Here is a 51,900-nt window from a genome sequence, read left to right on the forward strand (position 1 = left end):
CCGGCATCGGGCCTACGGTAGGGGCAGGAGCCGCCCGTCCGGGTGGTGGAACTTACGGAGGAACTTCATGACGACCCATGTTGCCGACTGCAGTGTCACCCGTTGTTCGTTCAACGACCACGAAGGGTGTACCGCCCACGCCATCACGGTTGGGGGCAGCCAGGACCACGCATCCTGCGCCACCTTCATCGAAACCGGCATCCACGGCGGCCTGCCCAAGGTCCTCGCCGACGTGGGAGCGTGCCAGCGCGCCGAGTGCGTCCACAACGACCACCTGATGTGCAACGCCCCTGAGGTGCATGTGGGCCCGGGCGCCGACAACGCCGACTGCCTCACCTACGCCCACGCCTGACCTTCCCGCCCAGCCGGGCCAAGGCCCCCGTCCGGAGCGCCGGACGGGGGCCTTCGCTGTGCCGCCGCCCGCCGTCGACCACCCGTTCCCGCTCATTCATCGCCGGACTGCCGCCGCTCACCGCACAGCCCGGCGGCACGCCGCGGCCGGCCGTTCCGGGCGGGACGGGCGTTGGTAGGGTGCCCAATAGCAAAAGCGGGAAACTCTCAAGGAGGAGACATGGCCGGAGCGCCTGACCAGCGGAAGAACGGAACCCGGGCGGAGGGCGGGCTGGCTACGGACCCGGACCTTCCGCCGCCGGCCGTGGATGAGGCGAGGCTGGAGGCGGAAGACCGTCGATGGACTCCGGGAAAGATCGCGCTCTGGGCTGCCATTGCCCTTCTCGGCGGGGCCGCGTGGTTCATGCTGGCGATTGTCCGCGGCGAGACCGTCAATGCCATCTGGTTCGTCTTCGCTTCCGTCTGCACGTACCTGATCGGGTACCGCTTCTACTCCAAGGTCATCGAGCGGTACATCACCAGGCCTGACGACCGCCGGGCCACCCCTGCCGAATACAAGGCAGACGGCAAGGACTACGTCCGCACCGACCGCAACGTCCTGTTCGGGCACCACTTCGCCGCCATCGCCGGTGCCGGGCCGCTGGTGGGCCCGATCATCGCGGCCCAGATGGGGTACCTGCCCGGCACCATCTGGATTATTCTTGGCGTCGTCCTCGCCGGCGCTGTCCAGGACTACCTGGTCATGTTCTTCTCCATGCGCCGCGGCGGGCGGTCCCTCGGCCAGATGGCCCGCGAGGAACTCGGCGTCATCGGCGGCACTGCAGCGCTCATCGCCACCCTGCTCATCATGGTGATCATCGTGGCCATCCTGGCCCTCGTCGTCGTCAATGCCCTCGGCGAAAGCCCGTGGGGCGTGTTCTCCGTGGGCATGACCATCCCGATTGCCCTCTTTATGGGCGTCTACCTCCGCTACCTTCGCCCCGGCAAGGTCATGGAGGTCTCGATCATCGGCTTCGTCCTGCTGATGGCGGCCATCATCGGCGGCGGCCTGGTGGCGCAGACCGAATGGGGCGCCTCGGTGTTCCACCTGGACAAGGTGACCATCGCATGGGGCCTCCTCATCTACGGCTTCATCGCGGCCATCCTTCCCGTGTGGCTGCTCCTGGCCCCGCGCGACTACCTCTCCACGTTCATGAAGATCGGCGTGATCGTGATGCTCGCGCTGGCCATCATCGTGGTCCGGCCCGAGGTCAGCGTGCCGGCCTTCAGCGAATTCGCCAGCCGCGAGAACGGGCCGGTGCTGTCCGGAGCCCTGTTCCCCTTCCTGTTTGTCACCATTGCCTGTGGTGCACTGTCCGGTTTCCACGCCCTGATTTCCTCCGGCACCACCCCCAAGCTGGTGGAGAAGGAACGGCAGACCCGCTACATCGGCTACGGCGGCATGCTGATGGAATCATTCGTGGCCATCATGGCGCTGGTGGCAGCCATCTCGATTGACCGCGGCCTCTACTTCGCCATGAACGCACCTGCAGCCCTGACGGGCGGGACCGTGGAAACGGCCGCAACCTGGGTCAACAGCCTGGGCCTGAGCGGTGTCAACATCACGCCGGGCCTGCTGAGCGAAACGGCGGCCAACGTTGGGGAGCAGAGCATCGTCTCCCGCACCGGCGGCGCACCCACGCTGGCCGTGGGGCTGGCGCACATCATGCAGCAGTTCATCGGCGGGACGGCCATGATGGCGTTCTGGTACCACTTTGCCATCATGTTCGAGGCACTCTTCATCCTCACCGCCGTGGATGCCGGCACGCGCGTTGCCCGGTTCATGCTGCAGGACTCGATCGGCAACTTCGTCCCCAAGTTCAAGGAAGCCTCCTGGCGCCCGGGAGCCTGGCTCTGCACCGCCATCATGGTGGCAGCGTGGGGCGCCGTGCTGCTGATGGGCGTCACCGATCCGCTCGGCGGCATCAACACCCTGTTCCCGCTGTTCGGTATCGCCAACCAGTTGCTGGCAGCGATCGCGCTCGCTGTATGCCTGGCGATCGTGGCCAAGCGCGGCACCTTCAAGTACCTCTGGATCGTTGCCCTGCCGTTGGCCTTTGCAGCCGTGGTCACCATCACGGCCAGCTTCCAGAAGATCTTCTCGCCCGTCCCCGCCGTGGGCTACTTCGCCAACAACGCCGCTTTCAGCAAGGCCCTCGCCGACGGCAAGAAGGAGTTCGGCACCGCCAAGACCGTGGCCGCGATGGAAGCCGTGGTCCGCAACACCGCCATCCAGGGCTGGCTTTCCGTGATTTTCGTGGTGCTCACCATCATCGTGATAGCGACGGCGTTGCTCGCCACCGTCAAGGCGTTCCGGGACAGGGCAGCCGGGGCGCCCGCCACCGACAACGAGGACCCGGCCGTTCCGTCACGCGTCTTTGCTCCTGCCGGACTGGTCCCGACGACTGCCGAACGCGAACTGGCCGCCAAGTGGGCGAACGTACCCGCCGACGCCCGCCTGGAACGGGCGGGGCACTGATGAACGCAGGCATCGCCGCGGTTGCCCATGGCTTCCGCGGCGTTGCCCGCTATCTGGGCGGGGTCATGGGCGCGGACGCCTACGCCAAGTACCTCGAGCACCACCACGCGGCCGGCCACGCCGAACCGCCCCTGACGGAGCGCGAGTTCTGGCGGGACCGGACCGACCGGCAGGACCGGAACCCGCAGGGCAGGTGCTGCTGATTGAGCCTGCAGCGGACAAAGCGTCAGGGGGTTCACACAGTGGCCCGGGGCCCGGTAGCGCATGAGAGTATGAACGCATGAGCGATCCGAATGACACTCAAGCAGCCGAGGACCTCCCGGTAGAAGGCACCCCCGTTGACGACACCCAGACTCCCGTCCAGGCCTCGCCGGACGCGGACGGAAGGCCGCAGCGCAGCAGCCTGCACGACCTGGTTGACGAGCCGGCCAAAGTAATGCGGATCGGCACCATGATCAGGCAGCTGCTGGAAGAGGTGAAGTCAGCGCCCCTGGACGAAGCCGCAAGGGGCCGGCTGGCAGCCATCCACAAGCGCTCCATCAAGGAGCTGGAGGACGGCCTTGCACCCGAGCTGGTGGCTGAACTGGACCGGATCAACCTGCCGTTCTCCGACAACGCCACGCCCTCCGATGCCGAACTCCGGATTGCGCAGGCCCAGCTGGTGGGCTGGCTGGAAGGCCTGTTCCACGGCATCCAGACGGCCATCGCAGCGCAGAACGCGGCCCGGGAGCATGCGGCCGCACAGCTGCAGCTGCGCCAGCTGCCGCCGGGCACCATGATCGCTCCCGGCGTCGTCATTGGTGAAAACGGCGAGCCGCAGCGCGCCCCCGCCGGAGGACGGCAGCCCGCACCCGCCCGGCCCGCACAGCGCGACGACCCGGACCATGGTCCCGGGCAGTACCTTTAGGCTTCGCTTGGGGTTTTTCAGCGCGGCCAGGCAGGAGCGCAGGGATGATGCGGAACTGGGCAAGGGGTTGTGGCGCCGCGCCCACGACCGCTTCCACCGGGGACTGGACCGCTTCCACCAGGTGCTGGAGGGCGTTGAGGATGACCAGCTGTACGCAGAGCTGGTGGATATAGCCAATGAACTCGCTGCACTCCTGCAGCGGGTCCGGGCGGTGTGCATGGAGGCGCAGCGCCGCGCGCCCAGCGATGGGCTGGACATACCGGCCGCCCTGGCGGATGTCCATCGGTCGCTGTCCAAGGCCGGGAATTCGTTGGCCACCACGGCTGAGGCCGCGGCAATGCTGCGGCTCGCCGTGGGGCCGGTTCCGGTGGGTGCCGCGTCGGTGCGGCGCCGTGCCGAGGCCGTCTTCCAACAGGTGGACGACGCCGAGCGGCAGCTTCGCGGGGACTAGCCCGGGCTGGCGGTGCGGAAATTATTCCCGGTTTGGCAGCGGAATGTCAGGTTAAGCGTGTGGCTGACAGCCCCCGGAATGGGGGCCTTTGGTCCGCGGCTTTTGGCAGGATGAAACCATGACTTCTTCACCTACCCTGACTTTCAACGACGGAAACACGATCCCCCAGCTCGGCTACGGAGTGTGGCAGGTTGAGGACGACGTGGCTGAAAAGGTTGTCCGCCAGGCATTCGAGGCAGGCTTCCGCCATATTGACACGGCAAAGATCTACGGCAATGAGGCCGGCGTGGGCCGCGCCATCGCCAGCTCCGGTCTCTCCCCGGAACAGATCTTCATTACCACCAAGCTGTGGAACGCGGACCAGGGCTATGAGTCCACGCTCGCTGCGTTTGAGGAGTCGATGGACCGCCTCGGCCTTGAGACCCTGGACCTGTACCTGATCCACTGGATGCAGCCCAAGCAGGACAAGTACGTCGACACCTGGAAGGCGCTGATCGAGCTCCAGAAGCGCGGCCGGGTGAAGTCCATTGGTGTTTCCAACTTCACGGCCGAGGGCCTGCAGCGGCTGATCGACGAAACGGGCGTGGTTCCGGCGATCCACCAGATCGAGCTGCACCCCTACTTCAGCCAGCGTGAACTGCGTGAGTTTGGCGCAGCCAACGGCATCCTGACCCAGGCTTGGTCCCCGCTGGGCCAGGGCGGCGAGCTGCTGCAGGACACCACTGTGGCTTCCATTGCCGCGAAGCACCAGGCAACGGCCGCCCAGGTGGTCATTGCCTGGCACCTCGCGATCGGCAACGTGGTGATCCCGAAGTCCGTGACCGAGTCACGCATCAAGGAGAACTTCGCAGCGCTCGAGGTGTCCTTGGACGCCCAGGACGTTGAAGCCATCAACGGCCTTGATCGGACGGCCAGTGGCGAAGGCCGGATCGGACCGGACCCCGCAGTCTCCGACTTCGCCTAATTCCCTGCAGCGGCGCCGGCCACCCATGCCGGCGCTCCGCAGCAGTAACGTCAGCCCGCGCTGCCGGCAACCGCCAGGCAGCGCGGGCCGACGCAGTTAAGCGCCAGGTCCGTCCCCAAACCCCTTCGGAGGCCGGTCATGCCGCGATCTGGACCTGTTCAACCGTGACAGCGTCCACCACGGCCCAGTTGTCTTCCCCGTGGCAGTGCCGGCAGGCAAAGCGTTCGGCTTCCTCAAGTGTTTCGAAGACCTCGGACCGTGCCCGGCCGCAGTCGGCGTCGAAGTACGTAACGTGAAATTCCTGTACAGCGTGGTTTTCCATAAATCCAGTGTGCAACCGGGGTCTGACATTCTCTGGAACCGGCGCCGCGTGTTGTCCCGGAGGGCATCCCGGGGCGCTGGCCGCGCCCGCTCCTGGCTGCAGACCGGCGGCAGGCTAACGGCCCATCACTTCCTGCGTGGGACCAGCTCCGCCCCGCACCTTACCCGCCAGGGCGGCCAGTCCCAGCATGGCGAGTCCCGTCCAAACGAGCGTTCCGCTCCAGACCTCGGGCGGGAAGCTGAGTGCGCCGTCGCGCAGGGCAACGCCGCCGAAATACGGCGCCCAGAACACCACCGGGGAGAGGCCGGCCGCGGCCATGAGCCGTCCCGGGCGGTCGGGGGCCGGCCGGAGCGCCGCCCAGACCGCGCCCACCAGGACCGACCCGACCAGCGCCACGGGCACGAGCCAGGCGTCCCGCAGTGCGACCATGAGCTGCATGGCCACGGACGGAACCAACACCATGGCAGCGGGCACGGCGGGATGCAGGCGCCATCGAAGGGCAGGCAGAAGGACAGGGACGAACAGCGCAAACGTCGAGACGAAGAAGGACGCCAGGGAAACCATGATGCCGGACGACGTCGCCGCCACCACCGCGGGCTGCGTCCCGCCTGCGCCGGCATATGTCTGCACCAGTCCGTGCCGGGCAAAGACGGCATATTCCTGCAGGATGAACGCTGCAACCATCCCGGCAAGCATGGCGCTTCCGAGGGCAGGAACCAGCTGCGGCCATCGCCGCCCGGACGCCTGCCATGCAGCCGAGAACGGTGCACCCAGGATGAGGAAGCCACCCGTGGCCAGGCCAAGATGGGACGGGCTGAACAGCGCGTTGATGTTCCGCTCGATGCCGAACACCGTATGCCAGGCGAAGTCGCCCAGACCCGAGGCCAGGAAAAGTCCCACACCGGCCGCGGCAGCGCCATAACCGGAAGGAACGGCCTGCACCCACCGCGTGCCAGGGACATGGCGGCGCCAGGCCAGCGCGGCAATCCACAGCGCGCAGGCCGCAAAGCCCGAGTAGAGGACCGCGTGCCAGGGAGTGAAGAACGTCTCCAAATCACGGAGGTTGTTGTGCGCCCACCCGTCGACGTATGTCCCCGTGAGCAGCCATACTCCGGCGGCGAGGGTGACGGTGTCTTCAACGGCAGTGGTGGGACGGTGGGCCGACACCGGAGGAACGGCAAAGGCGTGGGCTGCTGCGGCATCCATAGCTCCACAGTAGGTCGGGCCGAACCGTGGTGCGAGGGGATTTTCAGCCGCGGCTGCAGCGGTTACCGGTTGCCCAGCCGGAGTACTCGTTCCTGGGCCAGCACTGCGGCGCGGCGCGCTTTGTCTGCCGCCCGGGCTGCCTGTTTTGCCTCGGCCGACGTCGCGGCAAGCTGCCTGCGGGTGCGCTCCAGGCCTGCCTCCGCGGCTTTGAGCCGGTTCCGGAGCTCCGTTGTTTCCTGCTGCAGCCCGGCCACCTGGCTTCGGGCCTGTTCCTCCTGGTCCTGTAGTTCAGCTGCCCGGCGTGAAGCTTCCTCTTCGGCGGCCTGCGCCTCGCCGAGGGCTGCCCTGGCCCTTTCGAGTGCGGGCGGCGACGCGGGCCGGGGAGTCTGCCGGACCGCTTCAAGGCGGGGCTTGGCAGGCTCCGGCGTGGCGCGCTCCGCCACCGGGGGAATGGGCTGGGAGGTGCGCTCCGCCGTCGCCCGCTTCTTCACAGGTGCAGCCTTTGCCGCCGTGGCTTTTGATGCCGGTGCCTGTGGTGCGGGTCTGGGAGGTGCCGGGGGGAGCAGCCCGGGAAGGGCGACCGCGCCGTCAAGGTCCACCTCATTGACGCCGTCGGCGGACAGGACCTTCAGCAGCCGCCCGCTTTCAACGGCCCGCGCCGCACCTTCATCCGCCGTCAGCGCCCTGAGCGTCTCCTCAACATCGGCGGCCATCGCCTCGCTGATGGGGCGGCCCTGTTCCCGCGCAACAGAACGGGCTGTATCCACGGCGTCCGCCAGCATGCCCCGGCGCTCGCGGCCCAGTTCGCGCAGAGCACCGGCATCGAGGGAGTCCTGCGCTGTGCGCATCCGGGCCCCGAGGGCACCCAGACCGGCCAGCACCTCCGGACGGTGCCGGGCAAGCATGTTGACGGCCCAGGCGGCGACGGAGGGCTTGGGCAGGCCACGGACCGCTGCTGCCAGATCCTTGTCCTGCCCTGCCACCTCCTTGGCTGCAGCCGCCCGGGCCGCAACGAAATCGTCCAGCGCCCCGGCATACAGCCTGTCTGCCACCTCCGCCAGGGCTTCGTCATTCATGCGGCCATCTTAGATGCGGCCGGGCACAGCCAGCTGCCGGTTTCGCGCCCGCCGCACCCTGTTACTCATGCGCCGGGAGGGGTAAGTTGCTCGAATGGACGATTCATACCAGGTCATCGTGGTTGGCGGCGGTTTTGCCGGAAAGGCGGCGGCTGAGGAGCTGGGCCGCAGAGGCGTCCGGGTATTGCTGCTGGACGCGAACAACTACCAGCAGTTCCAGCCGCTCCTGTACCAGGTGGCGGCGTCACAGATCGGAGTTTCCGCGGTCACGCGGCCGCTCCGGTCGGAGTTCCGCAAAATCAGCAACGTCCGCGTCCTGACGGCCGAAGTGACGGCCATCGACGCGGCAAACCGCACCGTCACCACCGCCGACGGGTCCAGGTACCAAGCCCGGTTCCTGGTCATCGCCACCGGCGCGGTGCCGAACTTCTTCAACACCCCCGGCGCGGACGAGCACGCCTACCCGTTGTACTCGGTGGCCGACGCCACGCGGCTCAGCGCTGCCATTACCGCCGTCCTGGACGAGGCTGACCGCGAGCCGTCCATGGGGGCTGATGTCATTGTGGTGGGCGGTGGTCCCACGGGTGTGGAGACTGCAGGCGCCCTGGCCGAGAACGTCAAATACCTGGTCCCCAAGTATTTCTCGCCGGGCATGGCCAGCCGCTGCCATGTCCATTTGGTGGACATGGTTCCGAATGTCCTGGCCGCCTTTTCGGAGAAGTCCCAGGCCTACGCGCGGGACCGCCTGACCAAACTGGGCGTTCAGCTGCACATGGGCCAGCCCGTTGCGGAGGTCAGCCCTGATGGCGTGACCCTCAAGGATGGCACGGTCATCCCGGGCCGGATCGTAGTCTGGGCCGGCGGCCTGCAGGCGGGGCGGATTATCACCGATTCGGGTTTGAAGCAGGGCAGGGGCGGCAGGGTGGACGTTGAGGCCGACCTGACCGCTCCGGGCTTTGACGGCGTCTACGTGCTGGGGGACTCAGCGAACATTACCGACGCCGCCGGGAACAAACTGCCCCAGCTCGGGTCAGTGGCCCAGCAATCGGGCAAGTGGGCGGCCCGGAACATCCATGCGGACCTTACCGGCGGGGTCCGTGAGCCGTTCAAGTACTGGGACAAGGGGTACATGGCGATGGTGGGGCGGGGCGCCGCCGTCGCGGAGCTGGGACGCCGGCGCCTGCAACTGCAGGGGCCCCTGGCCTTCGTTTCCTGGCTGGCGGTCCACCTTGCCCTGCTGCCCGGTTTCCAGCAAAAGGTCAGGGCGCTGTTCTCCTGGGCCAACGGCTACATCACCCACAGCCCGGCGCAGGTGGTGGTGGGCAGGCCGTACTAGCCGCGACACCTGCGGCGGGCCGCCCGGTGATGGCCTTGACCGCCGTCGCTAGGTCTTTTGGAAGCCCACCAGGTGGCCTGCCACGGCCCAGCCGGATGCTTCGTAACGGGCGGCGTCATCCGGCCCAACCACCATGTGCAGGTATGCGGCGCCGTGGAGGAAGGCCTCTTCGGCCATGGCCGCGAACAGTGCCCGTTCGAACGGCCCGCCCTCCGGGCCATCGGGGAGTTCCGTGATGGCGACCGCCGCGAAGTCATCCCTGACCTGGATGCGGCCCCTCGCCACGGGGCGGTCGAAGACGGTGATTTCGACGGCGTCGTAGGTCTCCATGGGTGCCAGGGCCACCTGGGAGTTATCCGGCAGCTGCACTCCTGTATCCAGTTCCGCCGTCGGGGCCTGGAGCAGGACCCTCAGGGACGTCTGGGCAAGATCCGCCGGGGCCTCCGCGGCGCCGGCGTCCGCGCACACCAGGGTGAGGCGCGCCTCCGGCAGGCCTGCCACCGTGGCGGCAATCTGGTCGACACCGGGGCCCGGCCAGGGCACGACGTACTCCTGCCCTTCGCCTGCGTCACCCGTACCATTTCCAAGCACGAAGGCCGTCCCCTCACGTTCAACTGGGCGCTCCTGGAGGTCGGCCCATGCGGGAACCCAGCCGGTTGCGGGAATGGCGGACTGGTCGGCCATGGCGGGTTCCTAACGTTTGGCAGCGGGTGGATGTGCGGGCGGGCGGAACATCAGGGCAGGTGGGTGAAGGATATTCCGGCCGCCAGCAGCTTGTCGACGGCCAGCCTGACACCTTCCGCCGTCCCGCCGTTCGGGTGGTTGCCGTGGCAGATCACCACATCCCCGGGGCGCGCCTTTCCTACCTCGTTGGCAACGACGGCGGCTGGATAGGTTGCGCCGCCGTCGCCATTGATGCTGAAGCCGGCGGGCGCCACGCCCAGTGCGCCCAGGATGTCCACCGCAACGTCGTCCATGTATGCGGTGCCGGGACGGAAGTATCGGGGACGCCGGCCGGTGATGCCGGCCAGCACCTGGTCATTGGACATGATCTCGTCGTAGACTTCCGCGGCGTTCCTGGTCCCGGGGATGCCGTAGGCCGTATTGCCGGTGGTGGACAACGGTTTATGGGACGTGCCGTGGTTGGCGAGTTCAAAGAGCGGGTCGGCTGCGAGGTGCCTGGCCATGGCGGGGTTTGCCGTGATCCAGCGGGAATTGAGGAACAGGGTGGCGGGGATGTGCCGCTGGCGCAGGACGTCGAGCAGCGCCTGGTCATAGGCACTGCCGCCCGGACCGCCGCAGAAGTCGAAGGTGAGGGCGATCGCCCGTGAGGCAGGGGGCAGGTGCGTCAGGACGCCGGGAGCGGCGAGTCCCCAGTACCTGGGCTGATGCTTTCCAAAGGTGTCGGTGATGAGGGTACGTGAAGGCACGGTTACCGCCGGCGTCCCCGATGCTGCGGCGTCCCCGTCCCGGGCGGAGTCCAGAATGGGCAAGGAAGTGCCGCCTGGCCCATCGGCCGGCCCGCCGGGCGCGTCGGAGGCCTCGGAGGCCCGCTTCAGATGCGGCTCCAGGTCCGGTACGGCGGCCGACAACGTCAATACGGCGGCCAAAAGGACACTCCTGCGGCCGGGACCTTTCCCGTCCCGGTTCAGATGGCGGGGGGCATTCACATCGGGTACAGGCTGCAGCGCGCCGGCGCGCGGGTCATCAGCCTGAACATGGGGGGTCATGCCGTGAGGATACCGCGGCAGCCTTGCAATTGCCTGAACCTCAGGTTAAGCGGAGCGGCGGGCGCCCGCCTGAAAGCAGCTGGCTTTTATCCCACGTGGATGCCGGGACGGCGCCGCGGCTCGGGCTCGTTTTCCCGGATGATTTCACGGACCACTGGGGGAGTATCGCCCTGGCCCAGGAGCAGATACCGCATCAAGTGTGCCAGCGGGTTGCCCTCGGACCATTCGAAGTAGGCGTGCGGGATGACGCCGGTGGCATCGCGCAGCGCCAGCAGGATGGCGGCGATGGCGTTCGGGGCAGCCGGGCTCTGGGCGCGCAGGACACGGTGGCCCCCCACGTCCACACCGTTGACCGTCAGGACTTTGCTGAAGCCCGAGGGATCGATGACATCGATCTCGAGGAAAATGACGTCGGCACTCCAAGGGGTCGGGTTGCTGTCCTCCTGGTCCGCCGCTTTTTGGTCGTACTCGGCGACGTCACGTGCCTGCGGTTTGTTAGCGACCAGGGTCAGGCGGCCGTCAAAGTCCAGGGAGTCCTTGATGAACCGGCGTGCGGTGGGGTCAAACTCTATCCGGTCCACACGGAGCTCCGTAGTGCGGGTAACGCGGGAGACGAGGGAAACGGTGACGATGCCGAGGATGAAGAATGCAGAAATCGTGATGCCATCGGGCTTCTCGATCACGTTGGCGGCAAGGGCGTACAACATCACCAACGTCAGGACGGTGAAGCCGACCGCCCGTGCCTGCTGTTTCCTCCGGATCGTGGAAATGGTCACGGCGATGGCACCGGAGACCATCATGACCAGGATTCCCGTGGCATACGCCCCGGCCTGGGCGTTGACATTGGCCTTGAAACCGATCGTGATGAGGACGCTGACTGTGGTGTAAACCAGGACGACAGGCCGGACGGCACGCGACCATTCGGGAGCCATCCCGTAGGACGGCAGGTACCGGGGAACGATGTTGATCAGTCCGGCCATGGCGGAGGCGCCGGCGAACCACAGGATGAGGATGCTGCTGATGTCATAAACCGAACCGAAGACGCTCCCCAGGCGTTCGTGGGCCAGGTACGCGAGTGCCCGTCCGTTGGCTGCCCCTCCTTCCTGGAACGCCTCCGGAGGGATCAGTATTGTCGTGACAACGCTGCTGCCGATGAGGTACACGCTCATGATGAGTGCGGCGGTGGTCAGCAGACGGCGGGTGTTCTTGATCCTGTTGCTGAGCTTTTCCTCGGCAGTTGCGCCGGAGGACGCTACCAACGGCATCATGCTGACCCCGGTTTCGAATCCCGACAGGCCGAGTACCAGCAAGGGAAACGCCACCAGCGCCGGACCGGCGATGCCGGCAGGGCCGGCGCCCTGGGCGGCGAGTTTGGTAGCCCAATCAGTGAAGCTTTCCGGCCTGGACAGGATGTCCATGATCCCGACGCCGATGGTCACGGCGTTCAGCAGCAGGAAGACAGCCACCAGGGGAATGGCGACAGCCACGGCTTCGGAGAACCCGAGCAGGAAGACGCCGCCAAGGATCAGCAGGAGAACCACCGTGATGGGCACTGCCTGCCCCTCAAGGAATGGAGGCAGGAAGGGATTCTCCAGCAGGTGGACGGTGGCGTCGGCGGCGGACAGGGTGATGGTGATGATCCACGAGGTCGCCACGAACCCCAGCAGCACCAGGACGAATACCTTCCCGCGCCAGAACGGCAACAACTTTTCGAGCATTGCCACGGACCCTTGGCCATGCGGGCTCTCGAATGCCACCCGCCGGTACATGGGCAGCATGCCCAGGAGCGTCAGGGCAACGATGAGCAGGGTTGCCAGCGGCGAGAGCGCTCCGGCCGCCAGCGCGGCAATTCCGGGGAGGTAGGACAGCGTGGAAAAGTAGTCCACCCCCGTCAGGCACATCACCTTCCACCAGCTTTGCTGGCCCTCTTCGTGCTCCGGCGCTTCAAGGCCTTCCGGCTGGTGGACACGGTTCTCCAGCAGCCAATGGACCAGTGGATTGCGCGGGCGTGCGGCCTGGGAGGGCCGCGGGACACTCTCCGGCACGGAGTGCTGGGTCGACGCAGTCACGATCATCCCCTCTGTTGGTCCGGACACCACCGGCTCCCTGGTCGGAAGGCCCCTGTTGGTAACCCGGGAGCGTAGCACCGGCCGTGTGCGGGTCAAGGGCAGGCGCAGCGATCTTGACGCTTTCTTAACGGGCTCCTTCCGCCATGAGGTAATCGACCAGGTTCGGCGGCCGGTACGTTGGGTCTGCCTGGTGCCGTTCCATGGCTGACGGGGCTACGCGTTCATGGCCCGGATCAGTAGTGCCAATGGGCCGGACGTAGGTCGGAAGTAGCCGCCATAATCCGGTACGCGATTCCTGGATGGCGCCCAGGTACGGGCTGCCCGCATCTGCGGGGCTTCCCTGCAGCGCTTCCGGACGGAAGGCAAGACCGCAGCTCTGTGCGCGGTCAACGATCCACTTCAGGGGTATATCGGAAAGCTCGCTGCTCCTGTTTCCACCGCCAACATCGCCGTGGGTTCCGGTAAACCACACCTGTTCCAGTCTTTGGCTGCCGGCGCCGGACTGCTGATGCCAGAGGGCCGGCAGGAAGGGCCGGCGTTTCTCGTCAATTGCCAGCGCCTGGAAAGCATTGTCAACGGTGGTGGACAAATCCACGTCATGGAACGCCCATCGGCGGTTCCACCTGTCGACGAGCGGCACCCCGGTAAGGGGGATGCCCAGGGCTCCCACTGTGTCCCAGACCGCGATGCACTTAATCCGGGCTTCGTAGGAGAACGACCTGCGGAAAAGGATGGCTTCGATGGAGCGCGGGTGTGCGGTGGCGGTGCGGTCCATGTAGAGGGAGTACGCCTCGTTCAGCCGGTTACGGAAGCGCCGCCGGAGGACCCCGGCGTTCCTGATCAGGCCGGCTGTGCTTCGCGCCGTGTAGGCTCCACGGCTAAAACCGAAAAGGAACAACTCGTCGCCGGGTTGGTAGTTCCCCACGATGAAGCGGTATGCCGCGATGACGTCGTGGGAGAGACCCGCTCCGAAGGCGCCCCCACCCAGCCGGTTCCGAGGTCCGGAGCCAATGCCCCGGTGGTAGAAAACCCGCTGTTCAAGATCAGTGCCCGCCTCGTCCCGGCCTGCTGCATCGATGGCCAGGGCCAGTTTCGTGACGTTTGTGGGACGGGGCTGTCCATCTTCGGTTTGGTCCGGTGTTGCCCAGGTCCCGTCGCAGCAGACAACGATTCGCTTGGCCATCCCGACTTCCCTGGAACCGGTTGGTGAAGTTGAAAGCTCCACCACTTTTCTGGATTTCCATTTGGGTATACACCCGGAAACAGGTGGCGTCTACGGCCCGTTCAGCCGCTTAGCCCAGAACGTCGGCACTGGTAGTGGCAAACGAACCGTCGTCCCGTTCCCCGGGGCTCAGGCAGGAAGAGGGCGCGCCCCGTTCGCTGGGCGCGCCCTTTCCCTGAAACCGTTCACGCCTGGTCCCATGGCATTTCCTCCCCCGGGTGTGCAGCCGTTCGCATTCGGCTTGCATACTAAGGGATCTGACCCGCCGGTCAGTTGGTTGCTGAGGCTCCCGGTTCCAGGGTGAACTGCTTGGGGAGCTTCAGGCCCCGCTCGGCCATGACGTCACGCAGCACGTTCGGGTAGTCGGTGATGAGGCCGTCCACGCCGTCGTCCATGAGTTTGTGCATCGTCGGCTTGTCGTCAACGGTCCACGGGATGACCTGCATGCCCTTGGCGTGGGCGCGGTTCACCATGTCGGCCGTCACGTAGGGGACGTATCCGGGGTCCGTTACGGTACCGTTCTGCGGCGTGCCGTGGACGGGGGAGATGGCGTCAAAGCCAAGGGAAGCAGCGGAGTCGACGAGGTCGCCGCCGAAGTCATCGGAGTCGATGCCGCCCAGCCAAGGCGACTTGCCCGGTTGTCCGGCCTGCAGGAAGTCCTTGTTGGTCAGGGCCACGGTGCGGATGCCGGGCTGGCGTTCCTTCACGAGGTGCAAGGAGCCCCAGTCGAAGCTTTCGATGGAAACGCGCTCGGCCATATGCGCTTTGTTGATTTCGCGCAGGGCCACCTCGACGAACTGCTCACGGGGCGCGGTCTGCTCTGGTGCGCCGGCCTCGACCTTGGTCTCGATGTTGAACTTCACCTGGCTGGCCCGGTAGCGGTTGGCCAGATCGAAGACTTCGGCGAGGGTGGGCATCTTGGCGCCGGGGGAGGCCTGCTGGCCGGGGAACTGGGGCAGGGTCTGGGAGCCGCAGTCCAGGCTGCGGACCTGGTCAAAGGTGAGGTCCTTGATGTACTTGCCGACATAGGGGTAGGACGGGTCACCGGCAGTGACGGGGGCGGTGTCCTTGCACTTCTGGCCGCTGATCTTGCGGTCGTGGGTGATGACTTCCCGGCCGTCCTTGGTGATCTGCAGGTCCAGCTCCAGGGTGGAGACGCCCGTCTCGATGCCCTTGGCGAAGGAGGCCAGGGTTGACTCGACGGTCAGGCCGATCCCGCCGCGGTGGGCCTGCAGGTCGAAGTGGTTGTCCGTGCCGTTGGGGTTGGTATCGGCGGCGTGGGCCGGGAGGGATGTTCCCAGGGCGAGGCCGGCGGTAATGGCAGCCGCGGTCAGCAGCTTCGTGTACTTCATGGGTTCTCCAAGGTTTTTGTGATGGGTAGGCCCGTGGGCCTGGAACGGGCTGCGGCTTGCGGCCGTCAGCACGATAAAGGGCTCCGGGGTCAGCGGCCCTGGACGTTGCCGTTGTGGCTGATGGAGGCGACCGCACCGGTCTGTTCGTTGAGCAGGACCTTGTCGTTGCGGGCGTGGTGGAAGTTGAACATGGCATTCATGGACCCGGCGGTTGCATCGGCTGAGGAGTCACCGATGGTGCCGGTGTGCCAGTTGTCCTCAATGAACCGCAGGATGGAGGCCTGGTCGGTTTCGGTGTGGTCCACGAAGTTCTTTTTCGCGAACGGGGAGATGACGACCAGCGGCTGGCGGGGACCGGGGCCGCAGCGGTCGGCGTAGCCGCCGGCCACCGGAACACCGGCCGCGGCCGCTGCCTGGCACCATGCGGCGTCGTCGGGGCTGTTGGAGGCGTTCTTCACCTGGGCGGCAACGTGGTCATACCAGCCGTCGGAATCGTCGTAGGCGAGGACAATGGCGGTGTCTTCCCAGTTCTTCGACTGCTGGATCTGGTTGACGGTTTTGGCGATGAAGTTCTGCTCATCGACCGGGTCGGAGTAGGCGGCGTGGCCGTCCTGGTAGTTGGAGGCTTTCAGGAAGGACACGGCGGGCATGTTGTCGCTGTTGACGACCTTGTTGAAGTCGGTCAGGTCGTACTGGTGGTTGGCCTGGCCGTTGTGCCCGATTTCCGCGTCGTTCGCCGGGGCCAGGTGGTGCGGGTTGGCGGTGGAGGCGTAGTACTGGAAGGGCTGGTGGTGCGGGTTGTAGTCCGTGCTGGAGACACCGGCCACGTTGTTGTGGGTGCTCTTGCAGGCCGCCGGGGTTGTTGCGGTGGCCGCGGCGGTGGGCGTGAAGCCGCCCTGGAACCAGCCCCAGGACACGCCCTGGTCGTTGAGCAGGTCGCCGATGTTTTTGCCGGTCATGCCGGCAAGGTTGTTGGTCTTGGCGTGGCTGTTGTTGGAGCAATCGTCGTAGACCGGGTCCGGGTCGTTGATCATGGTGCCGACGCCGTTGGCGTCAGGGACGCGGACCGTGTAGTCGCTGGCGGTGGGCGTCACCGGCTGGCCGGCAGCGGTGAATTCCTTGACACCGTGGGTCTGGCCGGCGACCAGGCTCAGCGCGCCCGGGGTGGAGGGCCCGAAGACGGTGCTGAAGTGGTTGTCGCTCATGGCGTAGTTCTGGGCGTAGTTCCAGATGCCGGTGACGGTGTTGCCGTCGTAGTAGTCCATCGTCAGGCCGGGGCGTCCGTACTGGTTGGGCGCACATGCGTCCTTGCTGGTGAACTCCACGAACTTATCCATCAGGCCGCCGTTGTACGCCTTCTGCTCGGCGGTGTACTCATGGTCCTGGTCGCAGGTGACGGCCTGCATCGGGGAGAGCCGCGCCGGCTGGACCGAGTTGGGGTTGTTCGGTGCCAGCAGCCCGGCGTTCGCCAGGGTGTTGACGTCCTTGGGGGTGTCGTCAGAGGCCTTGAAGGCGGCCGCGGGGGAGCCTGTGCCCTGCTGGGTTTCGCCGGCGGTGTTGGCGGCGTTGGGGTAGGTGGCGAAGTAGTGGTCGAACGACACGTTTTCCTGGAAGAGGACGACAACGTGTTTGATCGGCGTCGCGGTGCCGTCCGTGGTGTTGCCGGCGGTGGCCGGTGTGGCGCCGAAGCCGACCAGCCCTGCCGTCAGGGTCGAGGCCGCCAGGGCCGCAGCGCAGGCGGCGGCAGCCCGCTTCCTGGTCAATAGTTTTCGTGGTTCAAGCATGGGGAGACCAATCCTTTGTGGGGTCCCGGCGGCGCCGGATTATGTCCTGCTGTGCGGCGGGGATGCCGCGGACGGGGCGTCGTCAATACAACGGCCCGTCATGGTGTGGTTGAGGCCGCTCCGCGCTGACTCTCAACGGTTCGAAGCTACTCGGCAGTAATGAACCGGGTATGACCGGCTGGTGAACGGAGGACGAGCAGGCCCGCCGATGGCCGTGGGGGTGTGGCCGGCGGGCCTGACCACGCTAGTTCTTTGCGCCCGGCAGGAGCAGGAGGGCGTCGCCGACGGGGCGTTCGCCGGTGGCGTCCGACGGGGAGTTCATGACCTGGCCGCCTTGGACCATGGTGGTGGATCCGCCACCGTCCAGGTTCATGGCGTTGACCATTCCGAGGGACCTGGCCACGTGGGCTTCTTCGTTCAGGCTCAGGCCAAGGGAGGTGGTTTGGCGTCCGTCGGCGGTGACCAGCAGGGTGCGGCCCTGGGCGTCGACGCCGGCGAAGGTGCGGGGGTTGCGCTTGTGGACCCAGCCGTAGAAGAAGCTGTTGCTGTCGTTGGTCCGAACCATGCCGTCGCGTTTGGCCGTGACGTCCAGCTGGCCGTTCCGGACCAGGGTCGGGCCGCCGTTGACGACGTCGGTGGTGGCACTGGTCTTCAGGGTCTTGCCGCTTTCGGTGAGCAGGTCAGTGTCGACCACCAACTTCTTGCCGGGGACGGCCAGGGCGGCGAGCTTGTCGACGTCCGAGCCGATGGCCTGCAGGGTACGTCGGCCGGCGGGGACCGCGGTGCCGCGGGTGTGGTTGACCGCGGTGACGGTTCCCTGGGCGTCCAGGACGACCTCGAGTCCGGGGCCGGACGGGGTGGTGTGGCCGTACTCGGGGGTGAAGGCGACGATTTCGTCGGCGTCCGTGCAGGTGAAGTCGTGCAGCGGAAGGTTGGTCGGGGTGTCGTCAGTGCCGCCGCAGTTGCGGATCAGCCCGGGCACCCGGTCGATCCCGTCCAGGGGGAGTTCGCCGGCGCCGGGAGCGCTGACGGTGCCATGCCAGTGCAGCCGCTGGATGGACGTGCCGTTCTTATCCAGGACCAGGGAGGGCCGGTCGCCGACGGGTTCGCTGAGGACCTTGCCGTCGTGCACTGCGGCTCCCGCGGGGTCGCCCGGGGCACCAGCTGCGGGATCCATGGTGAAGAACCCCCCGTTCACCGCTGCCAGCGCACCGGAAGCAGCGGAGAGCTGGCTGGTGGTTTCGCGGTCTTCGAGGGTGGGGCCGAAGGAGGAGGTGAGGTCGCCGTCGAACTCTTTCGGGTCAATGGTCAGCACCTGCAGGTTCCAGGGGCCGCGGTCGTCCTCGCTGGTGCCGGCGTCGCCGTCCCAGCCGGTGTAGATCATCGAGGCTTTGTAGCCGGCGGCCTTGATCTGATCGATCGTGGCGGAGCCGTCCGCCTTGGACCCGAACTGGCCCACTCGGACCCGGTAGCCGAGGTCCCCGCCAGCGTCCGCCAGCCGGGGTGACTGGACGTGCTCGACGCGGGCGGTGAGGCCTGTGGCGGTGAGCTTGTCTGCGACCATCTGGGCCTTCGCCTGGGTGGACAGGGCGGAGGCCGGGGCGTCGGGGTCCGGCGAGGTGGACGGGACGGCGACTTCAGCGGTCCAGAAGAAGTCCTGGGTCGGCGCGCCGCGGGTGATTGTGGTCCGGGTCAGCCCAGGGGCCAGGGTGGTGACGTTCCGCGTCTCGGGCAGGTCCTGCGCACCGAGATCAAGATGGGCGGAGGATGGCGCGGCATTCTGCTGATCCGGGGCTGCCGGTGCCGCGGTGGAGGCGCCCGCCGGTGTGAGGAAGGCGAAGGGAAGGGACGCGGCCAGGGCGGTGATGACAGCGCGGCGGTGACGATGACTGGGGGTGATCATGGTTATCGACACTAAGGTGCCGTGAAGTCAGAGCAGGCTCCCGGACACTGCGGTTCCTGATGCTTTGGGAAGTGTTCATCAGCCGTTGGGGAGTCCTTGTCCAAATGTTCCTGCCCGGTGCCGTAACCCTCACCGGTGACACGGGAAAGGCGCGCCCCGTTCGCTGAGCGCGCCCTTCGCTTTCCCATTCCCCCCGCACCGGATCCCCATCCGATGTCCACCATCATAAGCATGCTTACCAATGTGCGCGCAAGCCCGATTGCGTCTTCGTAGCGGAAGCGCCACCAATTCGTCATTTCCCTGGTGGGTGCAGCCTAGGGCAGGTGTTGGCTTGTGCCCCGGGCCACGGCGTCGACAAGCATCTCGTTCAGTGTGACCCATCTGGAGGACCAGCCGAGCCAGTAGGAGCCGCGGATCCATTCCTCACGGATAGGCTCTTTGCTGCGGGTCGTCCCGACCTCCAGATGCAGCCGGTACAGCTCCGCGTCGGTGCCGACAGCCAGGCCTGTGTCGGGAAACAGGACCCAGCCGAAGACAGAAGTGCGATGCCTTCGATGGCCGCTGTAGGTCTCCAGCGGCAGGGGATGAATGCCGCGGGCCTGGGCGGTCTGGACGAACTCGACCAGGCGTCGCCTGAGTACCTGCTGCCGCTCCGCCTCATCGGGGTTGTGTGCCTGGGCACGATGACGGTCCGCCGGCAGCCTGTTCGGGTCCTCTGGAAGTCCCATGCCCGCATACTTACACAACCGGCCCCGCCTGTGTACCGGTAAGTTGCCCCTGGTATCCGGCTGAATGGCGCCGGGCCATTGTTGGAGCTCGGATGCCAGTGAAGGCCTGGCTACCTTCTGCGGTCGAGGAGCCAGGACGGATCCATGTCGGGTTCCGGGCGCCGGCGGAGCCTTCTGAACAGGGTGATGAACGGCAACAGAAGCAGTTCCAGCAAACCGCTGGCGATCAGCAGTGCGACGAGCAGGACAATGACCGGCAGGTAGAGGAGGAAGACCCCGCCCATTGCGGCAAGGTAGCCGGCCGTGTAGCTGAGGATCGTCCCGGTATCCATGATGGCTCCTTAATGCTGATGCGGACGTCGGATTCTTTGGAGCCTCAACCGGCGGGGCACCGGGTTTTGACCTGTTACGGGCGGGACAGGCCGCCGCGACCGGTGCGGCCGGTAGCTGGTGAGGTTCGCAGGCGGGGGAGCCGAAGCAACCACCGAGGACCCTTTCCTGCGGCGGCGCAGCGTCAGAAGGACAAGCAGGGTCAGGCCGACCCACACGAAGGCAACAACGAAGATCAGCGCCACGGACTGGGCCGTTGTCATGGCCGGGTCCCCCGGGAAGGCGCGGAGTGCCGCAGCGGCAGTTTGCAGGGCAAGTGATGGTCAGCGATGGACATGGTGCCCCGGCTCTTGAAGGCTACCGTTGGGCTGGCTGCATAACTCGGTAGGTCAAGTTTCCGCCCACCGCCTCTGGGCGGCAAGGGCGCCGGACCTCGACAACCGCGCCGTTACCGAACTGCGGCCTTGGTGACGGCTTGGGGATTCCGCGGACCCAGTACGTGATCAATCATTGCCGGCCCGACCCTGCCCTGATGGTCAGGTAGCCGTGCCTTGGAAGTGGCTCGGCTCTTAGTAGATCCCCGGCTGAGATCCCGATGACTGGCCATCCGGCAAGCGCTGCAGTTCTGCGAGCGGTCTCCAGGACGAGCTCGTCACTTTTGAGGTCTTCGGCTGACGCCGAAGTGATCTCCACCCGTTAACCAGCGAAAAACCCCGGAAACCCCTAAAAGAAGGGGCTGTCCGGGGTTTATCCCGAGCTTCCTATCAGAATCGAACTGATGACCTTTTCATTACGAGTGAAACGCTCTACCGACTGAGCTAAGGAAGCACCGCATGAAATCCCCGGCGGAACCGGGCGCCTCATGCAAGAGTCAACTGTAATAGAGTCCCGCGGCCCCGGTCAAAATGGGATGGATGGAACCGGGTGGAGCGGTCAGCAGACCGTATTGTCCGCCGGAAGCTTGCCGCTGACCAGGTAGTTGTCCACCGAGTCTTCCAGGCAGCTGTTGGCCCGGCCATAGGCGGTATGCCCTTCACCCTTCCACGTCAGCAGAGATGCATTTCCCAGCTGCTTGCGCAGCGAGGCTGCCCAGTCAACGGGAGTGGCTGGATCACCCGTCGTGCCAATGACGACGATGGGGGACTTCCCGCTGTATTCCACCGGCGCCGGGGCCCGGAGATTCTTGTAGGGCCAGCCGGCGCAGGTTACGCCGCCGTAGGCAAAGTAGTAGCCGAGAGTGGGGGAGTCCTGTTCGAGGCGCTTCTGTTCGGCACGCATCCCGGCCGTGTCCGAAACCATTGGGTAGTCAAGGCAGTTGATTGCATTGAACGCGAACGTGGAATTCGACGTGTAGGAACCGTCGGACGCCCTGTCGGCGGCAAGGTCGGACAGCCGCAGCATCAGGCTCACGTCACCCGACACCGCGGCCTCAAGCGCCTGGGTGAGGGCCGGCCAGCTTTGGTCGTTGTAAAGCGGGGTGATCAGTCCGCTCACGAACATGGTCGCGTTGACCTTCCGGCCGTCCTTGGCCGTTTGGGGTGTCTGCTCGATGGCGGCGATCAGGTCCCGGATCTGCTGTACGCCGGAGTCCACATCGCCGCCCAGCGGGCACTTGCCCTGCCGCTGGCAGCTGGCGACGTAGCTGCGGAGCGCCTTTTCGAAGGCGCGGGCCTGGCCGCTGGTCAGTTCCTCGTTGCTGATGGACGGATCCAGTGCGCCGTCCAGGACCATTCGGCCCACGTTGTCCGGGAAGAGGGAGGCGTAGGTGGAACCCAGGAATGTGCCGTACGAGTACCCCAGGTAATTCAGCTTTGTGTCGTTCACGACGGCGCGCAGAACGTCCAGGTCCTTGGCGGCGCTGACAGTGTCAATATGGCCCAGCACAGGGCCCGTCTGGGCTGCGCACTGGTCCGCAATCGCCTTGTTGTCAGCCCTTGCCGCGGACAGTCCGGCGTCGGTTTCCAGCGCATAGATTTTGGCCCGGGAGGCATCCCGTTCCGCATCCGACATGCATGTGACCGGAGCGGAACGCTTCACGCCCCGGGGGTCGAAGCCCACCAGGTCATAGGCGTTGCGGACTGCCGCCGAGAAATGCGTCGCTGCAGCGTCTTTGACAAAGTCGTAACCGGAGGCGCCCGGACCGCCGGGGTTGACCAGGAGGCTGCCGGTCTTCTTTCCTGTGCTGGCAGCGCGCAGCGCCGCAAGCTGGATGGTCCCGCCGCCGGGGTTTGCATAATCAAGCGGCACCGTTACCTTGGCGCACTGGAATTCCCCTTCGCAGGGCTGCCACACCACTTCCTGGGAGTAGAACTTCTCCAGCCCGGCGGGCGCGGACGCAACAATCGAGGGGTCGGCTTTCGCGGTGGCCGCTTCCGGCGGGTTCCGGTCCCCACCGTTCAACAGGCTGCACGAGGCCAACAGCATGGCCAGTGCCATGGCGCCGGCTGCGCGGGCTGCCGCATTCAGGGACCTGTGGCGTGCGGGCAGGGGGCGGGCAGTCATCGGGTCTCCTTGGAGGGCTGGATCAGGCTGGCCGCCATGGACTCGATAGCCAGCAGCGGGGCAACGTTGGTGGTGGTAATGCGTTCGCGGGCTTTGTTGATGGCGTCCATGCGGGCCAGGGTGGTTTCGGCGGAGGTGCGGGCGGCGAACTCCTCCAGTTCACTCGTCAGCTCAACATTAACCAGTTCCACTGCGTTCCCGAGCTGGATGATCAGTACGTCCCGGTAGAAGGACAGCAGATCAGTGAGCGTCCGGTCCAGGGAGTCAGTGATGGATCTCTTGGCCCGCCGTTTTTGGTCGTCTTCCAGCTGTTTCAGTTGGCTGCGCATCGCCGGGGGCAGGGTTCCGGATTCTGGAGCTCCCAGCGTTGCCAGGAGGGCTGCCTTCTCCGCGGCGTCCCGCTCCTCGTTGGAGCTGTTGGCCTCGGCGGTGGCGATCTTGACCAGCTTGTCCGCCATCATCACGGCCGCGGTCACGCCGCGCAGCCCCAGCGGAAACCTCACGGTCTCCAGGCGGCGTTCCCTGGCCTCGGGATCCCTCGCAAGCCGCCGGGCGATGCCCACATGGCTTTGCGCCGCCCGGGCCGCCTGCTCTGCGAGTGCGGGGTCTACGCCATCGCGCCGGACCAACAGGGCGGCGACGTCGGACGCGGGCGGGAGCCGCAAGGCAACGCTGCGGCAGCGGGACCGGATGGTAACCAGGACGTCGGCAGGGGACGGTGCACAGAGCATCCATACCGTCCGCGGCGTAGGTTCCTCAATGGCCTTGAGCAGCACATTGGTGGTGCGCTCGGCCATGCGGTCGGCATCCTCCACCACGATGATCCGCCACCGCCCCGACGACGGCCGGTTGCCGGCGGTGGCCACCAGTTCCCGGGCTTCGTCGATGGTGATGGTGACCTTCTCGGTGCGTACGAAAGTCACGTCGGAGTGGGTTTCCCCCAGGATCGTGTGGCACGCCTGGCAGTGGCCGCAGCCGCGCAGGCGGACGTCCTCCTGGTCGCAGTTCAATGCGGCCGCGAACGCCTTGGCGGCATTGGAACGGCCCGACCCCGGCGGACCGGTGAACAGCCAGGCGTGCGTCAACGCCTCGCCGCTGGCGGCCTGGCGCAGCTGCCCGACGACGGCTGGCTGGCCTTGGAGGTCGTCCCAGACAGTCACGGGGCGCCCCCGTTGGTGGCGGACCCGTGCGCTGCCGGCTCCGGGGCAGCGCTCCCCGCCGGGGCGGCGGCGGGTCCAGGGAGCAGGGTGTCAACCCGGGCGAGGATCCGGCGGGCCAGTTCATCGACCGGCAAGTGGGCAGGGAGGACCAGGTAGGAGTCGGGGCGTCCCGCTGCCAGGTCAAGGAAGGCGTTCCGGATCCGGGTGTGGAACTCGTCGGCCTCCGACTCAAGGCGGTCCTCGGCTGCCTGGCCCGCGGTCCGGCGGCGTCGCCCCAGTTCCGGGTCGACGTCCAGCAGGACGGTGAGGTGAGGCTGCAGGCCGGAGGTGGCCCACTCATTGACGGAGCGCACGGCGTCCTGGCCGAGGCCGCGGCCGGCCCCCTGATAGGCGACGGAGGAGTCGATGTAGCGGTCCGTCAGCACGATTTCCCCGCGGTCCAGGGCAGGCCGGATGATCTGGCTGGCATGGGCGGCGCGGGATGCCGCAAAGATGAGGGCTTCCGTATGGGCGTCAATCTCGCCGTTGCCATGGTCCAACACCAGGGAGCGCAGTTTCTCGCCCACGGGAGTGCCGCCCGGTTCACGGGTACGGAGCACGGCGTAGCCACGGGATTCGAGTACCGACGCAAGCCGGGCCGCCTGGGTGGACTTGCCGGCGCCGTCGCCACCTTCGAATGCGATGAATATGCCGGCGCTCTGTTTGTTCACTTCTCAAGCCTACCGAGGGGTGGGGACATTGTCGGCCTCCGCGGACACCCTGTGCAGGAAGGGTGGATGAACCGGCGTCCACAAAGCGTCACCGCTTTCCGGCGGTTTCGTCAGGAACAGTACCCTTTTGACCATGAGTCTTTCCGAGCACCAGGCCGCATCACTTTCGCCCGAGACTGTCGTGGTGGCGGCGGGACGTCCGCCGCGGGAAAGGGACCAGCCGGTGAACCCGCCCATCACACTGTCCTCCACCTATTTCGGTACAGGCCCCCTGGGCGACGGTGACAGGGGCTACGGCCGGTACTCGAACCCCACCTGGGATCCGTTCGAGGAAGCGCTTGGCCAGCTGGAAGGATCCGCGCTGCCCGGGCTCCTGTACGCGTCCGGTCTGGCCGCTGTCAGTTCAGCATTGTCGCTGATCCCCGCCGGTGGCGTGTTGGTGATGCCGAACCACAGCTACTCGGGGTCGCTGGTCATGGCCTCGGAACTCGCCCGGAAGGGGTTTCTTGAGCTCCGCACCGTGGACATCGCGGACACTGATGCCGTGAAGGCCGCCCTGGCGCCCCAGGGTCCGGCCGGGAAGGCCGCGTCGATGTTGTGGCTGGAAAGCCCCACCAACCCCATGCTGGGAATCGCGGACATGTCCGCCGTCGCGGCGGCCGCGCACGATCACGGCGCAATCGTCGTTACGGACAACACCTTCTCCACCCCCTTGGTCCAGCAACCCCTGCTGCTGGGATCCGACGTCGTCCTGCATTCGGTGACCAAGTACCTTGCCGGGCACTCCGACGTCGTCCTTGGAGCGCTGGTCACGCCGGACCCGGACCTCCGCTCGGCACTGCTCCACCACCGCATCATCCACGGCGCCATCGCCGGTCCGTTCGAGGCATGGCTGGCGCTCCGGGGCCTGCGGACCCTCGCCCTCCGGGTGGAACGGTCCCAGGACTCGGCCGTGGTCCTGGCGGAACGCCTCGCCGCGCACCCTGCCGTCCAATCCATCCGTTTCCCGGGGCTGGGCACCGATCCCGGCCACACCCGCGCCAAGGAACAAATGAAGGGCTTTGGCTCCATCATCTGCATCCAGGTGGCACCTTCGGCCGGACTCAGTGGAGCCGACGCTGCGGACAAACTGGTGCAGGCCCTGAACCTCTGGCTGCCTGCCACATCCCTGGGCGGAGTGGAGTCCCTGATCGAGCGCCGGCGCCGGCACTCGGCCGAACCTGCCAGCGTGCCGGAGAACCTGGTCCGCCTCAGCGTCGGCGTGGAAAATGTTGAGGACCTCTGGGCCGACCTGAAGCAGGCGCTGGACGCGCTGGGCGGCTAGGCTGGGCTTGTGGACGGCGAACTACTTATCCAGCCTGTAGAGCGGGCAGTGTTTTTAATCCTTGCCTTTGTGGCATTCGGCCTTGAGCTGTGGGCGGTTGTTGATTGCGTCAGGCACCGGGCCAACGCCTTCGAAGCCACCGGCAAGCGCACCAAAATGTTCTGGCTTGCCCTCACCGGCGGCGCTGTCTTTATCGGCGGCATCTCGCTCTATTCGACCCTGAGCGTCGGTGGCAGCGGCGGTTTCTTCAGCACGCTCGGCCTGTTCGGACTCGCCGCTGTGGTGGCCGCCTCGGTCTACCTGGCCGACGTCCGGCCCGCCGTCAAGGACGCAGGCCGCGGAGGCAGCCGCAACATGGGCCCCTACGGCCCCTGGTGATCCAGGGGTGCCACTGACTCCCAGTCCACGGTCAGTTCGCCCAGCCGCCATCTGGCAGGTCCGTCCTGGACCGGCCAGCCGGCGCCGCGCATGCTCCGGCACATGCCCACCCAACGCTGCCGGTTGCCAAACGAGGCGAGCGGGGCGCTTTCAAGCCACGCCCTGTCCATTGCCTGCATAAAGGCGTGCACCGGTTCGCCGGGGACGTTGCGGTGGATGAGTGCCTTCGGCAGCCGCTCTGCCACGTCCGACGGCAGGTCGAAGCTGCCGAACCGGACCGAGATGCTCAGGGACAGCGGACGGTCCCGGTCGAGCGCCACCCAGGTGACACGGCGCCCGATTTCGTCGCAGGTGCCGTCGACGAACAGGCCCTCCGGAGACAACCGCTCCTGCACCAGCCGCCAGATGCCGGGAACGTCGGCTTCCTCGTATTGCCGCAGCACATTGAAGGCGCGGACCACGACAGGGCGTCCCGGCACAGGCAACTCGAAGCCGCCAACGTGGAAGGTCAGCCCGGGCCGCTGCAGCGGCAGTGCCGCCCGGACCCGCTCCGGCTCAATCTCGATGCCGCAGACCCGCACGTCCGGCCGGACAGCGGCCAGCCGGTCATGGAGTTCGACGGCGGTCGCGGGGCTGGCGCCGTAGCCCAGGTCCACCACAAGCGGGTCCGCCGCGGAGCGGAGGCGCCAGGCCTGGGGCCCGGCGAGCCACCGGTCCAGCCGCCGCATCCGGTTCGGGTTGGTGGTGCCCCGGGTGACGTTGCCTACCGGCCGGCCCTGCCTGGCGGCGGCAATCCTGCCGGAAAGTTGCGGGGCGTTGACCCGTTCAGCCTTTTGAACCACCGACCCACCCTATCCCCGGCGGAGGGGAGACGGGGCACCAGGCCTTGTAACGCTCGGCGGGCGGCAACACTGCTCGGCTAGGATGAAAATCATGACTTACAAGCTGATTCTGCTGCGCCACGGCCACAGCGAATGGAACGCAAAGAACCTGTTCACCGGCTGGGTGGACGTTGACCTGAACGACCAGGGGCGCGCGGAAGCAGCGCGCGGCGGTGAGCTGCTGGTGGAGAACAACATCCTGCCGGACATCCTCTACACCTCGCTGCTGAAGCGGGCCATCAACACGGCCAACATCGCCCTGGACAAGGCCAACCGCGGCTGGATCCCGGTCAAGCGTGACTGGCGCCTGAACGAACGCCACTACGGAGCCCTGCAGGGCAAGGACAAGGCCCAGACGCTCGCCGAGTACGGCGAAGAGCAGTTCATGCAGTGGCGCCGCTCCTACGACACCCCGCCGCCGCCCCTGTCCGACGACTCCGAGTTCTCGCAGGCCCACGACCCCCGCTATGCGGACCTGGGCGACGCCCTGCCGCGCACCGAGTGCCTCAAGGACGTCCTGGTGCGGCTCCTGCCCTACTGGGAGTCGGACATCAAGGAGGACCTCAAGGCCGGCAAGACCGTCCTGGTCACCGCGCACGGCAATTCGCTCCGCGCCCTCGTCAAGCACCTGGACGGCATCAGCGACGACGCCATCGCCGGCCTGAATATCCCCACCGGCATCCCGCTGGTGTACGAACTGGACGAAAACTTCCAGCCGGTCAAGCCTGGCGGCACCTACCTCGATCCGGAGGCCGCCGAAGAGGCAATCCTTGCGGTCGCCAACCAGGGCAAGAAATAAGACTTCGCGGTTCTTCGCCGGGTGCTCGGTCGTTCCTCCCTTAGACGCACTCCGGCCGAAGAACGCGCTGCGTCAAAAGTGAAACGACGACGGCGGGCTGGTCACCAGGGGTGACCAGCCCGCCGTCGTATGTTCTGGCTGCCGGTCTAGCTGTGTTCGGTGGCGTTCGGCTGCCAGGCGCCGGTCACCAGGTACGTCACCTTCTGGGCAACGGAAACGCCGTGGTCAGCGAACCGCTCGAAATAGCGGCTGGCCAGGGCCACATCCACCGTGGTGGCAGGGGATTCGGTCCATTCGGGGGCTGCGATGGCCTTGAAGACGCTCAGGTGCAGGTCGTTGATGGCGGTGTTCGCCTTGAGGATGTCCCTGGCCACTTCGAGGTCGCGGCTCTCCAGCAGGACCGTCAGCTTGTCGGCAATCTCCTGGTCGAGTTCGGCCATCCGGTTGAACGTCTCCGTCATGGACTCCGGGATCACATTGGACGGGTAGCGGAGGCGGGCCAGCTGGGCGATGTGGCGGGCAAGGTCGCCCATCCGCTCAAGGGAGGCGCTCATCCGGAGGGAACCCACGATCATCCGCAGGTCGCTGGCGACCGGGCCCTGAAGCGCCAGGATGTCGATCGCCCGCTCGTCCAGGCTGTTCTGCAGGAAGTCGATGCGTGCATCCGCCGCGATGACATCCTGGGCGAGGTCCACGTCCGCCACCTGGAATGAGGTGGTGGCCTTGTGCATCGCTTCGCTGACCAGCCGGGAAATCTCCACCAGCTGGTCACCGACCTGGGTGAGCTCTTCCTGAAAAACCTTACGCACGTAGGCGTCCTTTCCTTGGAACTCCCGCCGGCCGGTTCCGGGCAGCAGGAATTGTGTCGCCAATGGGCGCTCTAACCACCAACTCTGGCATCGCCCGGTAAACGATTATGCGCACACAGATGAACGTTAGTTGAACCGTTGGCGGAAGGGCCCCAAGGCGGCGGACCGCGCCAGGCAAGAGCATAAAGTGGAGCTGTGGATCCTATGCTCATTGGTCTGGTCGCCGGCCTTATCGGCCTGGCGCTTGGCACGTTCGGCGTGCTTGCCTACCGGGTCAGCGAGAAGCAGCGCGAACTGCTGGACGTCGATGCCGGCGAATTGTCGCTCCCGGCCGGGGCAGCGGAGGTGCTTGCCGTCGTCGGACGCGCCTTTGTGGTGCTGGACGACGTGGACGGCGTGGTCCGCGCCAGCCCTGCAGCCTATGCGTACGGCCTGGTCCGCGGGCACACCGTGGTGCACAAGGAACTCCTGGACATGACGGCAGGGGTCCGGCGAGACGGCGTCATCCTGGAAAAGCAGCTGGAGCTTCCCCGGGGCCCGCTGGGGCAGGGGACCATCATCGTCCAGGTCCGGGCAGCCATGCTGGGTGAGGAATACATCCTCCTCCTCGCCGACGACCGCACCGAAATCACCCGCACCGAGGAAATCCGTAACGACTTCGTCGCCAACGTCTCGCATGAACTGAAGACCCCGGTGGGCGCCATCTCGCTGCTCGCCGAAGCGCTGGAATCGTCTGCGGATGACGAGGAAGCCGTCCGCCGCTTCGCCAAGCGCATGCACAAGGAATCCGCCCGCCTGGCCGCCCTGGTCCAGGACATCATCGAACTGTCCCGGCTGCAGGGCGCCAGCGTCACCCAGCAGGGCGGCCCTGTGGACATCAACGCAGTGATCGCCGAGGCCGTCGACCGCTCGCAGCTCCCAGCGGAAAGCAAGAACATCAGCATCGTGGTGGGCGGCCGGACCGACGGCAAGGTCTTCGGCGACCAGGACCTCCTGGTGACAGCGCTGCGCAACCTTATTGACAACGCCATCCGCTATTCGCCCGCCAATACCAGGGTGGGGATCGGTGTCCGTTCCCGGGAGGGCCTGGTCTCCATCTCCGTGACCGACCAGGGGGACGGCCTCACGCCCGAGGACCAGGAGCGCGTGTTCGAACGCTTTTACCGGGTGGATGCGGCACGTTCCCGCCAGACGGGCGGCACCGGCCTGGGCCTGAGCATCGTCAAGCACGTGGCACAGAACCACGGCGGCGAAGTGACGCTGTGGTCCCAGCCGGGGCAGGGATCCACCTTCACCCTCCGGCTGCCCGAAATGGAGGGGCAGGATGCCGACGGCGGACCGGGCGTTTCCGAGGCAAACGTGCAGGCGGGGCTGCCGGCACGGAAGGCGCCGGAACAGCCCGCCCTCACCCAAGTACCCCGCGCCGCCGGCGCAACAGAACGAGGAGCTAGCGCTTGAGCAGGATCTTGATAGTGGAGGATGAGGAGTCGTTCAGCGATCCGTTGTCCTATTTGCTGGGCAAAGAGGGTTTCGAGGTCGAGGTGGTGGACAACGGCCTGGACGCCATCACCGAGTTCGACCGCAACGGCGCCGACCTTGTGCTGCTGGACCTGCAGCTCCCCGGGCTTTCGGGCACCGAGGTCTGCCGCCAGCTGCGCCAGCGCTCCAGCGTTCCGGTCATCATGCTGACCGCGAAGGACTCCGAAATCGACAAGGTGGTGGGCCTTGAGCTCGGCGCCGACGACTACGTCACCAAGCCCTACTCGTCCCGCGAACTGGTGGCCCGGGTCCGGGCGGTACTGCGCCGCCAGGGCGAGCCGGAGGAACTGGTGTCCGCCACGGTGCAGGCCGGCCCGGTCCGGATGGACATCGAACGCCACGTGGTGAGCGTTGACGGCGAGCAGGTCCTGCTTCCCTTGAAGGAGTTCGAGCTCCTGGAGATGCTCCTGCGGAACTCGGGCAGGGTGCTGACGCGCGGCCAGTTGATCGACCGGGTATGGGGGTCCGACTACGTGGGTGACACCAAGACCCTGGACGTGCACGTGAAGCGACTCCGCGGCAAGATCGAACCGGATCCTTCCGCCCCCCGCTACCTGGTGACCGTGCGCGGCCTCGGCTACAAGTTCGAACCCTAAGCTCACGCGGCAAGGACAAAGGCATACAGAAAGGGAGGAGCCGGTGGCTCCTCCCTTTCGTTATGTCCGGTGTTGTCTGTCTCCGGTCCGGTCCGGTACCTGCCTAGCGGCTGGTGGCGGTGGCGGTGGCGGTAGCCGACGGGGTGGCGCTCGACGTGGCGCCCGAGGTCGCGCCCGCAGAGGGGCTTGCCGAGGAGGAAGCCGACGGCGTGGCAGACTCCGAGGCACTCGGGGTGGGAACGTAACCCTTGTACTCCTGCAAGGTGGCGTCCAGGACCGGGACCTTGACGGTGCTGCTGACGTTGGTGCCGTTTTCGCTGATCTTCAGGTCCACCAGGGAGCCGGGCTTGCCGCCGCTGGTGCTCAGGATGGCCGCGTCCGAGTCTTCATTGAGGAACGTGGAGGAGTTGGCCTTGACCGAAACCTGGGTCTGGGAGCCCTTGGCACCGTTGACCGTGAGCTTCACGTCCTTCGAGGAAGAGTTGTAGACGGCGCCGATCAGGCGGCCGGGCTCGTCTTCGCCGGTGGAGACGATGAGGATGTTGCGCAGCTGCAGGGGCCCGAGGTCAGCGCGGATGCCGTCCGAGGCGGAGTACTGGTGGCTGGTCTGCTGGGGCGTGATGTAACCGCAGCCCGCGGTCAGCAGGCTGGCGCCAAGGGCAGCAGCCGTCAGTGCCAGTTTGCCGCGCTGGGCCCGGTTCATCGCAGTGGAACGCACGTCACGTACTCCTCGAGAAATTTGAAGTCTTTTGCAGCCATAGCCTATCCGCAAACAGCGTCAAACGAGGATTCGGCGGTGTCACATGCGCTGTGGGAACGCTCACCTGATGCACTAATCCGCTCATCCGTCAAGGGGGTCCGGGGAGTTGATTGGGCCGTTTTTCCGCGTATTTTCGCGGTTGGGAGCCCTTTCTCCGGCCGGTCATATGCCTGAATCGTGATAAACTGGTCTGCGGGAAAGGGGAAATGTCCACATGGTATTTGAGGTCGGCGAGACAGTAGTTTACCCTCACCACGGTGCTGCGAAGATTGAAGAAATCAAGATGCGCACCATCAAGGGCGAAGAGAAGATGTATCTCAAGCTCAAGGTGGCCCAGGGTGATCTGACCATTGAAGTTCCAGCAGAAAACGTTGACCTTGTTGGGGTCCGGGACGTAGTGGGCAAGGAAGGCCTGGAGCATGTTTTTGATGTGCTCCGCGCCGAGTTCACCGAGGAACCCACCAACTGGTCACGCAGGTACAAGGCAAATCTGGAGAAGCTTGCTTCCGGTGACGTCATCAAGGTGGCCGAGGTTGTTCGCGACCTGTGGCGCCGGGATCACGACCGGGGCCTTTCCGCAGGCGAAAAGCGAATGCTGGCCAAGGCCCGCCAGATTCTGATTTCAGAACTGGCGCTGGCTGAGAAGACCGACGAGGAGAAGGCTGCAAGCGTTCTCGACGAGGTCCTGGCTTCCTAAGAACTTAGCCCCGGCCGCACGCAAGTGCTGCCGGGGCTTTTTTAGGCCCAAATCCTGCCGGGCCGGGCGCACCGAACCCGGGCGCCGGCGTCGTAGGCTAGTCCGCATGAGTGAATCATCTCCGCGCCTGGTCACGGCAGTCATCGTCGTGGCCGCCGGTTCAGGGCAGCGCCTCGGCTACGGCATGCCCAAGGCGGCCGTGCCCCTGGGCGGCGAGCCAATCCTGATGCATGCCCTGCGGGGAATCGTCGCGTCGGGGGTGGCCAGCCAGGTCTGCGTCGCCCTCCCCGCCGGTGACCAGGGCCTGCGCCGGATGTGCGACGACTTCCGGGAGGAACTAACCGACGGCGGACCCCTCCTGACGCTTGTGGACGGCGGAGCCACCCGGGCAGAGTCAGTCCGCGCCGGCATCGCGGGCCTGATGGAAGGCATCGAAGCCGTCCTGGTCCACGACGCCGCCAGGGCCCTGACGCCCGAATCCGTCTTCCACCGCGTATCCGATGCCCTCGCCGCCGGCGCCGCCGCCGTCATCCCCGTGCTTCCGGTAGTGGACACGGTCAAAACCGTGGCGGCAACGTCAGGCCAGGACGCCGCCTTTGCACCCGAAGTGGTCACCGGCACAGCGCACCGGGAGGAACTCCGGGCTGTGCAGACCCCACAGGGCTTCACCATCGGCACCCTGCTGCGCGCGCACGACGCCGCACAGGGACTGGACCAGCAGCAGGCGGCAACCGTCACGGACGACGCCATGCTCGTGGAGATGCTCGGAACCGCGGTGCACGCCGTCCGCGGATCAACCCAGTCCCTCAAGATCACCACGCCCCTGGACCTGATCTTTGCCGAAGGGCTCCTGGAGGGGCCCCTCGGCGCCCGTTGGGTGGAAGGATGAGCGCCGGCATGGTCCTTCCCCGCACGGGAGTGGGAATCGACGTCCATGCCTACGCGCCCGAGGACTCACCCCGGCCGCTCTGGCTCGGCGGGCTCCTGTGGCCTGGTGAACGCGGCCTCGCGGGACACTCGGACGGCGATGCCGTGGCGCATGCCGCCGCCGACGCGTTGTTCTCCGCGGCAGGCATCGGCGACCTTGGCACCCACTTCGGGACCGACCGCCCGGAATTCGCAGGCGCGTCCGGCGCAACCCTCCTCGCCGAAGCGGCGCGGATCGTCCGGGCCGCAGGCTTCGAGATCGGCAACGTCGCGGTGCAGTTCGTCGCCAACCGGCCCAAGTTCGGACCGCGCCGTGAGGAATCGCAAACGGTGCTCAGCGAGGCCGCCGGCGCCCACGTCGGCGTTACAGCCACTACCAGCGACGGCCTGGGTTTCACCGGGCGGGGCGAGGGCATTTCCGCAGTTGCCACCGCCCTGGTCTACCCCCGCCGGCCCGAGGCGATCGGCTAGTCTGGAGCGGTGACCCTGCGCTTCTATGACACCGCCTCCGCCGAAGTCCGGAACTTCGTCCCCCTCGTCGACGGCAGGGTCAGCCTCTATTACTGCGGCGCCACCGTCCAGGGCATGCCGCACGTGGGCCACATCCGTTCCGCCATCGCCTTCGACCAGCTCACCCGCTGGCTGGAGTTCCGCGGCCTGCGGGTGACCGTCGTCCGCAACGTAACGGACATTGACGACAAGATCCTTGCGAAGTCAGAGGCTTCCTTCGCACCCGACTTCAGCCCGGAAGCGGGGGAGGTGCGCCGCGAGGAGTGGTGGGCCCTTGCCTACCGCTATGAGCGGGAGTTCCTGAAGGCCTACGACACCCTCGGTGTTTCCCGCCCCACCTACGAACCCCGTGCCACCGGCCACATTCCAGAGATGCACGCCCTGATCCAGCAGCTCATCGACCGCGGCCACGCCTACCCGGCACTGGACGGTTCCGGCGACGTCTACTTCGACGTCAGGTCCTGGGACAAGTACGGTGCCCTCACCCGGCAGAACATCGACGACATGCAGGCAGCGCCCGACGCCGATCCCCGCGGTAAGAAGGACCCCCGCGACTTCGCGCTGTGGAAAGGTTCCAAGGAAGGTGAACCTGCCACCGCGAGCTGGACGTCGCCGTGGGGTGCCGGCCGCCCTGGCTGGCACCTGGAGTGCTCCGCCATGGTCACCAAGTACCTCGGTACCGCATTCGACATCCACGGTGGCGGCCTGGACCTGCGCTTCCCGCACCACGAAAACGAGATGGCCCAGTCCCAGGCGGCAGGCCACCCGTTCGCCAACTTCTGGATGCACAACGGCATGGTGACCTACCAGGGCGAGAAGATGTCCAAATCGGTTGGGAACACCATCAGCCCGGCGGAGATGCTGGAACTCGCCCCGCCCCGGGTGGTCCGCTATTACCTGGGCCAGGCGCACTACCGCTCCATACTCGACTACCGGCCCACGTCCCTGCAGGAGGCCGCCGCCGCCGTCGAACGCATCGACGGCTTCCTGGCAAAGGCCGCCGCGCGTTTCGGCGGCAACGCCGGCATCGCGGAGCAACCGCAGGATGCATCCCTCGAGGGGGTGGACGCATTCTGCGACGCCATGGACGATGACCTCAATGTTCCGCGCGCGCTGGCTGCCCTGCACGAAACAGTCCGCGCAGGCAACACGGCGCTTGCCGAGGGTGACGACGACGCTGCCCGGAACGCGATGCACGCCGTCGTCCTGATGACCGGAGTCCTGGGCCTGGATGCGGTGGCAGGGTCCGAAACCGCCAGCTCCAGGGAAGCCGAAGCCCTCGGCGTCCTGGTGGAAGCCCAGCTGGCGGCCCGCGCAGCTGCCCGCGCGGAGAAGGACTGGGCCGCGTCCGATGCCATCCGCGACACGCTCAACCAGGCCGGCGTCGTAGTGGAAGACGGCCCGGACGGCGCCACCTGGAGCCTGAAGCGGGACTAAGCCGCTGCGCGCCAGCAGACGGGACCGGACCTCCTTGAGCTCCCGATTTTTTTCGGGTCAGTAGACTGGTAGGCAGACTCAGTCAGCACAATCAAGGGTGGAACATCATGGCCAACAATGGTCGCCGATCGGTGAAAGCGAAGAAGGGCCCAACCGTCGGAACCGGTGGCCATGGCCGCAAGGCCCTCGAAGGCAAGGGCCCCACGCCCAAGGCCGAGGACCGCGTGTACCACAAGGCCCACAAGGCCCGGCAGCTCGCGGAACGTTCCGCTGCCAAGCGCGGGACGGGCGCCCGCAGCGCCGGCGCCGCCAAGACCGGCCCTAAGGGCCGTGCCACCGAGGAGGTCGTCACCGGCCGCAACTCGGTGGTCGAGGCCCTTCGCGCCGGCATCCCCGCCAAGGCACTGCATGTCGCCATCCGCATCGAAATGGATGACCGCGTCAAGGAATCCCTGAAGCTCGCCGCCGAACGCGGCATCCCGCTCATGGAAACGGGCAAGCCGGAACTGGACCGGATGACGGACGACGCCGTCCACCAGGGCCTGGTGCTCCAGATCCCGCCCTACGAGTACTCGGACGCCTACGAACTGGCCGAGGAAACCGTGGAGAAGTGGAAGAAAGGCCACATCAGCAACGCGCCGCTCTTCGTGGCGCTGGATGGCATCACGGACCCCCGGAACCTGGGCGCCATCATCCGCTCCGTCTCCGCCTTCAGCGGCCACGGCGTCATCGTGCCCGAGCGCCGCTCCGTCGGCGTCACCGCCGCGGCATGGAAGACCAGCGCCGGTGCAGCGGTCCGCGTGCCCGTGGCCCGTGCCGCAAACCTGAACAACGCCCTGAAGCAGTTCAAGAACATGGGCATCTTCGTGCTGGGGCTCGACGGCGACGGCGACGTTTCGCTGCCCGACCTCACCCTGGCGACGGAACCGGTCTGCATCGTGGTGGGCTCGGAAGGGAAGGGCCTGAGCCGCCTGGTCCGGGAGAACTGCGACCAGATCGTCTCCATTCCCATCGATTCCGCCATGGAGTCCCTGAACGCCTCAATGGCGGTGGGCATCTCGCTGTACGAGGTCTCCCGCCAGCGCGCGGCGCGCTGAATCGCTGTCCCGCGCCACCGGCGGGGGGTTTGACGTGCCCGGGCGTCAACGGGCAGGTCACGTGCCGCTGGCCGCTACTATTTAGGTGATGGTCATGCCGCTCTTCGACACCGCTTCCACCATGGACGCCTCATCGGCTGTTCCCCTCGGTGTCAGTGTCCCGCGCGTTGATTCCGGCGGGACCCGGCACCACGCCGGCGGCCGGGCCAACGTTGCCGTCCTTGCCCCCGCCGTATCCAGCCTGGACATTGTCTACTGCCCTCCCGGGGGACAGTGGCGTGTCCATACCCTGCCGAACGTGACCCGCGGCGTGCACCACGGCATCGTCGAGGACCTGCCCTACGGGTCGCGCTATGGCTTCCGTCCGTCGTCGGCTGACCCGGAACCGGTATCCGCCGCAGCGGACGGAAACGGTCCGGGCAGCAGGCCCCTGCTGCTGGATCCGTATGGCCGGGGCGTGGACCCGGCCGGCGGCGTCCTCACCAGCGTCCGGACGTCCACGGAGTTCGATTGGGAAACCGACGAACGTCTGGGCCTTCCCTGGCGCAACACCATCCTTTACGAAGCCCATGTGCGGGGCCAGAGCATGCTCCACCCGGACGTCCCCCTGGAGTTGAGGGGTACCTACGCCGGCCTGGCCCACCCCGCCGTCGTTGAGCACCTCACCAGCCTGGGGGTCACGTCCGTCCAGCTCCTGCCCGTCCATTTCCACCTGGATGAGCCGCACCTGCAGGACCTGGGATTGAGCAACTACTGGGGGTACAACACCGCGGCGTTTTTTGCCCCGCATCCCGGTTACGCCACCCGGGCGGCCCAGGAGGCAGGCCCGCAGGCTGTCCAGGACGAGTTCAAAGCCATGGTCAAGGCCCTGCATGCCGCCGGGCTGGAAGTCATCCTCGACGTCGTCTACAACCACACGGCGGAGGGCGGACCCGACGGGCAGGTCCTGAGCTTCCGTGGCCTGGGTGAGGACACCTATTACCGTGTGGACGGCAACGGGAAGTACATCGACACCACCGGCTGCGGCAACACCCTGAACTTCGGTGACCAGCGGGTGGTCCAGATGGTCACGGACTCCCTGCGCTACTGGGTGGACGAGTTCCACATCGACGGTTTCCGGTTCGACCTGGCGGTCACGCTGTGCCGGAACGCCGACAACGAATTCGACCCCAAGCACCCCTTCCTCACCGCCGTGGCCGCCGACCCCGTTTTGTCGGAGGTCAAGCTCATCGCCGAACCCTGGGACATCGGCTACGGCGGCTGGCAGACGGGCCGGTTCCCCCCTGGCTGGGTGGACTGGAACGACCATTTCCGGGATGCCGTCCGAACCTTCTGGCTTGCAGACCGGGCGGCCGTTGATTCCGGCGGGCACGGCGGGACCATGGCCAAACTCGCCGACGCCCTCTCCGGCTCGGCGGGGCTCTTCGCGGCATCCGGCCGCTCCCGGCTTGCCTCGGTCAACTTCGTCACCGCCCACGACGGCTTCACCATGAACGACCTCGTCTCCTACGACCGCAAGCACAACGAAGACAACGGCGAAGAGAACAGGGACGGGCACGGCGACAATCGCAGCTACAACCACGGCGTGGAAGGCCCTACCGAGAACGGCGTGATCCTGGCGCAGCGCGCGCAGGCACGCCGCAACCTGATGGCGTCGATGATGGTGTCCCTCGGGGTGCCGATGATCACCGCGGGCGATGAGCTGGCCAGGACCCAGCACGGAAACAACAACGCGTATTGCCAGGACAACTCCATGACGTGGCTGGACTGGACGCTGACGCCCGAGGCACACGAAATGCTGCGCAGCACCAAGCGGTACATCCGGCTGCGCAAGGAATTCCTGGCCGCCCAGCCACGCGACTTCCCGGTCCGGGACGAGCAGTCATACCTCTACTGGTTCGACCAGGACGGACAGCCCATGTCCGCCGACCGGTGGAACGATCCGCACCACCGGGTCATGCAGCTCCTGCTCGGAGACGACGGCGGCGACCTGGCGGGCCTGGTGGTGGTGAACGGGGGCGCCTCGGACGTGCAGGTCACCCTCCCCGATGCCGGCCGGCGGACCCCGAGCATGTTCGAACTCCGGCTCACCACGTCGCCGCGCCACAAGCAGCGGCAGGGGCTCGTGGTGGCTTCGGGTGACACCGACCTTGCCGAGGCCTACTCCATCAATATCTACCGCACCTGAATCCAGCAGAAACCGCCCGGCAGGTACACCCGCATGCGCAACCGCTCCATCCTTCCCCTGCTCCTCACCGCCCTGGTGGTGCTGGCCATCGTGGCGTTCGGCGGCGCCGGCCTGCTCGGGCAGCAAACGGAAAGCCCGACGCCGGGAACAGCTTCCAGTGCATCCCTTACCCCGGGCGGGGCGGCGGCGTCCGGGGCAGCAAGGCAGTCCGCGCCGTATAAAGCGGCGAACCCGTCCAGCCTGCCGGAGGTACGCGAGTCCGCGCTTCCCCCGGAGGGCCGCCGGGTGCTGGCGCTGATCCGGGCGGGCGGCCCCTACCGGTACAGCCAGGATGACCAGGTGTTCGGCAACTTTGAGCGGGTCCTGCCAGCCCGTGACCGCGGCTACTACCGTGAGTACACCGTCCCCACGCCCGGCGAAACGGACCGCGGGGCACGGCGCATCGTTGCAGGCAACGGCGGGGAAAAGTATTACACCGGGGACCATTACACAACGTTCACGTTCATAGCGGAAGGCAGCTAGAGCAACCATGAGAATCTTTTCCGGCGACACCTGGACCCTGGAAGAGCTGCAGGAGCAGGTGGCCGACGCCGGTCGCCGCAGCGTGGTGGTTCCGCCCGCAGACAGCAAACGCACGGTCCTGGAAACCTTCGGCGAGGTCCTGGGCTTTCCCGAACACTACGGCGTGAACCTCGATGCACTGAACGACTCGCTGCATGACTTCGCCGACAGCATCACCGACAACGGCAACCCGCCCGTGACGGTCCTGTGGCAGGTGGCCGCGCCGTTCCGCAGCGACAGGTCGTTCGGCATCATCTGCGAGATCCTGCAGGACGCGGAACGGTACGCCGGCAAGGACCTCGCCGTCACCGCCGTCATGCTCTAGGCCCGCAGCCCGGGCAATCAGCCCTCCGGGCCCTCCTCATGGGACACATAGGTGTCCAGGAGCGCTGAGGCCCGGCCGCCGTCGTCCTCCGCTGCCAACCCCTTGCGCATGCTTTCCGCCTTCTGCCGGCCGGCAGGGAACGGCGGCAGCAGCGGAACCTCGGGATCGGTGAGCACCTCGATCACCACGGGGCAGTCGGCTGCGAAGGCTTCCTCCCAGGCCTCCGCAATCAATTCCGGGTCCTCCACCCGGATGCCCCTGAGCCCCAGCAGGTCCGCGTAGCCGGCGAAGGGGAAATCGGGCAGCTCCTGGCTCGCGGCAAACCTCGGCTCGGCCTCCGACTCACGCTGCTCCCAGGTGACTTCGGTCAGCTCCCGGTTGTTGAAGACACAGACCACGAACCGCGGGTCCTTCCACTGGCGCCAGCGGTGCGCCACCGTCACCAGTTCCGCCACCCCCGCCATCTGCATGGCCCCGTCCCCGGCCAGGGCCAGCAGCGGGCGGTCCGGGTGGGCAAGCTTGGCGGCAATCCCGTAGGGGATGGAGCAGCCCATGCTGGCAAGCGTCCCCGACAGGTGCGCGGGGACACCGTGGGGGAGCACCAGCTGGCGGGCGTACCAGTAGACGCAGCTCCCGACGTCGATACTCAGCTGGGCGTTTCCGGGCAGCCGGCCGTTCAGCTCCCTGACCACGCGTTCGGGATTGACGGGGCTTGCCGGGACTGCGGCGCGGTCCGCCGCGAGGATGCGCCAGCGGCTGACTTCCGCCTCCACCTCCGAGCGCCACTGGGTGCGGGGGCGGTACTCCAGCCTGCTGTTCAGGGCCTCCAGCGCCGATGCTGCGTCTCCGGCCAGGCCCACCTCCACGGGGTACCGGTTGCCGATGTTCTTCTCATCGACGTCGATCTGCACCGCACGGGCGTTCCCGGGCGGCGGATAGAACTCGGTCCAGGGGTCGTTGGAGCCGACAATCAGGAGGGCGTCGCAGTTCGCCATCAGGTGCGCGCTTGCGGTGGTCCCCAGATGCCCCATGGTGCCCGCCACGAACGGCAGCTCCTCATCCACATATGGCTTGCCCAGAAGACTGGTGGTGATCCCGGCGCCAAGCTTCTCCGCCACGGCAACCACCTCCCCGCCGGCGTGCCTGGCTCCCTGCCCCACGAGCAGGGCCACCCGCTCGGCTGAGTTGAGGATGGCTGCGGCTGCGTTGAGGTCCTCCCCGCGCGGCGTTTTGGCCGCAGCGCTCCAGGACGGCGCCGTGACCACGATGCCGTGCTGCTGTTCCAGTTCGGGCGCCGGCGCGGACTGGACGTCATGCGGGATGACCACGACGCAGGGGGAGGACGTGGCCTTCGCTGTCCGGAAGGCCCGGTCCAGCACCATGGGCACCTGTTCCGGCGCGCTGACCAGCTGCACGAACTGCGAGGCAACATCCTTGAACAGCGACGGAAGGTCGATCTCCTGCATGTAGGCCGAGCCCAGCACCGTCCGGCTCTGCTGGCCCACGATGGCCACCACTGGCACGCTGTCCAGCTTGGCGTCGTAGAGCCCGTTGAGCAGGTGGACCGCACCCGGGCCCTGGGTGGAGGTCACCACCCCCACGCCGCCGGTGTACTTGGCGTGTCCCACGGCCATGAAGGCCGCCGCCTCCTCGTGCCGGGCCTGGATGAACTCCACCTGTCCCTCGGACCGGCGGAGGGCACCCATGAAGCCGTTGATGCCGTCCCCGCTGTACCCGAACACCCTGCCAACACCCCAGGCGGCGAGGCGCTCCACTATGGCATCGGCCACCGTGCGTTCGGTCATGGGCCCTCCTGGATCGGGGTACTGCCTTCGTCCAGGGAGCCTTACCCACCAGGCGGGCGGGCTATGCGTTGACGATCAGCCCCAGCTCGGCCTTCGAGGCCAGGGCCTCGTGCCGCGGCAGGACGCGGACGGTGTATCCAAACGGTCCGGAGCGGTCGATCACCAGGGAGCCGCTGAACAAGTGCCGCCCGTTGCCCAGGTCCTCCTTCACCTGCAGTTCCATCATGGTGATGTCTGCCAGGGTGTCGTTCTCTTCCGCCTTGCCGTAGGCCACCTCAACGCACACGTCCTCCGGCGTGAGGGCGTTCAAGGCCACGTAGGCGTTGACCTGGAGCGTGTCGCCGATCTGCGGGTCTTCCGAGACGCCCACCGAATCCACGTGTTCCACGTGCACCTGCGGCCAGGCAGCGCGGACCTTCGCCGACCAGGCGGCCAGCCCGCGGGCCTGGGCGTAGGAATTGGCATTTGCGCTGCGTCCGGCCTCGGCGGCGGGACGGTAAAGGATGTTGACGTAGTCGCGCAGCATGCGTTCCGCGGAGACGGCCGGACCCAGGTGGGAGAGCGTGTGCTTGATCATGGACACCCAATGGGTGGGCACCTTCTCGCTGCCGATGGTCGACGGGCCCGCGGCCCCGGCACCCTCGGACACCGTACTCCCGTAGAAGCGCGGCGCCACCTGCGATTCAAGCAGCTCGTACAGTGCCGCGGCCTCGATGTCGTCGCGTTCCTCGGGGGAGGCGTCGTTGTTGGCCGTGGGAATCGCCCAGCCGTTCTCGCCGTCGTACATCTCATCCCACCAGCCGTCCAGGACGGAAAGGTTCAGCGATCCGTTCAGCGCCGCCTTCATGCCGGAGGTACCGCAGGCCTCCAGCGGGCGCAGCGGGTTGTTCAGCCAGACATCGCAGCCGGGAAACAGGGTCCGTGCCATGGCGATGTCGTAATTCGGCAGGAAGGCGATCCGGTGCCGGACCTCGGGGTCGTCGGTGAAGCGCACCAGGTCCTGGATCATCTTCTTGCCGGCGTCGTCGGCCGGGTGGGACTTGCCGGCGATCACCAGCTGGATGGGATGTTCCTTGTGCAGGAGCAGCGCCTTGAGGCGGGCCGGTTCGCGCAGCATCAGGGTGAGCCGCTTGTAGGTGGGCACGCGGCGGGCAAACCCGATGGTGAGCACGTCCGGGTCCAGGACGTTGTCCGTCCAGCCCAGTTCGGCGTCGGCGGCCCCCCGCTTCTTCCAGGCTGCCCGCAGCCTGCGGCGCACGTCCTCCACCAGGGCGGCCCGCATCTCCCTGCGGAGCGCCCAGACGTCGGCGTCGCTGACGTTGTAGGCCAGGTCCCATTTGCCCAGCGCTTCGGCCTCGCTGCCGAACTGGTCGCGGGCAAGCTTGGAAATGCGGCTGTCGACCCAGGTGGGCACATGCACGCCGTTGGTCACCGACGTAATGGGCACCTCGCTGTGGTCGAAGCCCGGCCAGAGCGCGGAGAACATGCCGCGGGACACTTCGCCGTGAAGCTTGGCCACGCCGTTGGCGCGCTGGGCCAGCCGCAGGCCCATGACGGCCATGTTGAACACCGAAGGGTTGCCGTCGGCGTAGTTCTCGCGCCCCAGTTCAAGGATCCTGTCCAGCGGCACGGCCGGAGCCAGCCCCGCCTGGAAGAAGTGGCTGATCTGGTTGATCTCGAACCGGTCGATGCCGGCAGGCACCGGGGTGTGCGTGGTGAACACCGTCGAGGCACGGCCGGCCGCCAGTGCCTCGTCGAACGTCAGGGCCTGCTCTCCGGACATGAGTTCCTGGATGCGCTCGATCCCCAGGAACCCGGCGTGCCCTTCGTTGGTGTGGAACACCTCCGGCGCGGGGCAGCCCGTCAGCTTCTGGAAGGCGCGCAGGGCTTTGACGCCACCCATGCCGAGAAGGAGTTCCTGCTGCAGCCGGTGGTCCCCGCCGCCGCCGTACAGCCGGTCCGTGATGCTGCGGGCAGCGTCGTCATTGCCGGGGACGTTGGAGTCCAGGAGGAGCAGGGGAACGCGTCCGACGTCGGCACGCCAGATGTGTGCCAGCAGGCGCCTTCCATTGGGCAGCGGAAGGGCGATCTGCACGGCCTTGCCGTTGCCGTCGGGGGACGGCTCGCGGAGCAGTGTCAGCGGCAGGCCGTCCGGGTCCAGGACCGGGTAGGTCTCCTGCTGCCATGCGTCGCGGGACAGCGACTGCTTGAAATAGCCCGCCTGGTACAGCAGGCCCACACCCACCAACGGAACACCAAGGTCAGAGGCCGCCTTCAGGTGGTCGCCGGCCAGGATGCCCAGGCCGCCCGAATACTGGGGGAGGACTTCGGTGATGCCGAACTCGGGGGAGAAGTAGGCGATGCTGGCGGGGGCGTCCGGGCCCAGGCCCTGGTACCAGCGCGGCTCCTCGAGGTACCGGTCAAGGTCCTGTTCCGCGGCGCGGACCTTCTCCACCACGGACTGGTCCGTGGCCAGCTGCTGGAACTCCTCGCGGCTCACCATCCCCAGGAAGCCGATCGGGTCCTGCCCGCTTTCCTCCCAAAGGCGCGGGTTCAGCCCGGCGAAAAGCTCCCGGGTGGGGCGGTGCCAGGACCACCGCAGGTTGCTGGCCAGCCTGGCCAGCGGCCGGATGGGCTCGGGGAGGACTGTACGGACCGTAAACCTGCGGATTGCCTTCACCTGCGTCACACTAACCGACAAGATGCGCGGCCGGAACCAGCTTCAGGTTTCTTTTGGGTAAATGACAGGGGCATGAAGAAAAAGGGCCGCGGCACGCCCAATTTAGTGAGCAGCCTTAGCAATCCAGCGCATTTCTCGCTAACGTCGAGCCTGTGACGACTAATTCAGGAACCAGTGCCGCATCCACCAAAATGCCCCAGCGCCGCATCACCGAGGGACTGCGGTTCGGGCGTTTTCCCATCACCGCCGTGCAGCCCGTCGTCGAAGGCGGCAAGTTTCCGGCCAAGGCCCTGCCGGGGGAAGGCATCGTGGTGGGCGCTACCGCCTTCCGTGAAGGCCACGACCAGCTCGGCGTCAGCGCCGTGCTGCTCGATCCCTCGGGCGCGGAGCGCCAGCGTGTCCGGCTTGCACCGCCGCGTGGGGAACGCGGCATGGGGACGGACCGCTGGGAAGGTGTCCTCACGCCGTCGGAAACCGGAAACTGGTCCTTCGTCATCGAAGCCTGGCACGACCGCTACGGCACCTGGCACCACAATGCGGAGGTGAAGATCGACGCCGGCATCGACGTTGAACTCATGCTTGCCGAGGGTGCCAAGCTGCTGGGCGATGCGGCAGGCGAGGACTTCCGGGACGACGTGGACCGGGCCGCCTTGCGCCATGCCTCGGACGTCCTGGCCGATCAGTCCCGCACCACCGAGGAACGGCTGGGAGCCGGCTTCAGCCAGGAAATCGCGGACATCGTTGCCCGCCAGCCCATCCGCGAACTGGTGACCGTTTCCCAGAAGTACCCCCTGCTGGTGGAGCGCGACCGTGCCGGCCGCGGCGCCTGGTACGAGTTCTTCCCCCGGTCCGAAGGCGCCGTCAAGGACCACAACACCGGTCAGTGGACGTCCGGCAACTTCCGGACCGCGGCAAAGCGGCTCGATGCCGTGGCCGCCATGGGCTTCGACGTCCTGTACATGCCGCCGATCCATCCCATCGGGGTGCAGCACCGCAAGGGACCGAACAACACCCTGGTGGCCGGTCCGCACGATCCCGGCTCGCCCTGGGCCATCGGTGCCAAGGAGGGCGGCCACGACGCCATCCACCCGGACCTTGGTTCCTTCGAGGACTTCGACGCCTTCGTGGCGCGGGCCAACGAACTCGGCCTGGAAGTGGCGCTGGACCTTGCGCTGCAGGCGGCACCGGACCACCCCTGGGTCGAGTCGCACCCGGAATGGTTCACCACCCGCGTGGACGGCAGCATCGCCTATGCGGAAAATCCGCCAAAGAAGTACCAGGACATATATCCGCTGAATTTCGATAATGACCCTGAGGGGCTTTCGCAGGAAATTCTGCGGATTGTGCTGTTGTGGGTCAGCCATGGCGTAAAGATTTTCCGCGTGGATAACCCGCACACCAAACCGGTGTGGTTTTGGGAATGGCTTATCGCGGAAGTGAATAAAGCGGTGCCCGGCGTGGTGTTCCTGGCCGAAGCGTTCACCCGGCCCGCCATGATGCACGCCCTGGGCAGGGCCGGGTTCCAGCAGTCCTACACCTACTTCACGTGGCGCAACACCAAGAAGGAGATCGAGGCCTACTTCGACGAAGTCAGCCACGACTCCCCGGCGTTCTTCCGCCCCAACTTCTTCGTCAACACCCCGGACATCCTCACCGAGTACCTGCAGTACGGCGGGCCCGCGGCGTTCCGGATCCGGGCAGTCCTGGCCTCCACCGGCAGCCCGCTCTGGGGTGTCTACGCCGGATATGAACTGTATGAGCACGTGGCCCGGCCAGGCGCCGAGGAGTACATCGACAACGAAAAGTTCGAGTACAAGCACCGCGACTGGGAGGCCGCCGCCGAATCCGGCCGCTCGCTGGCGCCGTACATCACCCGGCTCAACCACATCCGCCGCGACCATCCTGCGCTGCTGGACCTGCAGAACCTCACGGTCCACCAGAGCACCGACGACTCCACCGTGGTGTACTCCAAGCACAAGACGCTCCCCGACGGGTCAAAGGACACCATTATCGTGGTGGTCAACGTGGACCCGCACGTCACCAAGGAGTGCAGCGTGGCCCTGGACCTGGCAGCCCTTGAACTGGACCCCCAGGACCTCACCCCGGGCGGCGGCTTTTACGTGGATGACCTGCTCACCGGACAGAGCTGGGAGTGGGGCGAGTACAACTACGTGCGCCTCGATCCGCACGTGGAGCCCGCCCACATCCTGAGCGTGAGGAGAATGCATTCGTGAGTTTCAATCCGCAAAGTTCCGGGCACTTCACCCCCAAGAGCACGTTCGAGCTAAATGCGCCTGGCCTTCAGCATGACCCGTTGTGGTACCGCAAGGCCGTGTTCTACGAGGTACTTGTCAGGGCCTTTGCGGATGCCAACGGCGATGGGTCCGGGGATTTCTCCGGACTCATCGACCGGTTGGACTACCTGCAGTGGCTGGGCGTGGACTGCCTGTGGCTGCCGCCGTTCTTCCAGTCACCGCTGCGCGACGGCGGCTACGACATCTCCGACTACAACTCGGTCCTGGACGAGTTCGGCACCATCAGCGACTTCAAGCGCCTGGTGGCGGAGGCCCACGCCCGCGGTGTCAGGGTCATCATCGACCTGCCCTTGAACCACACCTCGGACCAGCACCCCTGGTTCCAGGAATCCCGCAAGGACCCGGACGGGCCCTTCGGCGACTTCTACGTCTGGAGCGACACGGACGAGAAGTACCAGGATGCGCGCATCATCTTCGTTGACACGGAGGAATCGAACTGGACGTTCGATCCCATCCGCCGCCAGTTCTTCTGGCACCGGTTCTTCAGCCACCAGCCGGACCTGAACTTCGAAAACCCGAAGGTGATCGACGCCGTCTTCGACGTGGTCCGGTTCTGGCTGGACCAGGGGATCGACGGTTTCCGCGCGGACGCCATCCCTTACCTCTACGAGGAAGAAGGCACCAACTGCGAGAACCTTCCCGCCACCCATGAGTTCCTCCGCCAGCTGCGGGCCATGGTGGATGAAGGCTATCCGGGCCGGGTCATCATCGCCGAAGCCAACCAGCCGCCCACCGAGGTGGTGGAGTACTTCGGCACGGTTGAGGAACCCGAATGCCACATGGCGTTCCACTTTCCCATCATGCCCCGGCTGTACTACGCGCTGCGGGACCAGAAGGCGGCGCCCATCATCGAGACCATGCGCGAGACCCCGGACATCCCCGAGGGTGCGCAATGGGGAACGTTCCTCCGCAACCACGACGAGCTCACCCTGGAGATGGTCACCGCGGATGAGCGCGCGGCGATGCTGGGCTGGTACGCACCGGACCCACGGATGCGCGCCAACATCGGCATCCGCCGCCGCCTGGCACCGCTGCTGGACAACTCCCGCGCTGAGATCGAACTGATCAACGCCCTCCTGCTCTCACTGCCGGGCAGTCCCTTCCTGTACTACGGGGACGAGATCGGCATGGGGGACAACATCTGGCTCGAGGACCGCGACGCCGTGCGCACGCCGATGCAGTGGAACCCGGACCGGAACGCAGGCTTCTCCCACGCCGACCCCGGAAAGCTGTACCTGCCGCCCATCCAGTCGCTGGTCTACAACTACAGCATGGCCAACGTCGAGGCGGAGGCGGCCCATTCGGGTTCCCTGCTGCGCTGGACCCGGCAGATCCTCAGCGTCCGGAAGAACCACCCTGCGTTCGGGCTGGGCGAATTCAAACACATCGAGGCCGACCACGATGCCGTCCTGGCGTACCTGCGTGTCCTGCCGGACAACAACCCCGCGGGCGCGGACGCCGAGACCATCCTGTGCGCCTTCAACCTTTCCCAGCACCCGGTGGCAGCGACCTTGCGCGTTCCCGAATACTCGGGCCGGGGCCTGCGCGATGTCTTCGGCGGCCAGATCTTCCCCGGCATCGGCGACGACGGCACCCTCACACTGACCATCGGAAGCCACGACTTCTTCTGGCTCCGGATGCGGTCGGCGTCCTCCAACCCGTCCTCGCCCTACACCCAGGCCATGCCCATCCTGTCGATAGAGAACTGAGATGAACCAGCCAATCCTCACTCCCGCCCTGACCGCGCTGCTCAAGGAATGGCTGCCGCAGCAGCGATGGTTCCCCGTCAAGACCCCCGATTTCGCCATCAGCCAGGCCGGCAGCCTTGGCCTGGACGATCCCAGCGGCCACGCGGCCCTGGCCGTGTTCCTCCTCAACGTCACCACCGAGGGGGCCGACGGCGGTCCGCGCAGCGCCGTGGTCCAGGTTCCGCTGAGTTTCCGGCCCGCGCCGGCCGGAGGCATGGAGCGTGCGCTGGTGGGCGAGGCTGCGGGAATGGATCCGACCCGGCCCTGGGTATACGACGCCGTGCACGACCCCGATTTCGTCGGCGCCTGGCTGGAGCTCATCCGTCAGGGAGGGAAGGCCGCCAGCGGCGCCGCCACCGGGTACCGCGTGGATGGGCCCTTCCGGCTTCCCACCGCCAAAGGCGTGGTGAAGGTGCTCTCGGGCGAGCAGTCCAACAGTTCGGTCATCGTGGACGACGGCGAATCGGCAGCCATGGTGAAGTTCTTCCGGGTGCTCTCCGAAGGCACCAACCCGGAGATCGAGGTAGGAGCTGCGCTCACCAAGGCGGGAACCTCTGAAGTCCCGGCCACCCTGGGCTGGGTCCGGGGGGAGTGGCTCAGCCAAGGCAGCACGGGCAGCCGCTACGTCCAGGGTGAACTTGCGGTGGCCCATGAATTCCTGGCCGGCGGACGCGACGCCTGGCGGCTTGCCGTGGACGCAGCCCGTTCCGGCAGGGACTTCACGGCAGAGGCGCGGGCCCTTGGCACCGCCACGGCCACGGTACACAAACGACTGGCGGAGGCCCTGGGGCAGTCAGCCGAGCCGGAACCCGGCAAGGGGGCAGGACCCGCTGTTGCCCAGCGCGTCCGCGCCGCCTGGGCAGAAGCCCATGCCGCCGTCGGCCCTTACGACGACGCCCTGGAGACACTCCTGGCCACCATGGGCAAAGCTCCGGTCGGGCCGTTGCAGCGCATCCATGGCGACCTCCACCTCGGCCAGATCCTGCAGGTCACCGGCCAGACCGGCGGCGAATCCAGGTGGGCGATCCTCGATTTCGAGGGTGAGCCGCTCCGGCCCATCGCGGAACGGAACGTCCCTGATGTTCCCCTGAGGGACGTCGTGGGAATGCTCCGCTCCTTCGACTACGCTGCCGGGGCAGCCCAGCGTGAGCAGGAAGGCGCGCAGGTCCCGGAAGGCTGGGTGGACGCCTGCGCAGATGCCTTCCTGGCGGGCTACGCGGAAGTCATTCCCGGCACGGTGGACCGGACCTCGCCCCTGTTTGTGGCATTGTGGCTGGACAAGGCGCTGTATGAAGTTGTTTATGAAATGCGTAACAGGCCCGACTGGCTGGCGATTCCAGTAAACGCCGCCAGGCGGCTCCTGAGCGGTAACGGCGCCGGCGATCATGCCGGTGCAGCATCGGAAGGTAACGAAATGACAGGCTCAGCACGAACTGACCGTCCGGGGGTGCCCCTGCACGTGGATGAAGGCACCCTGGGCAGGATCGCGAACGGTGAACACCACGCCCCCCACTCCGTCCTGGGCGCGCACCTGGACGACTACGGGCATGTCACCATCCGCACCGTGAAGCACCTCGCCGAGGCCATTTCCGTGGTCACGCAGGCCGGCGAAGTCCCCATGCAGCACGAGGCCCATGGCGTGTGGGTTGCCGTCCTTGAACCGGTGGAGCAGGGCCACGTTCCCGACTACCGGTTGTCGGTCACCTACCCGGGCCGGGACGCGGTCACCGTCGACGAACCGTACCGCTACCTCCCCACGGTGGGCGAAGTGGACCTGCACCTCATCGGCGAAGGCCGGCACGAGAAACTGTGGCAGGTGCTCGGCGCCCACGTCCGGCACTACAAGTCGTCACTGGGTGACGTGAACGGCGTTTCCTTTGCCGTGTGGGCCCCGAATGCGCAGGCCGTCCGGATCAAGGGCGACTTCAATGCCTGGGACGGCCGCGAAAACTCAATGCGCTCATTGGGGTCCTCCGGTGTCTGGGAGGTCTTTATCCCCGGGGTGGAAGCAGGTGCGTGCTACAAGTACGAAATCCTGACCCGCGGTGGCTACTGGGTTGAAAAAGCTGATCCGCTGGCGTTCGGCACCGAGGTTCCCCCTCTAACGGCATCCCGCGTGGTGGAGCCCTCCTACGCCTTCAAGGACGACGAATGGATGGAAGCGCGGGCCAAGCGCGATCCCCACAACTCAGCCATGAGCGTCTATGAGGTGCACCTCGGGTCCTGGCGCCTGGGCCTTGGCTACCGCGAACTGGCCAAGGAACTGGTGGAGTACGTCAAGTGGCTCGGATTCACGCACGTCGAATTCATGCCGGTGGCCGAGCACCCGTTCGGCGGCTCCTGGGGCTACCAAGTCACGTCCTACTACGCCCCCACGTCCAGGTTCGGCCACCCCGACGAGTTCCGCTACCTGGTGGACGCCCTCCACCAGGCAGGCATCGGCGTACTGCTGGACTGGGTGCCGGCGCACTTCCCCAAGGACGCCTGGGCGCTGGCCCGGTTCGACGGTGAACCCCTCTACGAGCACTCCGACCCGGCGCTCGGGGAACACCCTGACTGGGGCACCCTGATCTTCGACTTCGGCCGCACCGAGGTCCGGAACTTCCTGGTGGCGAACGCCCTCTACTGGCTGGAGGAATTCCACATCGACGGGCTGCGCGTGGACGCCGTGGCCTCCATGCTCTATCTCGACTACTCGCGGCAGGAAGGCCAGTGGCGGCCCAACCGCTTTGGTGGCCGGGAGAACCTCGAGGCCATCTCCTTCCTGCAGGAAGTCAACGCCACCGTCTATAAGACCCACCCCGGCGCGGTCATGATCGCGGAAGAATCCACAGCCTTCCCCGGTGTTACCGCACCGACCAGCCACGGCGGCCTGGGCTTCGGCCTGAAGTGGAACATGGGCTGGATGCATGACTCCCTCAAGTACATGTCCGAGGATCCCTACAACCGCCGCTGGCACCACGGCACGGTCACGTTCTCCCTGGTCTACGCCTTCACCGAGAACTTCCTGCTGCCGATCAGCCACGACGAGGTTGTCCACGGCAAGGGCTCCATGCTCCGCAAGATGCCGGGTGACCGCTGGCAGCAGCTGGCCAACCTGCGCGCCTTCCTCGCCTACCAGTGGGCCCACCCCGGCAAGCAGCTCATCTTCATGGGCACCGAGTTCGGCCAGGAAGCCGAGTGGTCGGAACAGCACGGGCTGGACTGGTGGCTTGCCGAGATCCCGGCGCACCGGGGACTGCAGCTGCTGACCAAGGACCTCAACGAGCTGTATGCAGCCACGCCGGCCCTCTACTCCCAGGACAACGTTCCGGCCGGGTTCCAGTGGATCAACGGGGGAGACTCGGACCGCAACGTCTTGTCCTTCATCAGGTGGGACAAGGACGGCAACCCGATTGTCTGCGCCATCAACTTCTCGGGTGCACCCCACGTTGGGTACACCCTGGGAGTTCCGACGGCTGGTGCATGGACCGAAGTCCTGAACACCGACCACTCCACCTACGGGGGATCCGGCGTGCTCAACACCGGAGAGCTGAAGGCAACGGACGAAGGCCAGGATGGCCAGCCGGCCACCCTTACCGTCACGCTGCCTCCGCTCGGGGCGTCCTACTTCAAGCCCGGAGCAACAGCGGCCAAGTGATCCCCGCCTGCAGGATCACCTGCAGGAGCGGAACGCACGCAGCACGAACAAAGGCCCGGAATCCCCGTGATTCCGGGCCTTTCGGCGCCCGGCAGGACAGCACGCAGCAGCGGACTGGCGATCCCGGATGAGTGGTGGTACAGTTTATTTCCGCGCTGCTCCACGGAGTCAGACGGAAAACCGATCCCCCAAGCATAAGCTGAGGATGATCGCGGACGCCGGTTTGACACGCAGGAAGCCAGCGGGTAAGTTTGAAAAGTTGC

The 51,900-nt window shown here is 66.6% G+C and carries 43 protein-coding genes and 1 tRNA gene; 23 read left to right on the forward strand and 21 right to left on the reverse strand.

What is annotated here, in order from left to right; all coding sequences use genetic code 11:
• Positions 1-67 precede the first annotated feature (67 nt).
• The 6 genes from RM50_RS09220 (at position 68) to RM50_RS09245 (ending at position 5,191) form a co-directional block, all read left to right on the forward strand.
• Positions 68-352, forward strand: a complete 285-nt coding sequence (locus RM50_RS09220; RefSeq protein WP_018771212.1) for a DUF1540 domain-containing protein — start codon at positions 68-70, stop codon at positions 350-352.
• A 219-nt stretch (positions 353-571) separates the two neighbouring features.
• The gene (locus RM50_RS09225) at positions 572-2,869 is read left to right on the forward strand and encodes a carbon starvation CstA family protein (RefSeq protein WP_043452045.1); all 2,298 of its coding nucleotides are present in this window, start codon (positions 572-574) and stop codon (positions 2,867-2,869) included.
• Positions 2,869-3,072, forward strand: a complete 204-nt coding sequence (locus tag RM50_RS09230) for a YbdD/YjiX family protein (RefSeq protein WP_043452047.1) — start codon at positions 2,869-2,871, stop codon at positions 3,070-3,072. The genes RM50_RS09225 and RM50_RS09230 overlap by 1 nt, the downstream gene beginning before the upstream one ends.
• Before the next feature lie 77 nt (positions 3,073-3,149).
• On the forward strand, positions 3,150-3,776 hold the full coding sequence (locus tag RM50_RS09235) for a bacterial proteasome activator family protein (RefSeq protein WP_043452049.1): 627 nt from the start codon (positions 3,150-3,152) through the stop codon (positions 3,774-3,776).
• Between the two features lie 7 nt (positions 3,777-3,783).
• Positions 3,784-4,227, forward strand: a complete 444-nt coding sequence (locus RM50_RS09240; protein WP_043452051.1) for a hypothetical protein — start codon at positions 3,784-3,786, stop codon at positions 4,225-4,227.
• A 118-nt stretch (positions 4,228-4,345) separates the two neighbouring features.
• On the forward strand, positions 4,346-5,191 hold the full coding sequence (locus tag RM50_RS09245) for an aldo/keto reductase (protein ID WP_043452052.1): 846 nt from the start codon (positions 4,346-4,348) through the stop codon (positions 5,189-5,191).
• Between the two features lie 136 nt (positions 5,192-5,327).
• Here the strand turns inward: RM50_RS09245 and RM50_RS09250 are convergent, their stop codons facing one another.
• From RM50_RS09250 to RM50_RS09260, 3 genes are all read right to left on the reverse strand, one after another.
• Complete coding sequence (locus RM50_RS09250; protein WP_043452054.1) at positions 5,328-5,513, reverse strand: hypothetical protein; 186 nt, start codon at positions 5,511-5,513, stop codon at positions 5,328-5,330.
• A gap of 114 nt (positions 5,514-5,627) precedes the next feature.
• Positions 5,628-6,719 carry a hypothetical protein gene (locus RM50_RS09255; RefSeq protein WP_052260099.1) on the reverse strand — a complete coding sequence of 364 codons (1,092 nt, stop codon included), beginning with the start codon at positions 6,717-6,719 and terminating at the stop codon, positions 5,628-5,630.
• A gap of 62 nt (positions 6,720-6,781) precedes the next feature.
• Positions 6,782-7,795, reverse strand: a complete 1,014-nt coding sequence (locus RM50_RS09260) for a hypothetical protein (RefSeq protein WP_043452056.1) — start codon at positions 7,793-7,795, stop codon at positions 6,782-6,784.
• 94 nt (positions 7,796-7,889) lie between these two features.
• Between RM50_RS09260 and RM50_RS09265 the strand changes: the two genes are divergently transcribed.
• A complete protein-coding gene (locus tag RM50_RS09265) occupies positions 7,890-9,131 on the forward strand; it encodes an NAD(P)/FAD-dependent oxidoreductase (protein ID WP_043452058.1) in 1,242 nt (413 codons plus the stop codon).
• Positions 9,132-9,179: 48 nt separating this feature from the next.
• On the opposite strand, the gene RM50_RS09270 is transcribed toward RM50_RS09265, so the two are convergent.
• From RM50_RS09270 to tmk, 13 genes are all read right to left on the reverse strand, one after another.
• Positions 9,180-9,815, reverse strand: coding sequence for a hypothetical protein (locus RM50_RS09270; RefSeq protein WP_043452060.1), 636 nt, complete (start codon positions 9,813-9,815; stop codon positions 9,180-9,182).
• Positions 9,816-9,865: 50 nt separating this feature from the next.
• Complete coding sequence (locus RM50_RS09275) at positions 9,866-10,861, reverse strand: polysaccharide deacetylase family protein (protein ID WP_240471924.1); 996 nt, start codon at positions 10,859-10,861, stop codon at positions 9,866-9,868.
• Between the two features lie 86 nt (positions 10,862-10,947).
• The gene (locus RM50_RS09280) at positions 10,948-12,936 is read right to left on the reverse strand and encodes an APC family permease (protein WP_156133858.1); all 1,989 of its coding nucleotides are present in this window, start codon (positions 12,934-12,936) and stop codon (positions 10,948-10,950) included.
• A gap of 118 nt (positions 12,937-13,054) precedes the next feature.
• Positions 13,055-14,113 carry a DUF2235 domain-containing protein gene (locus RM50_RS09285; RefSeq protein ID WP_043452144.1) on the reverse strand — a complete coding sequence of 353 codons (1,059 nt, stop codon included), beginning with the start codon at positions 14,111-14,113 and terminating at the stop codon, positions 13,055-13,057.
• Positions 14,114-14,421: 308 nt separating this feature from the next.
• Positions 14,422-15,504 (reverse strand): glycerophosphodiester phosphodiesterase family protein, encoded by a 1,083-nt coding sequence (locus RM50_RS09290; RefSeq protein ID WP_043452063.1) that lies wholly within the window; start codon positions 15,502-15,504, stop codon positions 14,422-14,424.
• A gap of 89 nt (positions 15,505-15,593) precedes the next feature.
• Positions 15,594-17,288, reverse strand: coding sequence for a phospholipase C (locus RM50_RS09295; RefSeq protein WP_052260101.1), 1,695 nt, complete (start codon positions 17,286-17,288; stop codon positions 15,594-15,596).
• A 244-nt stretch (positions 17,289-17,532) separates the two neighbouring features.
• The gene (locus RM50_RS09300; RefSeq protein WP_052260103.1) at positions 17,533-19,191 is read right to left on the reverse strand and encodes a phosphodiester glycosidase family protein; all 1,659 of its coding nucleotides are present in this window, start codon (positions 19,189-19,191) and stop codon (positions 17,533-17,535) included.
• 314 nt (positions 19,192-19,505) lie between these two features.
• Positions 19,506-19,919: a hypothetical protein gene (locus RM50_RS09305; RefSeq protein ID WP_043452066.1), complete on the reverse strand. Its 414-nt coding sequence runs from the start codon at positions 19,917-19,919 to the stop codon at positions 19,506-19,508.
• Positions 19,920-20,029: 110 nt separating this feature from the next.
• The gene (locus RM50_RS09310; protein ID WP_043452068.1) at positions 20,030-20,251 is read right to left on the reverse strand and encodes a hypothetical protein; all 222 of its coding nucleotides are present in this window, start codon (positions 20,249-20,251) and stop codon (positions 20,030-20,032) included.
• 753 nt (positions 20,252-21,004) lie between these two features.
• Positions 21,005-21,077: transfer RNA gene (locus tag RM50_RS09315), tRNA-Thr, on the reverse strand.
• Between the two features lie 105 nt (positions 21,078-21,182).
• A complete protein-coding gene (locus tag RM50_RS09320; RefSeq protein WP_043452070.1) occupies positions 21,183-22,751 on the reverse strand; it encodes an alpha/beta hydrolase in 1,569 nt (522 codons plus the stop codon).
• On the reverse strand, positions 22,748-23,911 hold the full coding sequence (locus tag RM50_RS09325; RefSeq protein ID WP_043452072.1) for a DNA polymerase III subunit delta': 1,164 nt from the start codon (positions 23,909-23,911) through the stop codon (positions 22,748-22,750). The genes RM50_RS09320 and RM50_RS09325 overlap by 4 nt, the downstream gene beginning before the upstream one ends.
• Complete coding sequence (gene tmk / locus RM50_RS09330; protein ID WP_043452074.1) at positions 23,908-24,621, reverse strand: dTMP kinase; 714 nt, start codon at positions 24,619-24,621, stop codon at positions 23,908-23,910. The genes RM50_RS09325 and tmk overlap by 4 nt, the downstream gene beginning before the upstream one ends.
• A 133-nt stretch (positions 24,622-24,754) precedes the next feature.
• On the opposite strand from tmk, the gene RM50_RS09335 reads away from it, so the two are divergent.
• Both RM50_RS09335 and RM50_RS09340 read left to right on the forward strand, forming a co-directional pair.
• Complete coding sequence (locus RM50_RS09335; protein WP_043452076.1) at positions 24,755-25,945, forward strand: trans-sulfuration enzyme family protein; 1,191 nt, start codon at positions 24,755-24,757, stop codon at positions 25,943-25,945.
• 9 nt (positions 25,946-25,954) lie between these two features.
• On the forward strand, positions 25,955-26,323 hold the full coding sequence (locus RM50_RS09340; protein ID WP_043452078.1) for a DUF2516 family protein: 369 nt from the start codon (positions 25,955-25,957) through the stop codon (positions 26,321-26,323).
• On the opposite strand, the gene RM50_RS09345 is transcribed toward RM50_RS09340, so the two are convergent.
• A complete protein-coding gene (locus RM50_RS09345) occupies positions 26,308-27,165 on the reverse strand; it encodes a class I SAM-dependent methyltransferase (RefSeq protein ID WP_043452080.1) in 858 nt (285 codons plus the stop codon). The genes RM50_RS09340 and RM50_RS09345 overlap by 16 nt on opposite strands.
• A gap of 91 nt (positions 27,166-27,256) precedes the next feature.
• Here RM50_RS09345 and RM50_RS09350 point away from each other — a divergent pair, with 91 nt between their 5' ends.
• Positions 27,257-28,003 (forward strand): phosphoglyceromutase, encoded by a 747-nt coding sequence (locus RM50_RS09350; protein WP_043452082.1) that lies wholly within the window; start codon positions 27,257-27,259, stop codon positions 28,001-28,003.
• Positions 28,004-28,149: 146 nt separating this feature from the next.
• On the opposite strand, the gene phoU is transcribed toward RM50_RS09350, so the two are convergent.
• Entirely contained in the window at positions 28,150-28,812 is a 663-nt protein-coding gene (phoU, locus tag RM50_RS09355) for a phosphate signaling complex protein PhoU (RefSeq protein ID WP_043452084.1), read from the reverse strand.
• A gap of 204 nt (positions 28,813-29,016) precedes the next feature.
• Between phoU and RM50_RS09360 the strand changes: the two genes are divergently transcribed.
• Together RM50_RS09360 and RM50_RS09365 are read left to right on the forward strand one after the other, a co-directional pair.
• The gene (locus tag RM50_RS09360; RefSeq protein ID WP_043452086.1) at positions 29,017-30,270 is read left to right on the forward strand and encodes a sensor histidine kinase; all 1,254 of its coding nucleotides are present in this window, start codon (positions 29,017-29,019) and stop codon (positions 30,268-30,270) included.
• Entirely contained in the window at positions 30,267-30,947 is a 681-nt protein-coding gene (locus tag RM50_RS09365; RefSeq protein ID WP_043452089.1) for a response regulator transcription factor, read from the forward strand. The genes RM50_RS09360 and RM50_RS09365 overlap by 4 nt, the downstream gene beginning before the upstream one ends.
• A gap of 103 nt (positions 30,948-31,050) precedes the next feature.
• Here the strand turns inward: RM50_RS09365 and RM50_RS09370 are convergent, their stop codons facing one another.
• Entirely contained in the window at positions 31,051-31,650 is a 600-nt protein-coding gene (locus RM50_RS09370; protein ID WP_043452092.1) for a hypothetical protein, read from the reverse strand.
• Between the two features lie 271 nt (positions 31,651-31,921).
• Between RM50_RS09370 and RM50_RS09375 the strand changes: the two genes are divergently transcribed.
• The 8 genes from RM50_RS09375 to RM50_RS09410 all read left to right on the forward strand — a co-directional run bounded on the left by RM50_RS09375 (position 31,922) and on the right by RM50_RS09410 (position 39,449).
• Positions 31,922-32,404 (forward strand): CarD family transcriptional regulator, encoded by a 483-nt coding sequence (locus RM50_RS09375; RefSeq protein ID WP_011690592.1) that lies wholly within the window; start codon positions 31,922-31,924, stop codon positions 32,402-32,404.
• 106 nt (positions 32,405-32,510) lie between these two features.
• Positions 32,511-33,293 (forward strand): 2-C-methyl-D-erythritol 4-phosphate cytidylyltransferase, encoded by a 783-nt coding sequence (ispD, locus tag RM50_RS09380; protein ID WP_043452094.1) that lies wholly within the window; start codon positions 32,511-32,513, stop codon positions 33,291-33,293.
• An 8-nt stretch (positions 33,294-33,301) separates the two neighbouring features.
• A complete protein-coding gene (gene ispF / locus RM50_RS09385) occupies positions 33,302-33,802 on the forward strand; it encodes a 2-C-methyl-D-erythritol 2,4-cyclodiphosphate synthase (RefSeq protein WP_052260105.1) in 501 nt (166 codons plus the stop codon).
• 9 nt (positions 33,803-33,811) lie between these two features.
• A complete protein-coding gene (gene cysS / locus RM50_RS09390; RefSeq protein WP_043452099.1) occupies positions 33,812-35,278 on the forward strand; it encodes a cysteine--tRNA ligase in 1,467 nt (488 codons plus the stop codon).
• Positions 35,279-35,385: 107 nt separating this feature from the next.
• Positions 35,386-36,375, forward strand: coding sequence for a 23S rRNA (guanosine(2251)-2'-O)-methyltransferase RlmB (rlmB, locus tag RM50_RS09395; protein ID WP_043452101.1), 990 nt, complete (start codon positions 35,386-35,388; stop codon positions 36,373-36,375).
• An 88-nt stretch (positions 36,376-36,463) separates the two neighbouring features.
• On the forward strand, positions 36,464-38,563 hold the full coding sequence (gene glgX, locus RM50_RS09400) for a glycogen debranching protein GlgX (protein ID WP_043452103.1): 2,100 nt from the start codon (positions 36,464-36,466) through the stop codon (positions 38,561-38,563).
• 33 nt (positions 38,564-38,596) lie between these two features.
• Positions 38,597-39,085, forward strand: a complete 489-nt coding sequence (locus RM50_RS09405; protein ID WP_043452105.1) for a ribonuclease domain-containing protein — start codon at positions 38,597-38,599, stop codon at positions 39,083-39,085.
• 7 nt (positions 39,086-39,092) lie between these two features.
• Entirely contained in the window at positions 39,093-39,449 is a 357-nt protein-coding gene (locus RM50_RS09410) for a barstar family protein (protein WP_043452108.1), read from the forward strand.
• Between the two features lie 17 nt (positions 39,450-39,466).
• On the opposite strand, the gene RM50_RS09415 is transcribed toward RM50_RS09410, so the two are convergent.
• Positions 39,467-41,254: a thiamine pyrophosphate-requiring protein gene (locus RM50_RS09415; RefSeq protein ID WP_043452110.1), complete on the reverse strand. Its 1,788-nt coding sequence runs from the start codon at positions 41,252-41,254 to the stop codon at positions 39,467-39,469.
• Positions 41,255-41,315: 61 nt separating this feature from the next.
• The gene (glgP, locus tag RM50_RS09420) at positions 41,316-43,934 is read right to left on the reverse strand and encodes an alpha-glucan family phosphorylase (protein ID WP_205622245.1); all 2,619 of its coding nucleotides are present in this window, start codon (positions 43,932-43,934) and stop codon (positions 41,316-41,318) included.
• Positions 43,935-44,125: 191 nt separating this feature from the next.
• Here glgP and RM50_RS09425 point away from each other — a divergent pair, with 191 nt between their 5' ends.
• Genes RM50_RS09425 through RM50_RS09435 form a run of 3 tightly spaced genes read left to right on the forward strand, consistent with a single transcriptional unit; the run spans position 44,126 to position 51,637 of the window.
• Positions 44,126-46,168 (forward strand): alpha-1,4-glucan--maltose-1-phosphate maltosyltransferase, encoded by a 2,043-nt coding sequence (locus tag RM50_RS09425; RefSeq protein WP_043452115.1) that lies wholly within the window; start codon positions 44,126-44,128, stop codon positions 46,166-46,168.
• Positions 46,165-47,958, forward strand: coding sequence for a maltose alpha-D-glucosyltransferase (treS, locus tag RM50_RS09430; protein WP_043452117.1), 1,794 nt, complete (start codon positions 46,165-46,167; stop codon positions 47,956-47,958). Before RM50_RS09425 ends, treS begins: the two co-directional genes overlap by 4 nt.
• Position 47,959: 1 nt before the next feature.
• Positions 47,960-51,637 carry a 1,4-alpha-glucan branching enzyme gene (locus RM50_RS09435; protein ID WP_043452119.1) on the forward strand — a complete coding sequence of 1,226 codons (3,678 nt, stop codon included), beginning with the start codon at positions 47,960-47,962 and terminating at the stop codon, positions 51,635-51,637.
• Positions 51,638-51,900 lie beyond the last annotated feature (263 nt).

The sequence above is a fragment of the Pseudarthrobacter phenanthrenivorans genome (assembly GCF_000813845.1).
GTDB lineage: Bacteria > Actinomycetota > Actinomycetes > Actinomycetales > Micrococcaceae > Arthrobacter > Arthrobacter phenanthrenivorans_B.

Excerpts from the sequence above, each read along its gene's own strand:
- RM50_RS09295 (WP_052260101.1), bottom strand. The coding sequence starts at position 17,288 with ATGCTTGAACCACGAAAACTATTGACCAGGAAGCGGGCTGCCGCCGCC.
- RM50_RS09425 (WP_043452115.1), top strand. The coding sequence starts at position 44,126 with ATGCCCCAGCGCCGCATCACCGAGGGACTGCGGTTCGGGCGTTTTCCC.
- RM50_RS09225 (WP_043452045.1), top strand. The coding sequence starts at position 572 with ATGGCCGGAGCGCCTGACCAGCGGAAGAACGGAACCCGGGCGGAGGGC.
- RM50_RS09285 (WP_043452144.1), bottom strand. The coding sequence starts at position 14,113 with ATGGCCAAGCGAATCGTTGTCTGCTGCGACGGGACCTGGGCAACACCG.
- RM50_RS09415 (WP_043452110.1), bottom strand. The coding sequence starts at position 41,254 with ATGACCGAACGCACGGTGGCCGATGCCATAGTGGAGCGCCTCGCCGCC.
- RM50_RS09410 (WP_043452108.1), top strand. The coding sequence starts at position 39,093 with ATGAGAATCTTTTCCGGCGACACCTGGACCCTGGAAGAGCTGCAGGAG.
- RM50_RS09255 (WP_052260099.1), bottom strand. The coding sequence starts at position 6,719 with ATGGATGCCGCAGCAGCCCACGCCTTTGCCGTTCCTCCGGTGTCGGCC.
- RM50_RS09360 (WP_043452086.1), top strand. The coding sequence starts at position 29,017 with ATGCTCATTGGTCTGGTCGCCGGCCTTATCGGCCTGGCGCTTGGCACG.
- RM50_RS09280 (WP_156133858.1), bottom strand. The coding sequence starts at position 12,936 with ATGATCGTGACTGCGTCGACCCAGCACTCCGTGCCGGAGAGTGTCCCG.
- RM50_RS09320 (WP_043452070.1), bottom strand. The coding sequence starts at position 22,751 with ATGACTGCCCGCCCCCTGCCCGCACGCCACAGGTCCCTGAATGCGGCA.
- rlmB (WP_043452101.1), top strand. The coding sequence starts at position 35,386 with ATGGCCAACAATGGTCGCCGATCGGTGAAAGCGAAGAAGGGCCCAACC.
- RM50_RS09435 (WP_043452119.1), top strand. The coding sequence starts at position 47,960 with ATGAACCAGCCAATCCTCACTCCCGCCCTGACCGCGCTGCTCAAGGAA.
- glgX (WP_043452103.1), top strand. The coding sequence starts at position 36,464 with ATGGTCATGCCGCTCTTCGACACCGCTTCCACCATGGACGCCTCATCG.
- RM50_RS09230 (WP_043452047.1), top strand. The coding sequence starts at position 2,869 with ATGAACGCAGGCATCGCCGCGGTTGCCCATGGCTTCCGCGGCGTTGCC.
- RM50_RS09270 (WP_043452060.1), bottom strand. The coding sequence starts at position 9,815 with ATGGCCGACCAGTCCGCCATTCCCGCAACCGGCTGGGTTCCCGCATGG.
- RM50_RS09300 (WP_052260103.1), bottom strand. The coding sequence starts at position 19,191 with ATGATCACCCCCAGTCATCGTCACCGCCGCGCTGTCATCACCGCCCTG.
- RM50_RS09350 (WP_043452082.1), top strand. The coding sequence starts at position 27,257 with ATGACTTACAAGCTGATTCTGCTGCGCCACGGCCACAGCGAATGGAAC.
- RM50_RS09375 (WP_011690592.1), top strand. The coding sequence starts at position 31,922 with ATGGTATTTGAGGTCGGCGAGACAGTAGTTTACCCTCACCACGGTGCT.
- RM50_RS09305 (WP_043452066.1), bottom strand. The coding sequence starts at position 19,919 with ATGGGACTTCCAGAGGACCCGAACAGGCTGCCGGCGGACCGTCATCGT.
- RM50_RS09235 (WP_043452049.1), top strand. The coding sequence starts at position 3,150 with ATGAGCGATCCGAATGACACTCAAGCAGCCGAGGACCTCCCGGTAGAA.
- RM50_RS09335 (WP_043452076.1), top strand. The coding sequence starts at position 24,755 with ATGAGTCTTTCCGAGCACCAGGCCGCATCACTTTCGCCCGAGACTGTC.
- RM50_RS09265 (WP_043452058.1), top strand. The coding sequence starts at position 7,890 with ATGGACGATTCATACCAGGTCATCGTGGTTGGCGGCGGTTTTGCCGGA.
- RM50_RS09250 (WP_043452054.1), bottom strand. The coding sequence starts at position 5,513 with ATGGAAAACCACGCTGTACAGGAATTTCACGTTACGTACTTCGACGCC.
- RM50_RS09275 (WP_240471924.1), bottom strand. The coding sequence starts at position 10,861 with ATGACCCCCCATGTTCAGGCTGATGACCCGCGCGCCGGCGCGCTGCAG.
- RM50_RS09290 (WP_043452063.1), bottom strand. The coding sequence starts at position 15,504 with ATGAAGTACACGAAGCTGCTGACCGCGGCTGCCATTACCGCCGGCCTC.
- ispD (WP_043452094.1), top strand. The coding sequence starts at position 32,511 with ATGAGTGAATCATCTCCGCGCCTGGTCACGGCAGTCATCGTCGTGGCC.
- RM50_RS09220 (WP_018771212.1), top strand. The coding sequence starts at position 68 with ATGACGACCCATGTTGCCGACTGCAGTGTCACCCGTTGTTCGTTCAAC.
- RM50_RS09370 (WP_043452092.1), bottom strand. The coding sequence starts at position 31,650 with ATGAACCGGGCCCAGCGCGGCAAACTGGCACTGACGGCTGCTGCCCTT.
- RM50_RS09260 (WP_043452056.1), bottom strand. The coding sequence starts at position 7,795 with ATGAATGACGAAGCCCTGGCGGAGGTGGCAGACAGGCTGTATGCCGGG.
- RM50_RS09310 (WP_043452068.1), bottom strand. The coding sequence starts at position 20,251 with ATGGATACCGGGACGATCCTCAGCTACACGGCCGGCTACCTTGCCGCA.
- RM50_RS09245 (WP_043452052.1), top strand. The coding sequence starts at position 4,346 with ATGACTTCTTCACCTACCCTGACTTTCAACGACGGAAACACGATCCCC.
- RM50_RS09405 (WP_043452105.1), top strand. The coding sequence starts at position 38,597 with ATGCGCAACCGCTCCATCCTTCCCCTGCTCCTCACCGCCCTGGTGGTG.
- ispF (WP_052260105.1), top strand. The coding sequence starts at position 33,302 with ATGGTCCTTCCCCGCACGGGAGTGGGAATCGACGTCCATGCCTACGCG.